This window comes from Psychroserpens sp. BH13MA-6 (assembly GCF_052983595.1).
The window spans coordinates 346,028-403,698 of the sequence record NZ_JBRJGE010000002.1 but is presented as its reverse complement, the minus strand read 5'-3'; the positions used below and the strand labels follow the sequence as shown (position 1 = coordinate 403,698).

The 57,671-nt window shown below is 36.2% G+C and carries 56 protein-coding genes (2 of these 56 running past the window's edge); 19 read left to right on the top strand and 37 right to left on the bottom strand.

Translation table 11 applies throughout. From position 1 onward, the window contains the following. Positions 1-1,155, bottom strand: partial view of a zinc-dependent metalloprotease gene (locus ACU8DI_RS06370; protein ID WP_447111924.1) — the beginning only. 1,314 nt of this gene lie to the left of the window's left edge; the window shows 1,155 of its 2,469 coding nt (coding positions 1-1,155); it begins with the start codon at positions 1,153-1,155; its stop codon lies beyond the left edge, outside the window. Positions 1,156-1,361: 206 nt separating this feature from the next. Here ACU8DI_RS06370 and hpf point away from each other — a divergent pair, with 206 nt between their 5' ends. From hpf to ACU8DI_RS06345, 5 genes are all read left to right on the top strand, one after another. After that, complete coding sequence (gene hpf, locus ACU8DI_RS06365) at positions 1,362-1,664, top strand: ribosome hibernation-promoting factor, HPF/YfiA family (protein ID WP_447111923.1); 303 nt, start codon at positions 1,362-1,364, stop codon at positions 1,662-1,664. Between the two features lie 152 nt (positions 1,665-1,816). Next, complete coding sequence (locus ACU8DI_RS06360; protein WP_447111922.1) at positions 1,817-2,641, top strand: OmpA/MotB family protein; 825 nt, start codon at positions 1,817-1,819, stop codon at positions 2,639-2,641. Between the two features lie 149 nt (positions 2,642-2,790). Then, positions 2,791-4,962 carry a T9SS type A sorting domain-containing protein gene (locus ACU8DI_RS06355; RefSeq protein WP_447111921.1) on the top strand — a complete coding sequence of 724 codons (2,172 nt, stop codon included), beginning with the start codon at positions 2,791-2,793 and terminating at the stop codon, positions 4,960-4,962. A gap of 46 nt (positions 4,963-5,008) precedes the next feature. After that, positions 5,009-5,299 carry a DUF3817 domain-containing protein gene (locus ACU8DI_RS06350; protein ID WP_447111920.1) on the top strand — a complete coding sequence of 97 codons (291 nt, stop codon included), beginning with the start codon at positions 5,009-5,011 and terminating at the stop codon, positions 5,297-5,299. Further along, complete coding sequence (locus ACU8DI_RS06345) at positions 5,300-6,538, top strand: mechanosensitive ion channel family protein (protein WP_447111919.1); 1,239 nt, start codon at positions 5,300-5,302, stop codon at positions 6,536-6,538. Here ACU8DI_RS06345 and ACU8DI_RS06340 read toward each other — a convergent pair whose 3' ends face one another. Then, positions 6,539-6,928 (bottom strand): acyl-CoA thioesterase, encoded by a 390-nt coding sequence (locus ACU8DI_RS06340; protein ID WP_447111918.1) that lies wholly within the window; start codon positions 6,926-6,928, stop codon positions 6,539-6,541. It lies immediately after the preceding gene. 324 nt (positions 6,929-7,252) lie between these two features. Here ACU8DI_RS06340 and ACU8DI_RS06335 point away from each other — a divergent pair, with 324 nt between their 5' ends. Next, complete coding sequence (locus tag ACU8DI_RS06335) at positions 7,253-7,666, top strand: glyoxalase (RefSeq protein WP_447111917.1); 414 nt, start codon at positions 7,253-7,255, stop codon at positions 7,664-7,666. Beyond that, entirely contained in the window at positions 7,663-8,112 is a 450-nt protein-coding gene (locus ACU8DI_RS06330; protein WP_447111916.1) for a transcription elongation factor, read from the top strand. The genes ACU8DI_RS06335 and ACU8DI_RS06330 overlap by 4 nt, the downstream gene beginning before the upstream one ends. Here ACU8DI_RS06330 and ACU8DI_RS06325 read toward each other — a convergent pair. The 5 genes from ACU8DI_RS06325 to corA all read right to left on the bottom strand — a co-directional run bounded on the left by ACU8DI_RS06325 (position 8,105) and on the right by corA (position 12,041). Then, on the bottom strand, positions 8,105-8,785 hold the full coding sequence (locus ACU8DI_RS06325; protein ID WP_447111915.1) for a DUF2461 domain-containing protein: 681 nt from the start codon (positions 8,783-8,785) through the stop codon (positions 8,105-8,107). The two genes, ACU8DI_RS06330 and ACU8DI_RS06325, sit on opposite strands and share 8 nt — an antisense overlap. Before the next feature lie 79 nt (positions 8,786-8,864). Further along, positions 8,865-9,410, bottom strand: a complete 546-nt coding sequence (locus tag ACU8DI_RS06320; protein ID WP_447111914.1) for a hypothetical protein — start codon at positions 9,408-9,410, stop codon at positions 8,865-8,867. A gap of 42 nt (positions 9,411-9,452) precedes the next feature. Then, the gene (locus ACU8DI_RS06315; protein ID WP_447111913.1) at positions 9,453-9,680 is read right to left on the bottom strand and encodes a hypothetical protein; all 228 of its coding nucleotides are present in this window, start codon (positions 9,678-9,680) and stop codon (positions 9,453-9,455) included. A 128-nt stretch (positions 9,681-9,808) separates the two neighbouring features. Beyond that, positions 9,809-10,714: a mechanosensitive ion channel family protein gene (locus ACU8DI_RS06310; protein WP_447111912.1), complete on the bottom strand. Its 906-nt coding sequence runs from the start codon at positions 10,712-10,714 to the stop codon at positions 9,809-9,811. A 256-nt stretch (positions 10,715-10,970) separates the two neighbouring features. Continuing rightward, a complete protein-coding gene (gene corA, locus ACU8DI_RS06305) occupies positions 10,971-12,041 on the bottom strand; it encodes a magnesium/cobalt transporter CorA (RefSeq protein ID WP_447111911.1) in 1,071 nt (356 codons plus the stop codon). Between the two features lie 167 nt (positions 12,042-12,208). Between corA and ACU8DI_RS06300 the strand changes: the two genes are divergently transcribed. From ACU8DI_RS06300 to ACU8DI_RS06290, 3 genes are all read left to right on the top strand, one after another. Continuing rightward, a complete protein-coding gene (locus tag ACU8DI_RS06300; protein WP_447111910.1) occupies positions 12,209-12,463 on the top strand; it encodes a hypothetical protein in 255 nt (84 codons plus the stop codon). A gap of 132 nt (positions 12,464-12,595) precedes the next feature. Continuing rightward, the gene (locus ACU8DI_RS06295; protein ID WP_447111909.1) at positions 12,596-13,018 is read left to right on the top strand and encodes a hypothetical protein; all 423 of its coding nucleotides are present in this window, start codon (positions 12,596-12,598) and stop codon (positions 13,016-13,018) included. 112 nt (positions 13,019-13,130) lie between these two features. Then, positions 13,131-14,858: a sodium:solute symporter family protein gene (locus ACU8DI_RS06290; protein ID WP_447111908.1), complete on the top strand. Its 1,728-nt coding sequence runs from the start codon at positions 13,131-13,133 to the stop codon at positions 14,856-14,858. Here ACU8DI_RS06290 and ACU8DI_RS06285 read toward each other — a convergent pair. The 5 genes from ACU8DI_RS06285 to ACU8DI_RS06265 all read right to left on the bottom strand — a co-directional run bounded on the left by ACU8DI_RS06285 (position 14,851) and on the right by ACU8DI_RS06265 (position 22,726). Then, on the bottom strand, positions 14,851-15,213 hold the full coding sequence (locus tag ACU8DI_RS06285; RefSeq protein WP_447111907.1) for a methylglyoxal synthase: 363 nt from the start codon (positions 15,211-15,213) through the stop codon (positions 14,851-14,853). The two genes, ACU8DI_RS06290 and ACU8DI_RS06285, sit on opposite strands and share 8 nt — an antisense overlap. Positions 15,214-15,215: 2 nt before the next feature. Then, positions 15,216-16,076 carry a BadF/BadG/BcrA/BcrD ATPase family protein gene (locus ACU8DI_RS06280; RefSeq protein WP_447111906.1) on the bottom strand — a complete coding sequence of 287 codons (861 nt, stop codon included), beginning with the start codon at positions 16,074-16,076 and terminating at the stop codon, positions 15,216-15,218. A gap of 60 nt (positions 16,077-16,136) precedes the next feature. Further along, a complete protein-coding gene (gap, locus tag ACU8DI_RS06275; RefSeq protein WP_447111905.1) occupies positions 16,137-17,138 on the bottom strand; it encodes a type I glyceraldehyde-3-phosphate dehydrogenase in 1,002 nt (333 codons plus the stop codon). Between the two features lie 57 nt (positions 17,139-17,195). Then, positions 17,196-18,182, bottom strand: coding sequence for a 6-phosphofructokinase (gene pfkA, locus ACU8DI_RS06270; RefSeq protein WP_447111904.1), 987 nt, complete (start codon positions 18,180-18,182; stop codon positions 17,196-17,198). 137 nt (positions 18,183-18,319) lie between these two features. Then, the gene (locus tag ACU8DI_RS06265) at positions 18,320-22,726 is read right to left on the bottom strand and encodes a translocation/assembly module TamB domain-containing protein (RefSeq protein ID WP_447111903.1); all 4,407 of its coding nucleotides are present in this window, start codon (positions 22,724-22,726) and stop codon (positions 18,320-18,322) included. A 106-nt stretch (positions 22,727-22,832) separates the two neighbouring features. On the opposite strand from ACU8DI_RS06265, the gene tsaD reads away from it, so the two are divergent. After that, positions 22,833-23,855, top strand: a complete 1,023-nt coding sequence (gene tsaD / locus ACU8DI_RS06260) for a tRNA (adenosine(37)-N6)-threonylcarbamoyltransferase complex transferase subunit TsaD (RefSeq protein WP_447111902.1) — start codon at positions 22,833-22,835, stop codon at positions 23,853-23,855. A gap of 1 nt (position 23,856) precedes the next feature. Continuing rightward, positions 23,857-24,447: a hypothetical protein gene (locus ACU8DI_RS06255; protein ID WP_447111901.1), complete on the top strand. Its 591-nt coding sequence runs from the start codon at positions 23,857-23,859 to the stop codon at positions 24,445-24,447. Between the two features lie 2 nt (positions 24,448-24,449). Here ACU8DI_RS06255 and ACU8DI_RS06250 read toward each other — a convergent pair whose 3' ends face one another. From ACU8DI_RS06250 to ACU8DI_RS06140, 23 genes are all read right to left on the bottom strand, one after another. Beyond that, positions 24,450-25,232, bottom strand: coding sequence for a tRNA pseudouridine synthase A (locus ACU8DI_RS06250; protein ID WP_447111900.1), 783 nt, complete (start codon positions 25,230-25,232; stop codon positions 24,450-24,452). Between the two features lie 68 nt (positions 25,233-25,300). Continuing rightward, positions 25,301-25,900, bottom strand: coding sequence for a bifunctional phosphoribosyl-AMP cyclohydrolase/phosphoribosyl-ATP diphosphatase HisIE (hisIE, locus tag ACU8DI_RS06245; protein WP_447111899.1), 600 nt, complete (start codon positions 25,898-25,900; stop codon positions 25,301-25,303). Between the two features lie 36 nt (positions 25,901-25,936). Continuing rightward, positions 25,937-26,692, bottom strand: a complete 756-nt coding sequence (hisF, locus tag ACU8DI_RS06240) for an imidazole glycerol phosphate synthase subunit HisF (RefSeq protein WP_447111898.1) — start codon at positions 26,690-26,692, stop codon at positions 25,937-25,939. 3 nt (positions 26,693-26,695) lie between these two features. Beyond that, a complete protein-coding gene (hisA, locus tag ACU8DI_RS06235; protein WP_447111897.1) occupies positions 26,696-27,412 on the bottom strand; it encodes a 1-(5-phosphoribosyl)-5-[(5-phosphoribosylamino)methylideneamino]imidazole-4-carboxamide isomerase in 717 nt (238 codons plus the stop codon). Next, on the bottom strand, positions 27,409-27,990 hold the full coding sequence (gene hisH, locus ACU8DI_RS06230; RefSeq protein ID WP_447111896.1) for an imidazole glycerol phosphate synthase subunit HisH: 582 nt from the start codon (positions 27,988-27,990) through the stop codon (positions 27,409-27,411). Before hisH ends, hisA begins: the two co-directional genes overlap by 4 nt. Continuing rightward, a complete protein-coding gene (hisB, locus tag ACU8DI_RS06225) occupies positions 27,990-29,123 on the bottom strand; it encodes a bifunctional histidinol-phosphatase/imidazoleglycerol-phosphate dehydratase HisB (RefSeq protein WP_447111895.1) in 1,134 nt (377 codons plus the stop codon). The genes hisH and hisB overlap by 1 nt, the downstream gene beginning before the upstream one ends. Further along, positions 29,120-30,169 (bottom strand): histidinol-phosphate transaminase, encoded by a 1,050-nt coding sequence (hisC, locus tag ACU8DI_RS06220; RefSeq protein WP_447111894.1) that lies wholly within the window; start codon positions 30,167-30,169, stop codon positions 29,120-29,122. The genes hisB and hisC overlap by 4 nt, the downstream gene beginning before the upstream one ends. Continuing rightward, a complete protein-coding gene (hisD, locus tag ACU8DI_RS06215; RefSeq protein ID WP_447111893.1) occupies positions 30,166-31,455 on the bottom strand; it encodes a histidinol dehydrogenase in 1,290 nt (429 codons plus the stop codon). Before hisD ends, hisC begins: the two co-directional genes overlap by 4 nt. Then, positions 31,455-32,312, bottom strand: a complete 858-nt coding sequence (hisG, locus tag ACU8DI_RS06210) for an ATP phosphoribosyltransferase (RefSeq protein WP_447111892.1) — start codon at positions 32,310-32,312, stop codon at positions 31,455-31,457. The genes hisD and hisG overlap by 1 nt, the downstream gene beginning before the upstream one ends. A 263-nt stretch (positions 32,313-32,575) precedes the next feature. Beyond that, positions 32,576-33,121: a hypothetical protein gene (locus ACU8DI_RS06205; RefSeq protein WP_447111891.1), complete on the bottom strand. Its 546-nt coding sequence runs from the start codon at positions 33,119-33,121 to the stop codon at positions 32,576-32,578. A gap of 1 nt (position 33,122) precedes the next feature. Beyond that, complete coding sequence (locus ACU8DI_RS06200; RefSeq protein WP_447111890.1) at positions 33,123-33,938, bottom strand: prohibitin family protein; 816 nt, start codon at positions 33,936-33,938, stop codon at positions 33,123-33,125. Positions 33,939-33,947: 9 nt separating this feature from the next. Next, complete coding sequence (locus ACU8DI_RS06195; protein ID WP_447111889.1) at positions 33,948-35,981, bottom strand: VWA domain-containing protein; 2,034 nt, start codon at positions 35,979-35,981, stop codon at positions 33,948-33,950. A gap of 6 nt (positions 35,982-35,987) precedes the next feature. Beyond that, positions 35,988-36,524 carry a hypothetical protein gene (locus ACU8DI_RS06190; RefSeq protein ID WP_447111888.1) on the bottom strand — a complete coding sequence of 179 codons (537 nt, stop codon included), beginning with the start codon at positions 36,522-36,524 and terminating at the stop codon, positions 35,988-35,990. Positions 36,525-36,534: 10 nt separating this feature from the next. Beyond that, a complete protein-coding gene (fabG, locus tag ACU8DI_RS06185) occupies positions 36,535-37,281 on the bottom strand; it encodes a 3-oxoacyl-[acyl-carrier-protein] reductase (RefSeq protein WP_447111887.1) in 747 nt (248 codons plus the stop codon). 123 nt (positions 37,282-37,404) lie between these two features. After that, positions 37,405-37,764, bottom strand: a complete 360-nt coding sequence (locus ACU8DI_RS06180) for a hypothetical protein (RefSeq protein WP_447111886.1) — start codon at positions 37,762-37,764, stop codon at positions 37,405-37,407. Between the two features lie 147 nt (positions 37,765-37,911). Next, on the bottom strand, positions 37,912-38,784 hold the full coding sequence (sucD, locus tag ACU8DI_RS06175; protein ID WP_447111885.1) for a succinate--CoA ligase subunit alpha: 873 nt from the start codon (positions 38,782-38,784) through the stop codon (positions 37,912-37,914). A gap of 90 nt (positions 38,785-38,874) precedes the next feature. Beyond that, positions 38,875-39,279, bottom strand: coding sequence for a nuclear transport factor 2 family protein (locus ACU8DI_RS06170; protein ID WP_447111884.1), 405 nt, complete (start codon positions 39,277-39,279; stop codon positions 38,875-38,877). Continuing rightward, entirely contained in the window at positions 39,280-40,215 is a 936-nt protein-coding gene (locus ACU8DI_RS06165) for a UDP-3-O-(3-hydroxymyristoyl)glucosamine N-acyltransferase (protein WP_447111883.1), read from the bottom strand. 2 nt (positions 40,216-40,217) lie between these two features. Beyond that, positions 40,218-40,784 carry an elongation factor P gene (gene efp / locus ACU8DI_RS06160; protein ID WP_447111882.1) on the bottom strand — a complete coding sequence of 189 codons (567 nt, stop codon included), beginning with the start codon at positions 40,782-40,784 and terminating at the stop codon, positions 40,218-40,220. 17 nt (positions 40,785-40,801) lie between these two features. Continuing rightward, a complete protein-coding gene (lpxA, locus tag ACU8DI_RS06155; RefSeq protein ID WP_447111881.1) occupies positions 40,802-41,587 on the bottom strand; it encodes an acyl-ACP--UDP-N-acetylglucosamine O-acyltransferase in 786 nt (261 codons plus the stop codon). A 1-nt stretch (position 41,588) separates the two neighbouring features. Then, positions 41,589-42,995, bottom strand: coding sequence for a bifunctional UDP-3-O-[3-hydroxymyristoyl] N-acetylglucosamine deacetylase/3-hydroxyacyl-ACP dehydratase (locus tag ACU8DI_RS06150; RefSeq protein WP_447111880.1), 1,407 nt, complete (start codon positions 42,993-42,995; stop codon positions 41,589-41,591). Beyond that, the gene (gene lpxD, locus ACU8DI_RS06145) at positions 42,982-44,010 is read right to left on the bottom strand and encodes a UDP-3-O-(3-hydroxymyristoyl)glucosamine N-acyltransferase (RefSeq protein WP_447111879.1); all 1,029 of its coding nucleotides are present in this window, start codon (positions 44,008-44,010) and stop codon (positions 42,982-42,984) included. Before lpxD ends, ACU8DI_RS06150 begins: the two co-directional genes overlap by 14 nt. 32 nt (positions 44,011-44,042) lie before the next feature. Next, a complete protein-coding gene (locus ACU8DI_RS06140) occupies positions 44,043-45,263 on the bottom strand; it encodes an HD domain-containing protein (protein ID WP_447111878.1) in 1,221 nt (406 codons plus the stop codon). A gap of 35 nt (positions 45,264-45,298) precedes the next feature. Here ACU8DI_RS06140 and porX point away from each other — a divergent pair, with 35 nt between their 5' ends. The 4 genes from porX to ACU8DI_RS06120 all read left to right on the top strand — a co-directional run bounded on the left by porX (position 45,299) and on the right by ACU8DI_RS06120 (position 48,732). Beyond that, complete coding sequence (gene porX / locus ACU8DI_RS06135; protein ID WP_447111877.1) at positions 45,299-46,852, top strand: T9SS response regulator signal transducer PorX; 1,554 nt, start codon at positions 45,299-45,301, stop codon at positions 46,850-46,852. A gap of 135 nt (positions 46,853-46,987) precedes the next feature. Beyond that, the gene (gene tsaE, locus ACU8DI_RS06130) at positions 46,988-47,434 is read left to right on the top strand and encodes a tRNA (adenosine(37)-N6)-threonylcarbamoyltransferase complex ATPase subunit type 1 TsaE (RefSeq protein WP_447111876.1); all 447 of its coding nucleotides are present in this window, start codon (positions 46,988-46,990) and stop codon (positions 47,432-47,434) included. A gap of 244 nt (positions 47,435-47,678) precedes the next feature. Continuing rightward, a complete protein-coding gene (locus ACU8DI_RS06125; protein WP_447111875.1) occupies positions 47,679-48,221 on the top strand; it encodes a hypothetical protein in 543 nt (180 codons plus the stop codon). A gap of 178 nt (positions 48,222-48,399) precedes the next feature. After that, the gene (locus ACU8DI_RS06120; protein ID WP_447111874.1) at positions 48,400-48,732 is read left to right on the top strand and encodes a hypothetical protein; all 333 of its coding nucleotides are present in this window, start codon (positions 48,400-48,402) and stop codon (positions 48,730-48,732) included. Between the two features lie 632 nt (positions 48,733-49,364). Here the strand turns inward: ACU8DI_RS06120 and ACU8DI_RS06115 are convergent. Beyond that, a complete protein-coding gene (locus ACU8DI_RS06115) occupies positions 49,365-50,042 on the bottom strand; it encodes a hypothetical protein (RefSeq protein ID WP_447111873.1) in 678 nt (225 codons plus the stop codon). Positions 50,043-50,052: 10 nt separating this feature from the next. On the opposite strand from ACU8DI_RS06115, the gene ACU8DI_RS06110 reads away from it, so the two are divergent. Continuing rightward, on the top strand, positions 50,053-51,252 hold the full coding sequence (locus tag ACU8DI_RS06110) for an alanine dehydrogenase (protein ID WP_447111872.1): 1,200 nt from the start codon (positions 50,053-50,055) through the stop codon (positions 51,250-51,252). A gap of 14 nt (positions 51,253-51,266) precedes the next feature. Continuing rightward, positions 51,267-51,638 (top strand): hypothetical protein, encoded by a 372-nt coding sequence (locus tag ACU8DI_RS06105; RefSeq protein WP_447111871.1) that lies wholly within the window; start codon positions 51,267-51,269, stop codon positions 51,636-51,638. 52 nt (positions 51,639-51,690) lie between these two features. On the opposite strand, the gene ACU8DI_RS06100 is transcribed toward ACU8DI_RS06105, so the two are convergent. Continuing rightward, positions 51,691-56,979: a T9SS type A sorting domain-containing protein gene (locus ACU8DI_RS06100; RefSeq protein ID WP_447111870.1), complete on the bottom strand. Its 5,289-nt coding sequence runs from the start codon at positions 56,977-56,979 to the stop codon at positions 51,691-51,693. 401 nt (positions 56,980-57,380) lie between these two features. Here ACU8DI_RS06100 and ACU8DI_RS06095 point away from each other — a divergent pair, with 401 nt between their 5' ends. Further along, positions 57,381-57,671: the start of a hypothetical protein gene (locus ACU8DI_RS06095; RefSeq protein WP_447111869.1), read on the top strand. Its footprint extends 738 nt past the window's final position; only the first 291 of its 1,029 coding nucleotides appear in the window; it begins with the start codon at positions 57,381-57,383; the stop codon falls past the right edge of the window.

Below are 57,671 nucleotides of genomic sequence, written 5' to 3'. Positions count from 1 at the left end.
TGGTCCTACTGCATTTCGAGTTTCACTGGCGACATATCGTACTACTGAGTATCGAATATCCTCCGGACTAAACTCTGGGTCTTCTTCTTTGCTTGGCGGATACTTAGCAATAATGGCATTTTTAAAGCCTGCCTTTTCAAAGGGACCTTGCCATAATTCGATGCCTTCTTTAATATAAGAACGCAAATTTTCAGGTGTGGCTGGATCCAAATAATAGACGATAGGCTTTATTGGCTCTACCAATTCACCTCTCGCGTAAGCTTCAGGATCTTTAGGTTCCAAACGCCATCTGCGGATGTACGTTTTCGTATCTGCTTTAAGCGCATCACTACCATAATCCACTTGACTGAAGGTAAACCAGCCTACTCGATCGTCTGCAAAACGCGGTTGCATCGGTTCTTCAGGTAATAAAATCATAGATTGATTCATTTGTAAACTTATGGTCTCTGCCGAACGTGCCGAAGGTGGTTCAGACGCATTATAAGTCATATCCTGTACCACTTCAATATTCTGAGGAAAACTCTTAATATGATTGATAAAACTGCGTGACCCATCGAGATTCCTTACTTTATAAGTGCTACGTAATCGACCAGGCAATCCGCTAATCGCTTTGACATCGGTACTATAAAATTTGGTGACATCTACCACGACTGCAGAAGAATCCTTACTGAAAGCCGCAATATCAAATGCGAACAATGTTGGCTCATAGTTGTTAGACTTTACAGAAATACTGATAGGTAATTCCTCATCAGCGACCGCATTATAGGAGCGTTCCTTGATAAGTATTTTATCATCAAAACGTTCCCAAGCTATTAATCGTTCTGCGGTTTTCGAACCAGCATTGATATAACCACCTCCTAAATTAGCAGGTAGTTTGGCGATTCTACTTACCAATAACATGTCCTTACCCAAATGCATCTGAGGAATTTCAAAATAGTACTTCTCTCCTACTTTATGGACTTTAAATAAGCCATCATCGCTCACAGCATCTTTGGTAATGACTTTATCATAAGGTTTGATTTTACCAGGATTCTTCTTAGGTGCAGGCGCTTCTTTGTTGTTTTTCTTGTTCTTTCGGGATTGTGCATGGGTCGTTTCAGAAATTGGCAGACTGCACAAGAATGCTACCAATAACAAGGGTAATAGCTTTTGCATGTTAAATTGTTTCAAATGAGTTAGGCTTAAAATTAATGATTGATGCATAGACTCGTGGCATTTTCACAAAATTTTAAGGATGATTTTTCAGCAAATGGGACAATATTTTACAGGATACAGTTATTGCCATTGGTCTGTCTGACTTACCTTATACTGAAGAAGAAACTAGAGTCAATTTTAGTTTCAATGACTTAAAAATTAATTCTATGACTATTAATTATGAATACAATGGTGTTACTGCGAGTGACACGCTAGAAGCCTTTACGGAAGAAAAACTAAAACCAGTTTTTGAGCGCTATGAATTTGTCATTCGTGCTGATGTTTTTTTTAAAACCGAAAACACAACCAGTGATGAATCGGGTAAAATATGTAGTATCCGTTTGAGTGCGCCTGGACCGCGTCTATTTGCAGAAGCATCTCATGAGAACTTTCAGCGATCGGTATCAGAGACCGTCGATGAATTATTAAAACAACTAAAAAAACGAAAAGCTCAAATGAAAACATATTAAGTATTTGATTTTATTCTAGTTGCACGCGATTATGTCGGTAATTTTTCAGTTTAAAAACTCTTAAAAATTTCATAATCTGCTTGCAGAAAAAGTCTAGAATGAGTTTCCAACCGTAAATAGTAACATAAACCAATAAAAAGAATTTAAACATTATGAAACGAATTTCAGTAGTAGTACTATCCGCATTATTCTTAACCGCATGTGTTTCAAAAAAGAAATATGTCGCTTTACAAGAAGATAATGGTGAACTTAAGAGTGAACTGACAAAAACGAAAGTTGAAAATGAAGAATTAGAAGCTAAGTTTGCTAAAATTCAAGAGCGTGTAGACAACTATAACTCTAAAATAAATGAACTGACTGAAGATAACAATGCCAAACTCGTTAGCGTTGATGGTGTAGTGATCTCTGAAGACCAAAAAGAAGCCATGCGAGAATCGTTGAAAAACGTACCACCTGCATACATGGCAACAGCGAAAACCTTAAAAGATTCCATGAATCTCGCTTTGCAATTCAACTTAAAATCATCGATGGATAACATTGAAGAAGACGAAGATATCGCAGTTAACATTGAGGAAACTGTGGTGATGATTTCTATTTCTGATAAGATGTTATTCGACTTCGGAAGCTATAAAGTAAGTAACAAAGCCAATGACATTTTACAAAAAATCGCTGATGTAATCAATTCTGAGGAAAGTTTAGACGTGATGGTAGAAGGTCATACAGATAATAAACTCATGAAAAACAGTGCTGCCGTAAAGGATAACTGGGATTTATCAGTGCTAAGAGCGACTTCTGTTGTAAAGAAATTACAAAATGATTTCGATGTGGCTCCAGAGCAATTGATTGCTGCAGGTCGTAGTTTTTACCAACCTTTAGCAGCTAATGATACTGATGAAAACAGAGCTAAAAACAGAAGAACACGTATCGTTATTTTACCAAATATTGATAAGTTCTTTGCGATGATGGCATCAAAATAATGAATGACTTGACCTATTATATTTGTGGTTGATTAATCCACGAAAAGACTGCTTTAACCGGCAGTCTTTTTTTTTGAATATCATTTCAGGCCAATCATAGTGCCTATTTAAAAATGTTTTTTATTTTTGATTACCTATGATTGATGACTATGAAAAAAATTACACTACTCCTATTTTTAATCGGTTTTTCATTTTCTAACGCGCAACACACTGTTGCGAGAGATTGGAATGAAATGCTATTAACTGCCATACGAGCTGATTTCGCGCGACCTACTGTGCATGCTAGAAACTTGTTTCATACGTCTGTTTTGATGTATGATTCTTGGGCTATTTTTGATAGTCAGGCAACGACGGTTTTTTTAGGCAAGAACTTTGGTGGGTATAACTGTACGTTTAATGGTATTGCAACACCTACTGATGTTGACGCTGCCAGACATGAAATGATGAGTTATGCGGTTTACCGCTTGCTCAATCATCGTTTTGAAAACTCACCTGGTGGTTTGGCCTTACTTAATCAATTTGATGCCCTGTTTACGTCTTATGGATATGATCCTAGTTTTGTATCTACAGATTACAGTACCAATTCTTATGCAGCCTTAGGAAATTACCTAGCCAGTGAAATGATTGCTTTTGGCTTACAGGATAATTCCAACGAACAAAACGGCTACACCAATCAGTTTTACACGCCATCAAATCCGCCGTTGATTTTACAAAACTATTACGAAACCAATGATATTGATCCTGCCTATTGGCAACCACTAGCCTTTGATGTTTTTGTAGATCAGAGTGGAAACGAATACCCTATCAATACACCGCCTTTTTTAAGTCCGGAATGGGGAAGCGTTACACCTTTCGCGCTATCTAGTGACGATTTGGATATTATTAACAATAATGGATTCGATTGGTATGTTTATAATGACCCAGGACCTCCTGTGTACATTCAAAACTCGAATGAAGATGGTATTGATGATCCCTACAAATGGCATTTTGCTTTAGTAGCCTCATGGTCAGCGCACTTAGACCCGAACGATCCAACAATGATTGATATTTCACCCGCATCTATTGGAAATTTTGATTTTAATAATCTACCTCAAACGTTTCAAGAGTATCAGAATTTTTATGATTTTACCAATGGTGGCGATTCCAGTAGCGGACATCCGCTCAATCCAGCCACAGGAATGCCTTATACGCCACAAATGGTCAAGCGCTCTGATTACGCCAGAGTTTTAGCTGAATTTTGGGCAGACGGTCCAGATTCGGAAACTCCACCTGGACACTGGTTTACAATTTTAAATTATGTAAATGACCATCCAGCACTCGTTAAAAAAATTGGCGGACAAGGAGCTATTGTGAGTGATTTGGAATGGGACGTTAAAGGGTATTTAAGTTTAGGAGGTGCCATGCACGATGCAGCTGTAAATACTTGGGGTATCAAAGGCTATTACGATTATTTAAGACCGATTTCTGCTATTCGATACATGGCTGGAAAAGGACAAAGTAGTGATGCGAGTTTGCCGAGCTATGATCCTCACGGACTCCCGTTAATTCCTGGATTTATTGAATTGATCACAGATACAGATCCGCTAAGTGGCGCTAGTAACGAAAATGTTGACCGTATAAAAATTAAAGCATGGAAAGGTCCAGATTTTATCACTGATCCTAGCACAGATACGGCAGGTGTAGATTGGATTTTAGGTACACACTGGTGGCCTTACCAACGCGGTACTTTTGTAACACCACCGTTTGCGGGTTATTTATCGGGTCATTCAACCTTCTCAAGAGCCGCAGCTGAAACGCTGACGAGATTAACTGGAGATTCTTTTTTCCCAGGAGGTATGGGCACTTTTGATATTCAACAAAATAACTTCTTAGTGTTTGAAGTGGGTCCAACACAAAATATGACCTTGCAATGGGCTACCTATCAAGATGCATCAGATCAAACGAGTTTATCGCGAATTTGGGGTGGTATTCATCCGCCTATCGATGATATAAGAGGCCGAATTATAGGGCATAAAATCGGTAATGATGCTTTTGATCTCGCACTTCAGTATTTTGATAACACCTTGAGCGAAGACTCTCAGCTTTTGGCTGAAGCCTTATCAGTGTATCCTGTACCATTTAACCACACACTACATATTAATTCATCTAACGTGAAAACCATGACTATGTATAGTGTGGATGGTAAATTAATCAACCGTCAGACTTTGCAACAAGGCAATAATACCATCCAAACGGAATCATTAGATTCAGGAATCTATTTTCTAGAGTTTTCAGAGTTAAATTCTGATACCTCTGTTACTAAAAAAGTTGTTAAATACTAGCTAGGTTCATTCACATAAGGTAATTTTGCATAAATTTTAAAACCTTATGTTTAGTTTGTTGAACACATTTAGAATTGTGGCTTTACTAGAAGGTGTATCCTACATCTTATTGCTATTTATCGCAACGCCTATAAAGTATCTTGCTAATGATCCTAGCTACGTTAAAATGTTAGGGATGCCTCATGGAATTCTGTTTCTAGCCTATATAGTCTTAGCTATTATGATTGGCCAAGAATTGAATTGGGATCGCCGAACCTTGATTATTGTATTAGTAGCCTCCATCATACCTTTTGGTACTTTTTATATAGAAAAGAAATATCTGAAACCCGCCAAATAAATGGAAAAAGTGCAGTGTTTTTTCTACGATTATTTTGTCTCTGTTGGCATGTCCGAAATGACAGCGAAGTATTTCAATATGCTCTGTTTACTCATTGTTTTAATCATCATCATTTACATTGCTGATCGGATTACTAGACGATTGTTGATTAATTTCTTCGGACGTTTTTCAGAACAAACTAAAACTAATTTTGACGATTTATTGGTAAACCATCGCGCTCCCAGACGCATTGCGCATTTGGTACCATTATTTCTTACCATTCAGTTATTTCCAATTGTATTTTTTGATTTTCCACAATTTGAGGTTTATATCCTAATGTTGCTGAAAGTCTATGGTATTGTATTAACGGTTTGGATCATCAGAAGTATTTTAAAAACCTTTGAATCGTATTTTAAAACCTTACCACGACTTAAAGATAAACCCATAGATAGTTACATTCAGGTCGCTATGTTGTTCATATGGATCATAGGAATTGCCTCGATTCTAGCGATACTTATTGATCTGTCTTTTTTAAAATTCTTTACAACCTTAGGTGCGGCTTCAGCCATACTGTTACTCATATTTAAGGATACGATATTAGGGTTTGTTGCGAGTATTCAAGTGGCTATTAATGACAGTGTCCGTATTGGTGATTGGATTACGATGGAAAAATATGGAGCGGATGGTGATGTTATTGAAATAAATTTGTCTACGGTTCAAGTACAGAATTTTGATATGACCATCACGCATATTCCAACGTATGCGCTTATTGCAGATTCCTTCAAAAACTGGCGAGGCATGCAATCATCGGGTGGCCGACGTATCAAACGATCAATTATTCTTAAAGCTAAATCCATAAAATATTTGGATAACGATCATATTGAAAAGCTTAAAAAAATTGAGTTGATTACCGATTATTTGGCGCAACGACAGAAAGATATTAATGCCGCCAATGAAGCTAAAAATGTCGACAAATCTGTTTTGATTAACGGTCGGAATATGACCAATTTAGGTGTTTTTAGAAAATACTTGCAAACCTACATCGAACAGCATTCGGCAGTCAACAAAGAGATGTTTATTATGGTGAGACAATTAGCACCAACACCTCAAGGTTTGCCTTTAGAAATCTATTGCTTTAGTAGTGATAAACGTTGGGAAAACTATGAATATATCATGTCTGATATTTTTGACCATGCATTAGCGGCCGTTCCCTATTTCGATTTGGAAGTCTTCGAACTCCAAGCAGGTATCATTGAATAATTACTGGTCTAGTCGATCTTTCACATATTCAATTTGAGTCTTGCCATGTGGTTTTGGTTTCCCATCAGGTCCTAAATTGACCATGATAATATTGTCAACGGTGAGAATGGTTTCTCTCGTCATTTTATTTCTAGCTTCACATTTTAAGGTCATGGACGATTTACCGAATTTTACCACTTCGATACCAATTTCAATGATATCACCTTGTTTCGCTGACGCCATAAAATTAATTTCCGACATGTACTTGGTGACAATTTTGTGATTTTCTAATTGAATTACCGTGTACAAAGCGACTTCCTCGTCAATCCAAGCTAAAAGCTGGCCACCAAAAAGGGTCTGGTTCGGATTTAAATCTTCGGGTTTTACCCATTTTCTCGTATGAAATCTCATGTTTATTTAAAATTTAGAGGTCATTGCATCGTTCTTATCAAGTAGCTTTCAGTCGCTACTCAAGACCACATTTAGTTGCTTTATTATTCAGGAAGCTCATAAAGGTGACACTTGTTCAACATGGTGATGAATTCAAAAGTCAATGACTTCAATACCTTGATTCTTCAAAGATAAGTTTTTATGCATCCTTTCGGTGTAAATAGGCATTGGAAAATTCAATGTAAAAATTTAAACAATTGATTTGTTAATAACACCGTTGACAACATCTAAATAATGCGACGAATTGCAGATACATTATTTTTATTTTTAATAAAATTTAAAGCCATGAATGATCGATCTACAAACTTAAAATCCATTCGCCCTACTATTGCTTCTGCCCAAGTAAACGAGGCAATGACCACCGATGAATGCTTTCAAAATGCTACGTTAAGGCCAATTATCAAAATGCAAAATCATCTGTTAGTAGTTGTATTTCGCAACTATATTGCAAAGCATAAAAATGTATTTTACGATTTATCAGTAGAAAAACAATTGGCTTATATTGAAAATGCCATTCACAAGGATATGAAATTTCGAAATTCATTGAAAGGCATGATCATTGGTCAATTTACGGTTGAAGAATATGAGCTTTACATTCAGAATTCTTCAGCTTTAAACAAGCGCATGATGACGATTGTAAAAGAGCGCCTATTAAGTAATATTCAGCTATTCAATCAGCCTTTGGCTAAAGCCATATGAAATCATTGAAAGAACAGCTTTTGGAAATCTGTCAATTACATGTTCAAAAGCGTATTGCGAGTTATAAAGATGAAATTGAAACCATCAAGGATGCCATAGAAAACAATGATAAATCCAACGATGAAGACGATGATTCTGGTAATGGTAAACTCTTTAACGATCTTGAAAAAAATGCCCAATACTTGAGTGATGCGCATAACATGCAAGACACTTTAAAACTTATTCAAGTTAAAACCTCCCACCAGCATGTGGTTTTAGGTAGCGTGGTGTTCACCAATTCATCGACATTCTTTTTGGCTATTAGTTTAGGAAAGGTTCCTTTTGAGGGTACAGACTATTTTATAATTTCGAAATCTTCTCCCATAGGCAGCTTGTTGATGAATAAAACTGTAGGAGACACCATCACTTTTAATGGGACCTCCTACACCATCAACCAGATTACATAAGTGGTTGACCATTTAAATCGGTGGTAAGCACATCACTCATATAATCAAAAAATGGTCTGATTGCTTTAAATGCGTTATCCACTTCGGTAATAAATTGGTCACTAACAACTTCTTTATCGGTATATGTCTTGGTAAAAATGAATTGCTTTTTTCTTATGAGGTCAATCGCAGGATGCTCTTTGTCAAAATCACGAGGTGCTGTTTTTAACTCATCACCTACAAATTCGCCCCAAACCGATTTAAAGTCTTTATCACCAATGATGCTTCTAATTTCTTCATCATCTTGTTCAAATTCACGTCTTATACGCAACAAATCATCTTTGTTAGGATCCCAAAATCCTGTAGCGATAAAGGACTCATTATTTGGTTGAATATGTACGTAATAGCCACCTCTTAATTCTGGTTTTTTTCTATGGAACGAGGCTCCAAAATGGGTTTTATAGGGTAACTTATTTTTCGAAAAGCGCACATCACGATAAATTCTAAATAGTTTAAAATTATCGACAACATCATGTTTATTTAAGTTGTCGTAAATAGCTTGATATGTTGCTTTGGCATCAGACTGTATCGCCTTGAAAGACTGCTTATGATCATTGAACCATTCTCGGTTATTATGCTTCTCGAGTTTTTTAAAAAATTCGAGAATCTCTTTTGAAAAGGTAGGTGTTGGCATAGGTTCTTATTTTCATTTAAAAGTACAAAAAAAAGCCTCGATAGATCGAGACTTTCTTTATTGGTTTACGATTTAAATTTTAAAACTTTGAAGTCACTTCAAAGGCTTCAACGACCATCATATCTGTGTCAGAATCGTAGTATTCAACGATAAAATTACCGTCTTTATTAAAATAACCGACACCTGAGTAATTATTGATATCTAAGATGTAATATTGACTATTAGAAGAACGCATGGCCTTTCCAACTCGCTCATTATTTGCATCAGACAATAAGAACCCTCTTTTGTTTGATTGAAACTTATAGTTCTTGTCTTTTTTGTTATAAAAGACAATTTTATCTTCGGAATCATAAAATGGATCCTGATCATTATCAATACTCACCGTTTTGGTCACTTTCACATCAGGAAAAACTTGAGGTGCATCTATGGTACCTTTATAGCTAGGGTCTGTCATGACCTTTTGCTCTTTGGTGGTCGTTACTTTTACTTTATTCTCGACCGTTTTACCGTTCTTTTTAGTTTTAATGGTTTTTACTTTGGTTTCCTTTACTTTATCCACTGGTTGCTCTTGAGCAAAAGCTCCAGTTACCAGCAGTAAAGAAAATGTATATATTAAATATTTCATGTTTGTTGTTTTAATGGTTATGTTCATAATATGGTGCTCTTATTATTGGTTATCGTCTGTTTGCTCCTCTGCCTCTTCTGCAGCTTCATCGATTTCATCTTGTAAATCCTCTGCGGCATCCTTCACATCATCTGACGCTTCCTCTAAATCTTCTGTCATATCATCAACAGCTTCCTCCACTTTTTCATCTGGTGTTTTCTCATCTCTACAACTTGTAAAAGCTGTACTCAATGTAAATGCCACTAATAATATCCATACTAATTTTTTCATGATTTCTATGATTTTAATTCGTTTCTAGTCTGACTTTCAAACTGATATATCAAAGATCGTTATAAGTAGTTTAGCCTATTTGCTCATATCAATTATGTTTTAATCCTAATGACGCACAAGATCTGATCTTAATTTTCAGAAAAACTCTCTTCCATGCCATTGGGACTTTCTACGGAAAGTTTATTATTAAATTCAAGTGTTCTAATTGGAAATGGTATATTGATTCCTTCCTTATCATAGGCTTTTTTGATTTCAATAATAGCTCTGGTTTTGGCACGCAATTTCTCTAGCATACTTTCGGCATCAATCCAAAATCGACAGAGATAATTGATAGAGCTGCTACCGAATTCTGTGTAATAAAACTCGACGTCTTCAGCCTTCTCAACCTGCTCAAAAGAATTCGCTATAGTTTCTTTAGTAATGCGTTCAACCGCTTCTAAATCAGATTCGTATCCAACACCACACTCCAAAAACACACGCATTTTAGTGGTCAATGAATAGTTTTTAAGAGGATTCTCTAAAATCATCTTATTAGGAATCACAACAATGTTGTTATCTGCTTCTTTCATCGTGAAATCTTTCAAATTGATATCGATGATTTCCCCAGAAAAACCATTGGTTTCTACCCAATTCCCAATCTGTATTTTTTTCCTGAATGAAATGACAATTCCCGCAATCGTATTGGATAATGTGCCTTGTAAAGCCAAACCTATGACCAAACCGGCAACACCAGCACCTGTTAATAAAGACGTGAGGGTTTTACTCAAATCCATTATTCCCAATGCCAAGAATAATCCAATTAGAACAACCGTCACTGCACAAATACGTGCTATCATGCTACTAATGGATTCTTGGTCCACTTTCTTGGATACCAATTTATAAGTGAATTTATTCACATATTTGGCTACAAAGTAGGCGGCAGCCAAAACAATTAATGCCAGTATAAGGTTAGGGATGTTCTGAATAATCGCATCGAGCCATCCCATTAATTTTTCTGATAAGTTGGCAAATGCGGTGTTTAATTGCTCTTTCATATTTTAAATTTTGCTTGTTTAGGTTAACATGTTTTCGGACGTTGTAGACCTATCTAAACGTCAAAATCAATATATGACACAAGGGCTGATGAGATTAGCTCATTTCATCATAATATTGATGCGTTACATCAATGCATTACCCAACATTAGTCTTTTTAAAGACTTTAGACATATGATTGAGTAAGATATTATAGTCCTTGATTAGTTCAGTGACCATAGGCCTATTCCACTGAATTGGCAATTCACTCAAATGATGTTAAAGCCAGCGCTTTCTCCTAAAATAGATTAGCATAAATATGAAGAGCACGAACATGACGCCAAGAAGTATAAAATACCCGTTTTCAGTGCGTAATTCAGGCATGTTCTTAAAATTCATTCCATAGATACCAGCAATAAACGTGAGCGGTATGAAAATCGTTGCTATAATGGTCAGCACTTTCATGATTTCATTCATTTTATTACTTATGATGGTCATGTACATATCCATCAAACTCCAGATCATCTCACGATAAAGATCTACAGATTCACTCACTTGTATAATATGATCGTATAAATCTCTCAAATAGCTGTGAGTTTTTTCCTCAATAAACACACAATCCGTCTTTTCCATTCGGTTGATGACCTCTCGTAATGGATAAATTGAGCGACGCATTTTTAAGATTTCTTGTTTTAAGTCTTGAATAACGCCAGGCGTATCATTATTAGCGCTTTCAGACTGGAATAAGGCGCTTTCTAAGTCCTCTACACGATCTCCGAAAGCCTCAATCACTGTAAAGTAGTTATCGACAATAGCGTCTAAAAGCGTATACATTAAGTAATCAGAGCCTTGCGTTCTTATGCGCCCTTTAGCCGTAGATAGACGTTCTCTTAAGTCGTCAAAAACATCGCCATCAGCCTCTTGAAATGTTAACACGTAGTCTTCCCCAACAATCAAACTCATATGCTCATAATGCAGGTCAGCATCATTTTTAATATATAACATCTTAAAAACGATAAACAAATAATTTTCAAATTCTTCCAATTTCGGCCTTTGATTGGTATTAACAATATCCTCTAAGGTTAATGGATGGAGATGGTAATGTAGTCCAACCTTTTCTATATCTTCTAAATTATTCAATCCGTTAATGTTGATCCATGTCACATGATCGTTCCCTTTAAAGTTAAAGGCATCCTCAACATTATTAGAATGAAACATTTTATACTGATCTTTGGAATAGTTGACAATCTCAATATTCGTCGTAACTGTCTGCTTTTTACCTTTGTAAGCCATCGTTCCTGGAGGCAAATTGGAGGCACGATAGGATTTTTTCTTTCTATGTAGTTTCATGTCTGTTAACTATTGCGATGCCACTAAAAATATGAAAACTTTTTGGTATAGCAGACAGCTATACTTCAATTAGTAAATCTTATGAATTATTCAATTTTTGAGCTTTAAAAAAGATTAGTTTTGAATTAAATTTAATTCGCTTGCATATTGAATATATTTTTATTAATATGCAAGACTATTACTACAAATACATATTCATGGGAAGACCTCCAACAAGACCGATTAAATTCAGAGACGGATTTTATATCGAAATAAGAAATAAAGGTAAAAATACCGGAATCAAGCTACACAGAGATACCAAAGAACAAATGATGCGAACCATCAAAGAATACGAACAAACGAAAGACGTATTAATTCTTGGAGAATCTAAAAACGGAAAATGGGTGAATAAAACCCCTGTTCTTCATGTGGTAGAAGATTAAAACATTAATAATTTTTAAGTGTTTAAAACCCGATGTAATTTTATGGTTTCCATAAAATTAGGTTGGGTTTTATGTTTATTTACTAATTATTTTTATAAATTGTTGCTATTAACTAACTAAATCAATCTTATTATGACAACGTATTCAAACACGAAACCGCCTATGTGGTTTTGGATTGTAAGTGTAATTATTCTCATTTGGAACTTGTTAGGTGTTATGGCCTATTTATCCATGCACTTTATGACTGAAGAAATGATTTCCAAAATGGAGCCACAGCAACAATTTGAAATGAATTATGATTATCCAGCTTGGTATATCGCTATTTTTGCCATTGCTGTTTTTGCAGGAACTTTAGCTTGTATTGGCCTACTTATGAGGAAAAAATGGGCTTATACCCTATTTATCATATCCTTTTTATGTGCCACGGTGCAACAGGTTTATTATGTCATCGAAATTGAAGGTGTTAGTAAAATAATGCCTTTAACCATTATCGCTGTTTGTGCCTTACAAGTTTGGTTTTCAAAGTCGGCCATAAGAAAAGCATGGATAAAATAATTATCTAACCAACCAAATTTTATCCATAAAAGACATTAGTGATCACACTAATGTCTTTTTTTATTGATTTTTAATATTAGATTTGTTTTTCTAATCATACTAAATCACGATTATGACTATTTCAACACTGGACTGGACCATTATCATTTTCTTTCTTTTGCTCTTTGCAGGTATTGGTATTTACGTGTCCAAACAGGCGGGAAAAGACTCTAAAGCCTTTTTCCTTTCAGGACGAAATATGCCGTGGTGGTTACTAGGCGTGAGTATGGTTGCTACTACTTTTGCAGCAGACACACCTGGATTAGTGACACAATTAGTTAGAGAGAATGGTGTATCGGGTAATTGGATTTGGTGGGCCATGTTATTAACAGGGATGTTAACCGTCTTTTTTTATGCGAAATTATGGCGAAGAAGTGGTATTACAACAGATCTCGAATTTTATGAACTTCGCTACAGTGGTAAAGTAGCGAGTTATCTGAGAGGTTTTAGAGCCATCTATTTAGGTGTCATATTTAATGTCATTACGATGGCTGGCGTTTGTTTAGCTGGTGCCAAAATTGCAAATATTTTATTGGGTATCTCCCAAGGTGAAATGCTCATATACGCTTCAATTATCGTTGTGATATATTCAGCGTTTGGCGGACTCAAAGGTGTATTAATAACCGATTTCATACAATTTATTATCGCGATGATTGGTAGTGTTTGGGCCACATTATACATCATAGATTTACCAGAAATTGGTGGTGCTACTAATTTACTTTCTCATGTGAATGTCTCTGATAAGCTGGCTTTACTTCCAGATTTCAGTAACAAGGAAGCCTTAATTACCGTGCTTATTATTCCACTGGCAGTACAATGGTGGAGCACTTGGTATCCTGGTGCAGAACCAGGTGGTGGTGGTTATATCGCCCAACGAATGTTGGCTGCTAAAAACGAAAAGCACGCGTCTTGGGCAACCTTATTTTTTAATGTGGCGCATTATGCGATTCGTCCGTGGCCTTGGATTATTGTAGGTTTAGCCTCTCTGATTATCTTTCCAAATTTAGAAAGTATCAATCAAGCGTTTCCTGGATTATCTCAATCCATGCAAGGCGAAGATGTTGCTTATGCCGCCATGATGACGTATTTACCTTCGGGCTTAATAGGTATTGTATTACTATCGTTAATTGCCGCTTTTATGAGCACCATTTCTACACAATTAAATTGGGGAAGCTCGTATATTGTTAATGACTTCTATAAGCGTTTTATAAAACCAGAAGCCTCAGACAAAGACCAAGTATTGATTGGGCGTATTTCTACGGTATCACTCATGATATTAGCTGCGCTATTTTCCTTTTTCTTGCAATCGGCTGGAGAAGTTCTGAATTTACTCTTACAAATTGGTGCAGGTACAGGGCTACTTTTTATACTCCGCTGGTTTTGGAGTCGTATCAATCCTTATAGTGAAATTGCGGCTATGTTTATATCTTTTGTGATAGCTGTCTTCTTTTTTATAAATGGAAAAATGGAGCAACCGATGGTTGTCATTGCTGGTCATTGGCAATTGGTCATTGGCGTCGTTGTTACGACTATAGGCTGGATGCTTGTCACCTTGTTAACTAAGCCATCAGATGCTGAAACTTTAGCCTCCTTTAATAGTTTAATTTATGGTAATAACTCTAAATTTAAAGGGTTTGGTGTGAAAATACTTGGCTTTTTCGCTGGTGTAATAGGTGTGTATAGCGCTTTGTTTTCCATCGGAAATTTTATTTATGATAGAATAGGCTTAGCGATTGGATTAGCTATGACGGCTATCGTTTGTAGTGTTATCGTATTGAGAGCATTAAAACGAACTATATAGCCTTTATCAAGAGTTCAGCCGTCGCAGGGTTTGTAGCTAATGGCACATCGTGAACATCACATAATCGCATCAGCATCAGCACATCTGGCTCATGTGGATGTTTGGCCAATGGATCTCTAAAAAATAATACCATTTGACATTTTCCTTCGGCTACTCTAGCAGCTATTTGTGCATCGCTTCCTAATGGACCTGATAATAAGCGTTCCACTTCGAAGCCTGCCTTTTTTACTTTCTTACCGGTAGTTCCTGTTGAAATAAGTGAGACTTTCTTTTGTAAGAGTTGTGCCTTATGCTCATTTAAAAATTGAACCATTTCAGCCTTTTTGCCGTCATGTGCTATAATGGCAATTTCCATAGCTACAATTTATTGGTGTGATAGCTCACAAGGCCTTCAATAGGTCGACGTTCAAAATTACCAACTGTAAAGCCCATTTCCTCACCAACTTCACGTATTTCTGTTTCAGAAAAGAACGCAATAGAACCTGCAAAATGCACAGGGCAAGTAGCTAATTTCTCTTTATATTGAAAAATCATGTTCTTGGCGAATAAGCGGATACCTCTTTTAATTAACTCTCGAATATATTCGGAATCTTTGTTCAAAAACATAAATTCCGCGAATGTGGCCAAATAGGCATTTGGATTCGGTTGCTTGTAGAGATTGTATTTTATAAAATCGGCATCTAGGTTATATTTATGCTCAAAAGCTACTTTAATATCCTCAGGCATGTGATTGAAATAGTAATCCCTTATAAGTTCTTTACCATAATAGTTACCAGAAGCCTCGTCCATTAAGGTGTAACCTAGCGATTGCACTTTTTGTACTAGTTGCTCGCCGTTAAAAAAACTACAGTTAGAACCAGTACCCATAATACAAACGACAGCAGCTTCCTTATCATGATTTAAAGTAGCTCTAACCGCTGCCATGGTATCTTCTTGGACCTCAACTTGCGCATTCAAGAAAATAAATTGTAACACATGTGCCAACATCGTTCTTGGCTTGTCAGTTCCACAGCCCGCACCATAAAAATAGACGTATTTCACATCATCCTTAAACTGCATCAGCTCTTGACTCTCACGAATAATTTTTTTAAGCTTTTTTTCTTTTAAAATGGCAGGATTGAGTCCTTTGGTTCGGATCTTTTCATGAAGCTGCTCACCATTTTTATCCACGGCAATCCAATCACATTTCGTGGATCCGCTATCAACAATTAAAATCATAAGTACAATAAAAAATAAATCCGTAGTGACATGCTTTCAACTACGGATTTAAAATGAATATTATAAAGCGTTTACTTTTTGAGCTAAATCAACCAACTTATTGGAATAACCAAACTCATTGTCATACCAAGAAACGACTTTAAAGAACTTAGAATTCAATTCGATTCCTGCTTCCGCATCAAAAATACTTGTACGTGCATCGCTCACAAAATCTTGAGATACTACCAACTCATCAGTGTATCCTAACACGCCTTTCATTGGACCTTCAGAAGCCTTCTTAAAAGCCGCTTTAATCGCATCTAAAGAGGTCTCTTCTTTAGTTCTGAATGTTAAATCTACCACAGAGACATCTGCTGTAGGAACTCTAAAAGCCATACCTGTTAAAATGCCATTTAATTTAGGGATGACTTTCCCAACTGCTTTGGCAGCACCTGTTGATGCAGGAATGATATTTAACAAAGCACTTCTACCACCTCTATAATCTTTTTTAGAAGGTCCATCAACTGTAAGTTGTGTCGCTGTTGTAGCGTGAACCGTTGTCATTAAACCTTCTTCTAATCCGAAGTTGTCATCGATTACTTTAGCTAAAGGCGCCAAACAGTTAGTTGTACAAGAAGCGTTTGAAACAATCTTATGATCGGCCGTTAATTCATTGTCGTTCACACCCATCACAAACATTGGTGCATCTTTACTAGGCGCAGAAATAACGACTTTCTTAGCACCTGCTTGAATATGATAATCGGCCGTCTCCAGGGTCGTAAAAATTCCAGTACATTCTGCAACAACATCTGTTCCAACTTCATCCCATTTCAGGTTTTTTGGATCTCTTTCAGCTGTCACTCTTACCGTTTTACCGTCTACTACTAAATGACCGTCTTTGACTTCCACAGTTCCATCGAAATTTCCATGCACTGAATCGTACTTCAACAAATATGCTAAATGTTCTACATCCAATAAATCATTGATTGCAACAACATCTACATCATCACGTTTTACTGTAGCTCTAAAAACGATTCTTCCAATTCTTCCAAAACCGTTTATTCCTAATTTTAAATTTGACATCTTATCTTAATTTGATTTGTATTCTATTACTATTATTATTTTGCTTTGTTTGGCGTATTAAGTGGTCATAATATCAGACACACGTAATAACTCCATATTTATTTCAGATTTACCTTTTACTGCTTTATCCAAAGGCGTTAAAGCTATTTTATCGTTAAGTAAACCGACCATAAAGTTAGTCTTACCTTCTAAAAGACTTTCAACGGCTTTCACACCCATTCTACTCGCTAAAACACGATCAAAACAAGAAGGCGATCCGCCACGTTGCATATGGCCTAAAACCGAGACACGAACTTCATATTCTGTCATATTTTCCTCGACATAGTCTTTCAATTCAAAAACATTCTTACCAATTTTATCACCTTCAGCAACCACAACGATACTCGAAGATTTACCAGATTGCTTACTTCGTCTTAAAGACTCTAGTAGTCGATCAAGACCTAAATCCTCTTCAGGAATTAAAATTTCTTCTGCTCCTGCTCCAACACCAACGTTTAAAGCAATGTGTCCAACATCCCGACCCATGACTTCTACAAAAAACAAACGGTTATGTGAACTCGCGGTATCTCTAATTTTGTCAATAGCTTCAACGACCGTATTTAATGCTGTATCGTACCCTAAGGTATGTGATGTCCCATAAATATCATTATCAATAGTTCCTGGGATGCCCATAATTGGAAAGTCGAATTCTTGGTTAAAAATCATGGCACCAGTAAAGGTTCCATCACCACCAATAGTCACCAAACCATCGATGTTTGCTGCCGTTAATTGATTATACGCTTGTTGACGTCCTTCAGGAGTTCTAAAGGCTTGAGAACGTGCCGATTTTAAAACGGTACCACCTTTATTGATGATGCCTTTCACGCTTCTTGCATCCATGGCTTTGAAATCACCTTCAATCATGCCTTCATAGCCTCTGTAGATACCATAGCATTCTATGTTGTGATAGGCACAAGTTCTCACAACAGATCGTATAGCGGCATTCATTCCTGGTGCATCTCCACCCGAGGTCATTACCCCTAATTTTTTTATCTTTTTTGACATACTTTTAATGTTTCAAAAAGTAAAGCTAGTAAACTAAACCTATAATAAAAATGGAAATGGAGTTTATTTAACAAGACCTCAAAAACTCAAACGTTTTCGTTAATAAAAAAAGGAAATATTGTTAAAATAAAAGCATTTTAATTATTTTTTGAGCCTTTTTTTGACTTGATATTAATGAAACTTGGGGTCAAATCTTCCTCTGATTCTTTCTTTTCTTCTTCCTTCTTTTCGGTCTCTTTTTCTTTCTTACCTCTAAAGATTTTTTGTACCAGTTCTTTAAAGTTGTCAAATTCTACATTATAAGTTAATCCAGCTCCTTGAGTATAACCAATTTCTTCACCAAAATTCCGAATGCTATTCTCCCTATTGAAAAACGACGCTTTCAATGTTCCATCTTCATTCAATAAAATATCGATTCGTACGTCACCTGCAATAACTGTTTGTTCAACACCACCAATTGGGACACCTACCTTACCGTTAATTAATACACGATCACTAATTTTAGTACTTAGCGTCAATCCTAAGCGATCATCTGTTTGATATTCGGCCGTTTGTTCTCCTAATTGGTAATCGATAGAGGCAGATACTTTATCATTTCCTGTAGACAAAATACTATTGATAAAGCCATTGACACGATCAGAAACCGTTCCATAGGCTTGTTGTCCTAATCCTATATCACTTTGGAAAGATCCAGTCACCAGTAAAAAGGTTCCTTGCGTAAATCGGCTTTCCTTGGTTTCTAAACGATAATCTAGCTCCGACTTGATGGTAGAACTCACGTTAGGATAGTTGAATGTAAAATCGGATTCAGGTTGTTCTAATTGTCCGATTAAGTTAATCTCTACTTCAATAGGAATACTTCTATTGATAGGATTATCTAGTAATACGGATGGGTTTGCTTCAGTTTGATAAACAGCAGTCAAATCGATATTGGCTTTCATAGGATCACCTTCCCAACGAATACTTCCGCCTGGTTTTACCTCAAGTTTCTTTTGCACCAAACCACCATACGCGAAATTATAAGTTCCGTTGACAATTTGAAAATCTCCATACATATTGAATTTCCCGTTGGTATTGATGTCGAATAATAAGTTGCCGTTCCCCTTACCTTGAATGGTACTTCCTTGATTTTTGTCGATCACAATCTCAATATCAGCATAGGGATTTACGAACAAATTAAATTCTAGTTCCAAACCTTTAACTTCGGTACTTTCAACCACTTCGCCTTTTAAACGCGCCTCTTTTTCTTCTGGCGTAATAAAATGGATATAGGAGTTCTCTCCATAGGTCTCATAATCGTTTAAAGGGATTTTAAAAATGGTTCCTTGTGCTGTACTACCGTTAAATTCTATTTTCAGTTCATTGGTAGGACCGGTTATATCTGCTTTACCATCAACAAAGGCGGTTCCATAATACAATTCATCTTCATCATATTCGGTATTCAAAACTAATAATCGATCGGTTAAAATTTCCAATCCCAATTCCCAATCAGAAAAATTTTCGTGACCTATATATCCGTTAAGGGTAGCTTTTGAAAAATACTCTGAATCGGTAATTTCCACATCTTGAAACACAAAGCGTTGCGATTCTAATTTCACCTGAGAATCAAAATCAAAACTATAATCGACATTTAAATACGGAATTGTAAGTCCGGCATTATCTAATAACAAGTCGCCTTCAAATTGCGGGTTTTTAAGACTGCCCGTGACTTTCGCCCTACCTGTTACTAAACCTCTAATATTGGTAATGACACCCTCTCCAAATGGATCTAAGGGATCTAAAAGAAACTCTTCAAATACTACGTCTAAATCGATGGTTGGATTATTAGAGTTAACATCAATCTCACCTTGAGCATTCAATGTTTTTAAATTATCATTTTCCAAGGTCAGATCGACGACATAATTAGTTAAGGATTGGTTGCCTTTTATATTTGCGTTTAAATCTCCAAGTTCATAATCGTTTGCTTTTAAATCACTTATTACCACCGTTGAGTTAGGCAAATACACCCCTTCTTTTTGCAATATTTCAAGTTTACCGTTCACCCGTCCTTCCAGCAATAAGCTATCAACTCTTGGTGTGATTTTAGTAAGATCTACTTCCGTGAAATCCAATTTCAAATCTTTATAGTCGTTACCTTGAACCACACCAGATAATTCCATCTGTTCTTCAAAATGATTCATCACGATTTGACTAATATCAAAGTTCTTAAAGTCTCTTGTAAAGGCTACTTTATTCAGTTTGTTTTTATCTTCATTGACAGTCCATGTGTTGCCTTTAAAGGTGATATCAGACTTTCTAAAACCAACAACAGATCTGTTCGTTTCATCTATGGTATAGTACATACTCAGATCAAAGTTGTCTGCATTTTGTTTACCGCCTTGAAATTCAGATTTGATAAACAAGGTATCCCTTTGGGTCACATTAATCAAACTGAACTTTGATAAATCATAGTATTTCGTGCTCAAAGTGTCAATTTCAACATAGGTATTAAATAACGGATTACTATTATCTATTAATAGCGAAATATCATTAGCAAAATAATCGAAGAGTTTTATTTGAGGCGAATTAAATGTGAGGTTGAATTGTTTTTCATCGGTTTCAATTCTGCCTTTTAAGGTCGTATTGGGACCTAGTTCAAGTTCGTGATAAAAGACCTCTACAATTTTGTTGTAAATTTTAAAATCGAATTCGATGTATTGATTTGTTTCAATTGCATTTGGAATGTAGTTCGTATAAATACTTCCTACGGAATTCTCTACCAACTTTCCGATGTCTTCAAACTTGAAATTCCCGCTCATTGTCCCTTCAATAATATCCGGAGAGTTAATGGTGAGTAGTCGACGTTCGCCATCAAATTTAGATTCAATCTTGAAATCCTTAAAATAGTATTCGTCATGCTCATTAATATACGTCGTATTACTAAACTCTAAGGTTCCAAAAGCATCATTAATATTGGAGCCTTTCATAGACGTCACCACATTACCTCTAAATTCAGAAAGGCTATCCTTCGTAATAAAATTAAGCGCTCTTAAATTGGCATATTCTACATTAGCATTAAAATCGAAGGTATTGATGTCCTTCGATAAATCGGCCAAACCATCAAACTTAAATTTAAAATTCTCATCTCTAGACTCTAGTAAACCGTTAAAAATTTGGTTTCCTAGTTTACCCGAAATATCAATGTCTTCATATTTATAGTTATTGTATTCTAAATGAAATACTTCACCCTTTACTTGGCTACTTAAATTAGCAATTGTAAAACCTTTGCCGTCAACGTCTAAATCAAATGATGTGGTCTTCACCTTCGGATCGTTCAGTAGAACACCTAAATCAAATTCATCAAAAACGACGTTACCAACATAATTTGCATTATCAATATCGTCTACGTGTTTCATTTTCATATCAGCGACAATCAGTCCTAAATCGGTATTCACCTTTAAATCCGCATCAATAGATGTATCTGTAATAAACGACGTTCCCGTAATGGTAAAATTTCCTAGTTTCGAAAATACTGTAGGAATTGATTCGCCCAATATGTTTGGTAATAAAGCTCTCAGGTCGTAATAATTGGATGATAAATTATCAAACCTGCCATTCATGGAAAAATCACCTTCGGCTTTACTAAAGAGATTTTTGAAATTCAAATCTCCGTAGATCCGACTCCTACCGCTGGCATTGAGCTGAAGATTTTCAGCATTTAAATCGTTGAGCGTCCCAGTCAGATTAACATTTAACGATGCTTTTTGGTCTTGTCCAAATTCGTTATAGAATGTATTTAGATCATTCAAAAACACTTCTGAATTTTTAAAATTCGCAGTTACTTGAACCTTGTCTTCAAAATCCTTAAAGTCTTCTCTATTATAATCGAAACGAATATTACCATCCAGCTTAGAATTCTCTGTTTTAATACTGAGATTATCAAATGCCATATACGTTAAGGTATACTCAAAATCTGTAGACATGTTTTTAACATAGGCACCACGACTATCTCTAAACGATAAGGTATTAATTCTAGCATCCACATCACTTCCTGAAATCACGAAATTGGTGGCATTGATATTGAGATCGTTAAATTCTAATACTTTTTGAGTTGCCCTGTTTTCGTCAATGAGCCTAAACGTACTATCATAGATAGAGACATCGCCAGAAGACAATAGAAACTCACTTTTTTCCTGTCTCGGATTATCTTCATCAAATTTAGCTACAAAGACATCAAGATTTGTAGACGTTTCACCCTTATAAGTTTTTACGTTAAAGGTGAGATTCATGATATCGATATCGGCAAAATTCAATTTTCCGTTAGCCAAGTTCTTAAAACTTATGATAGATGTATTCAATTCGTCGATCGCAATCAGCGTATCCTTTTTATAATCTTCAATGTAAATTTCTTTGAGCTCAACATCACCATTAAATTGTAAACCAACCTTACCGATGTTTATATTGGTTCCAAAGTCGTCGTTGATTCTATTCGTGACGTATTTACCTAAAGCTGTTTGAACAGGAGGAATAGAAAGTACCAACACCAAAATGATGAACAATAGCAAAATAATTGCTAATATTTTTGATACTATTTTTAGGAATTTTTTGATACGCCTTGAAAGTTATAACTTTGACCTCAAAATTAACAATTATTGTGCCTAATTTATACTAATGACTTCACAAAATATATATATTCTCGCTATTGAATCTTCTTGTGATGATACGGCAGCAGCTGTGATGTGTAACGGAAAAATTCTCAGCAACATTATTGCCAGTCAAAAGATCCATGAAGAATACGGTGGTGTGGTGCCAGAGTTGGCGTCACGGGCGCACCAGCAAAATATAGTTCCCGTTGTCGATCAGGCTTTGAAAAAAGCTGGAATTGGCAAAACGCAATTGCATGCGGTTGCCTTTACACGCGGACCTGGATTAATGGGTTCTTTACTCGTAGGCACATCATTCGCTAAATCGTTGGCTTATGGTTTGAATATTCCGCTCATTGATGTGAATCATATGCAAGCCCATATTTTAGCACATTTCATCGAGGAAGATGCCTTTGAACAACCGCCATTTCCATTTCTGGCAATGACTATTTCAGGAGGTCATACTCAAATTGTACGAGTAGATCACTATTTTGATATGACGGTTATTGGCGAAACCATTGATGATGCTGTGGGTGAAGCCTTCGATAAAAGTGGAAAGTTATTAGGTCTAGGCTATCCTGCAGGTCCAGAAATTGATAAACGAGCCAAATTAGGAAATCCGAAAGCCTTTAAATTCACTAAGCCGAAAGTTGACGGACTTAATTTTAGTTTTTCAGGATTAAAAACCGCCATTTTATATTTTATTCAAAAAGAAGTAAAAGCCAATCCGCAATTTATTGAAACGCATCTTAATGATATTTGTGCGTCGATTCAATACACAATTATTGGTATTTTAATGGATAAATTGAAAAAAGCAGTCAAGGAAACTGGCATCAACCATATCGCTATTGGAGGTGGCGTTTCTGCCAATTCTGGTATTCGAGAAGCCTTAAAAAACGCTGAAGGTAAATTTGGGTGGACGACCTATGTACCTAAGTTCGAGTATACAACCGATAATGCCGCCATGATTGCTATAGTTGGTTATCTAAAATATTTGGAAGGAAATTATGCCGACCAAAGTGTCATGGCTTCAGCACGTCTGAAAATATAGCATGCCATTTTCAATCAACAGAATAATCGATTTTATCCTTGAAGGTCTATTTATAGGATTTGGCATGAGTCTCTTGATTTTTTTTCTCATATCAAAAATTAAGGCATTTCATTTAAAATCATTCTATCAGGAATTCCGTTTTTATGCTATTAAGATTATTAAAGTAACAGGCATTATTTACGGAGTTTACTTTGTGTATTTATGGACAATAAATTTTACGAGACTTTTAGAATTCCTAAAGGGTGAAGAAATGTTCTACACGCTATTCTTTTCGATACGTTCCATCTTGATGATTATCATATCTCAATTAGTTTGGAAGGAACGTATAAGAAATCACCGTTTTAAAGTAGCGACTATGGCCGTGGCTTTGTTCATGCTTGGATTGTGTTCAAACTATGTCATTGAACGTTATATCATTTTTACAACACAGTATATACACGCCGATTTTATGCCAGTACAAAGCTATGATGGTTTCAGTTTAAATGAGATGTTAGCATTGACACTGACCTCATTTTTTATAGAACGCTTTGTATTGTTCTCAGCTACTGTTTTTATCGTCTTGGCAATTAGTAAGTCGTTTAGAAAGGCATAAAACTATTCAAAAGTCACAGCGTTTAATAACAATCCTGAAGCAGGCGCGATATAATCCATAACTTCTGTGCTCTCTGGTTTTAATGAGGCCTCAATATATTGAAGATCAATATCGCCTCTACCTAATTTTATAAGGGTTCCCATCATTAATCGAATTTGATTTCTCCCAAAACCTTTGCCTTTAACGATGAGCGTGTAAGATTTCTTCGGAAAGAAACTTGCCGTAAATAGGGTGTTTTCCTTGAGTGTACAACTCGTAATAGTTCTAATATACTTGCCTTTATTTGTGGCTCTGAAGCAATATGGCTTAAAGTTGTGCGTGCCTTCAAATAGTTTGGCACCTTCCATCATAAGTGCCACATCCAAATCTTCTAAAATCGTGGTCATAATAGGTGCACAAAACGGATGGCATTTTTGTCCGTGAGCAAACAAATAGACATATTCTTTGATTTTGGAATGCTGAATGATGTTAAAATCGGCATCTACTTCTTCAATTGCCAAAGCTCTTATATCTTGAGGTAAGTTGTGATTGAACAACTCTAGAAAAGCCGACTCATCCTCTATTTTTTCATACACAAATAATTCGAAGGCCGTCTCATTTGCAGACACCATCGCATCGGTTCTACCTGATCCTAGCGTTTTAAAAGTTGCGCCTTCCAAAATAAAATTCAAGGTTCGGTCAATCATCAAGTGTATCGTTTTTAACTTTGGTTGCTTTTGCCAACCATGAAATCGATATCCTAAATATTGAATTTTAATTAAGTAATAATAACGCTTATTGAACATCTCAGCAAGAACGCCAATTTATGAGTTTTTACAAAATTTTTAAAGTTGAAGTTCCCTGAAAGAAAGACCTATTTATTTTCTCTGCTTTTTAAAACTTCAGTGATATCATCCAACTTATACCCTTTGGCCTGCAAAAGAATCAGGTAATGAAATAATAAATCGGCACTTTCATTTAAGAATAAGTCATCATGATCATCTTTCGCTTCGATAACAGTTTCAATGGCCTCCTCTCCTACTTTTTGCGCAATTTTATTGATTCCTTTTTCAAAAAGAGATGCCACATACGATGTTTCTGAAGACCCCTTTTGGCGTCTTTCTGCAATGGTTTGCTCTAATTGGCTGAGAAAACCATAATTTTGAGAATTGGATTCGTTCCAACAGGTATCTGCGCCTGTATGACATGTTGGTCCTTTAGGATGTGCTTGAATGAGTAAGGTATCATTATCACAATCTAGTTTTATGTCTACCATTTGAAGGGTGTTACCACTCTCTTCGCCTTTAGTCCAAAGACGTTGTTTCGATCGGCTGAAAAAGGTCACTTTCTTTGTAAGTTGCGTTTGTTCTAATGCGGCTTCATTCATATAGCCTAACATTAACACCTTTTGTGTCTGCGCATCTTGAATAATGGCAGGAACGAGTCCGTTATTTTTATTAAAATCTATAGTCATTTTCTTAGTATTTATTCTATGAATATCCGTGTCATTTTAGATGCGAATGGGTATATTTTCCTTGTGTAATGCCTGTTTTAAATCCCTAATGTCAATTTCTCCAAAATGAAATACGCTAGCGGCAAGTGCGGCATCTGATCGTCCCTCTTGAAAGGTATCAATAAAATGCTGAACGGTTCCAGCACCACCTGAGGCTATGATAGGAATATTCACAGTGTCTGATAGCCTAGCCAATGCTTCATTAGCAAACCCTTTTTTGGTGCCATCGTTATTCATAGACGTAAACAAAATTTCACCTGCACCTCTTTGAGCGATTTCTTTCGCCCAATCAAATAAATTGAGTGTTGTAGGAATAGTGCCTCCAGCCAAATGCACGCGCCATTCGCCATCAATCTGTTTGGCGTCAATTGCGACAACAACACACTGACTTCCAAACTTTCTTGAGAGCTCATTTATTAATTCCGGTCGTTTTACAGCACTGGAATTAATAGAGACTTTGTCGGCACCACAATGTAATAAGTCATCTACATCTTCCACCGTTGAAATACCACCACCAACCGTAAAAGGGATGTTAACTTGTTCTGCCACTTTCAACACCATATCGTGCGTGGTTTTGCGGCCTTCAAGCGTTGCTGAAATATCTAAGAACACCAATTCGTCTGCACCCATAGATGCATATTGCTTAGCCAATTCGACGGGATCACCAGCATCTCTCAAATCCACAAAATTAACGCCTTTTACTGTTCTGCCATTTTTTATATCCAAACATGGGATAATTCTTTTTGTAAGCATGATCTATAAGTGCGTTTCTAAATCTTTGAGATTGATTTTACCTTCATAAAGCGCTTTCCCAATAATAGCACCTTCACAACCCAAATCTTCGAGGATATTTAAATCTTGAACGGAAGTTATACCTCCTGAGGCAATTAATTTAATGTCTTTGGTGTCTTTCAGAATACGTTCGTATAATCCTACGGAAGGACCTTCAAGCATGCCATCTTTAGCAATATCTGTACAAATCACATATTTCACGCCTTTCTCTTCATAATCCTTTATAAAAGGAATCACCTCTAAGTCACTTTGTTCTTGCCAACCACTTACGGCTACTTTCTCATGATGGCTATCGGCTCCTAGAATAATTTTGGTGCTGCCATACTTCGAGACCCATTTTTGAAAAACTTCTGGTTCTTTAACAGCAATACTACCTCCTGTAATTTGCCTCACACCTGAATTGAAGGCAATATGTAAATCTTGATCCGACTTTAAACCACCTCCAAAATCGATCTTTAGACTAGTCTTTGCTACAATCTGTTCCAAAATGCGATAATTAACAATATGCTGTGCCTTTGCACCATCCAAATCCACGACGTGTAAATATTCAATTCCGGCATCTTCAAATCGCTTTGCTACCTCTACTGGGTTTTCACTGTATATGGTTTTTTTACTGTAATCGCCTTTGGTTAGGCGTACACATTTACCATCTATGATATCTATTGCTGGGATGATTCTCATAATTCTATAAAATTTTTTAAAACTTGTGCACCTGCATGACTACTTTTTTCAGGATGGAATTGCAAGCCATAAAAATTTTGATTGTGCATCGCTGAAGCATAGGTGACACCATAAGTTGTACTTGCTATACTGTGCTCACAATCCTCTGCATAATAACTATGTACAAGATACATGAATTCGCCTTCGGTTATCTTATTAAATAAGGGAGATTTTAATCCGTTTATAGTATTCCATCCCATTTGTGGCACTTTTTGATCCTGATTAAAACGTTTGATATTCACGTCAAAGATTCCCAAGCCAGTGGTATCACCTTCTTCCGAATGATTACAAAGTAACTGCATTCCCAAACAAATACCTAAAAGAGGTTGTTTTAATGTAGGTATTAATTGATCTAACCTACTTGCCTTTAGCATGTGCATAGCAGAACTTGCTTCTCCAACACCAGGAAATATGACTTTATCAGCTGATAGAATCACTTCAGGTTCATTTGAAAGTGATGCTTGCACGCCCAGACGTTTAAAAGCAAACTCAAGGCTTTTAATATTTCCAGCTCCGTAATTGATAATGACTACTTCCATTACAGCATGCCTTTTGTAGATGGTAAAATCAATTTATCAACATCGCGTTTCACTGCCATTTTTATAGCTTTCGCAAAGGCCTTAAAAATAGCTTCTATTTTATGATGTTCATTTGTGCCTTCCGCTTTGATATTCAAATTACATTTCGCACCATCGGTAAAGGACTTAAAAAAGTGGTAGAACATTTCCGTGGGCATTTTTCCAATCATTTCACGTTTAAAATCAGCTTCCCAAACCAGCCAATTTCTACCTCCAAAATCTATAGCGACTTGGGCAAGGCAATCGTCCATAGGTAGGCAAAATCCGTAGCGTTCAATTCCTAGTTTATCGCCTAATGTTGTCGCAAAAACTTCACCGAGAGCAATGGCCGTATCTTCAATGGTGTGATGCTCATCTACCTCCAAATCACCTTTAACATCGATGTCTAAATCTAACTGACCGTGACGTGCAATTTGATCCAGCATATGGTCAAAAAAAGCGATACCTGTATCGATTTGACTTTTTCCAGTGCCATCGAGATTTAAGTTTATTTTAATAGTCGTTTCGTTGGTTTTTCGCTCGATACTACCGGTTCTAACTTTCGTTTTTAAAAAGCTATAAATAGTTTCCCAATCATTACTTTCTAGAGCTATATGCGATTGTAACGAGGCCTTATCAACAGTTATTTCATCCGTTCCCAAATGTGTCTCGTCATTGATGAAAATGCCTTGAGCACCTATATTTTTAGCGAGCTCTATATCGGTTAACCTATCACCAATGACAAACGAATTCTTTAAGTCGTATTCTGAAGAAAAATAAGCTGTTAAAAGTCCGGTATTTGGTTTTCGAGTAGCTGCATTATCCTTAGCGAATGTGCGATCAATCAATTGTTCTTTAAATGTGATGCCTTCTGATGCCAATGTTTTGATCATAAAGTTATGTACAGGCCAAAAGGTCTGTTCAGGATACACCTCAGTACCCAAGCCATCTTGATTTGTGACCAAGACCAATTCAAAATCTAACTCCTTAGCAATTCTCCCAAGGTATTGAAATATCTTTGGGTAAAATACCAATTTTTCAAAGGCATCAACTTGCTCATCAGCAGGCTCTTTTATGAGTGTGCCATCTCTATCTATAAATAAAACTCTTTTCATGATATTTGTTTTAGTGCGCTTAATAATTTTATGTTGTCCATAGGTGTTCCGATGGTGAATCGCAAGCAGTTATAGCAGTTCGGTTGATTAGTTCGATTTCTTACTACAATACCTTTATTGATTAATTGCTCATAGCGTTTATCGGCATTATCGACTTTAACTAATAAAAAATTAGCCTCTGAAGGAAAAACTTTTTCGATAAAACAGATGTTTTCTAATTCTGACACGAGCCATCTGCGCTGCGCTATTATTTTAGTAATCTTCTCATCTATTATCGCTGTTTGCTTTAAATCTTCGAGAGCCTTTTCTTGAGTGAGCATATTGACGTTATAAGGCGGCTTTATACGATTTAAAATACGTATGATTGCTTCGGAAGCATAACAAATACCCAATCTTATACCAGCTAATCCATAGGCTTTAGACAAGGTTTGTGTAATGATCAAATTTGGAAACTCTTGTAATCTAACCGACCAACTATCTTTAGTGGTGAAATCAATATAGGCTTCATCTATGACCACCAAGCCATTGAATCCATGAAGTAATGCCTCTATTTTATCCTCATCAATACTATTTCCAGTTGGATTATTAGGAGCACATAGAAAAAGTATTTTTGTAGAGCTGCTCTGTTGTTTCAATATAGCATCAACGTTTGGCTGAAAATCGGTATCGAGATCAACCTTTAATATATGAATAGCATTCAAATTAGCTAAGACCTCATACATACCATAAGTTGGAGGTAAAATCATGACTTCATCCTTTTGAGGTTCGCAAAACGCCCTAAAAATTAAATCTAAAACTTCATCACTGCCATTTCCTAAAAACACATGATTAACCGGTACATTTTTAATTGCAGCTATCCGAGACTTTAAGTCGATTTGCTGCGGATCTGGATAACGATTATAACCCGTATCATAAGGGTTTTCATTCGCGTCGAGAAACACTAAATCGGCTTGATGATCTTTAAATTCATCTCTGGCAGATGCATAGGGTTTCATGGACAAGACATTAGGTCTTATAAATTGTTGGATGTCGAATGGCTTTTTCATGAATTTTGGATATCTTTTAGGCGCAATGACACCGCGTTTTTATGAGCTTGCAGACCTTCTGCCTCTGCCATTAATTCAATAGCATTGCCAATATTCAGCAATCCTGACTTTGATATTTTTTGAAAAGTAATACTCTTGGTGAAGCTGTCAAGATTCACACCAGAATACGCCTTGCTAAACCCATTAGTAGGAAGCGTATGATTGGTGCCTGATGCATAATCTCCAGCGCTTTCAGGGGTATAGTTTCCAATAAAAACTGAACCTGCATTTTCAATATTATCTACAAAAAAGGAGTCGTTTTTCATACAAATAATAAGGTGTTCTGGCGCATAATCATTTACCAATTGCATCGCCATAGTTTCGCTATCCATCAAAATAAATTTCGAATTTTTGATGGCCATTTGAGCGATATCTTTTCTTGGAAGTTCGTTTAACTGTACTTGTAATTCTTGTATCACTTCTGACATTAATTTTTCTGAAGTCGACACCAAAACGACTTGACTATCGGTACCATGTTCAGCCTGACTTAAGAGATCTGATGCCACATAACTAGCATTTGCTGTGTCATCTGCCAATACTAATAACTCACTGGGTCCTGCAGGCATATCAATAGACACACCATATTTGGTGGCCAATTGTTTTGCTACGGTGACATATTGATTTCCAGGACCGAAAATTTTATAAACTTTTGGAATAAAAGACGTCCCAAACGTTAGACCAGCAATGGCCTGTATACCTCCTACTTTTATCACTTTGGTGACACCACATAATTTCGCCGCGTATAAAATTTCATCGGCAACAAGGCCTTCTCTATTTGGAGGCGTGCACAAAACAATGTCTTTACATCCAGCAATTTTTGCAGGAACTGCCGACATTAATACCGTAGAAAATAGCGGAGCCGTTCCACCAGGAATATAAAGGCCGATCTTTTGAATGGGACGTTTTTCTTGCCAACATGCTACACCAGGCATGGTTGTTACAGCCACACGCTTTGTTAACTGTGCCGCATGAAATGTTTCTATATTGGTTTTAGCCAATTGGATGGCCTCTTTTAATGCTTCTGGCACACGAGACGCAGCGTCGTTAATCTCGTCTGACGACACCAAAGGACTTGCCATTTTAGCACCATCAAATAATTCAGTGTATTTAGAAACCGCCTTGTCACCATTTCTTGCGACATCATCAAATATTTGAATGACAGTCTCCTCTATCGTTTCGAGAGTTCGAGTTGGTCGTTGTAAAAGGGTTGACCAGTCTTCTTGCTTAGGATTAGTTATTATTTTCATTATAAAACCATGTTTTCGATTGGACATACTAATATTCCTTCAGCGCCATTTGATTTCAGTTCGTCAATGACTTGCCAAAATTCATTCTTATTAATCACAGAATGTAAGGAGCTCCAGCCTTCTTTGGCTAGAGGCAAAATTGTAGGACTGTTCATTCCTGGAAGAATATTAATTATCGCCTCCAATTGTTCGTTAGGTGCATTCAACAACACATATTTATTTTGACGTCCTTTCAAGACGGATTGGAGTCTAAATTGTAGCGTATTTAAAATCTCTTTATTTCCTGAAGAAATGAGCGGTGACATTGCTAAAACGGCTTCAGATTTTAATAACACATCAACCTCCTTAAGGCCATTTTTAAATAATGTACTACCGCTGGAGACTATATCTACAATGGCGTCTGCTAAACCTATATTAGGTGCAATCTCTACGGAACCGTTTATGATGTGTAAATTGGCACTGACGCCATTTTTTTTCAAAAATTGATTTACGGTGTTTGGATAGGACGTTGCTATACGTTTGCCTTCTAAGTCTTTTATGGAATTGTAATTTTTGGATTTAGGAATAGCGACCGAAACTTTACACGTTGAAAACCCTAATTTTTGAACAATCGATAAGTCTTCTCCTTTTTCTACAAGCACGTTTTGACCGATAATCGCGGCATCAACAACGCCATCTTTTAAATATTGTGGAATATCTCCATTTCTGAGATAGAAAACTTCTAAGGGAAAGTTTTTGGCAGAAGCCTTTAACTGCTCCTTTCCATTATCAATTGATATTCCGACATCCTTTAAGATGCGCATTGAATCGTCGTGTAATCTTCCGCTCTTTTGTACTGCAATTTTTAATTTACTCATTTTAGTTTTCCTGGTTAAGTTTGAGTAAATCGATTGGCGAATTTGAACGGTGACAAACAAAAAACCGCTTGATTTACTCAAACGGTTTTAAAAATATCTTGATTTATTCAATACATTTTCAGCTCGCTTGAGTGCAAGTATGAAAATGATGATGATGTAATTGAATAAAATTCATGTCTTTTTGTGTTATACAAAGGTTGCTAAATATTATTTACAATTCCAAATCATTTTAAAGAATTAAGAAATTATTAGTATTTGGTTCTTTAATTCGTAATTTCACAAGTGGACCAAGGATATGCCACTTGGTTTTGATAATTAAGCCATCCTTCTACCTTTTTACGACCAACCTGAAACACAATTTTAGCCCAAGTTCCATTGATATCTAACAAATAAACTGGCTGACAACGATCCATTTTATGGATTCTATTAGAATTCAATGACGCTTCATCGTAAATATAAATCGTCTTATCAGCATCAGAGCTATCAATATTCAGCATCACACCCGCTTTAGGAATCCATCCGTTTCTAACATCGTTATTTTGAATTCCATCAGGCATGCTTTCAATTTGCTCAATTCTAAACCAATCGTTTTCGCTTTCAGCAATGGTAATTTTTAACCAACTTTTTTTATCAGTCGTTGGACGTAATGATGCTACAACATGACCATTGATCCCATTAAAAACTCGTAATGGCGTTGTGGATGCCGTGTCGTAATAACCTACCAAGTTTTGACTTAAATTACTGGTATGTTCACTTTGGGCAATCGCCTGTGAACCCAGTAATAAAAACAAAAACAGCAACCTTTTCATTTTATTGATTTCCTAAAATAATAGGCATTCCTGAATCTCCAGAACCGATCACAATGACTTTACTATTATCTGATTCTGATAATTTTATAGTGGCATCAATCCCTTTATCCTGTAGAATTTTATCGGTTAAAGATGCGCTAAGAATTCTGTTGGCATCGGCCTTACCTTGAGCTTCAATCCGCACTTTTTCTGCTTCTTTTTCCGCAGTCACCAATCTAAATTCATATTCAAGAGATTCTTGCTCCTGTTTAAGCTTTCTTTCAATAGCTTGTTTTATCGTTGGTGGCAATGTCACATCCCGAATTAAAATATCCTTTAAAATAATGTATTGCGGTTCGACAATTTTTTTGGTTTCTTCAAAAATTTCTTCCTGAATAGCGTCTCGCTTACTAGAGTATAATTGTTCAGGTGTATACCGTCCCACAACACTTCTTGCTGCACTTCTTATAGCAGGTTGCAGCACACGATTCAAATACTGTTCTCCTTTTTCGTTGTGTAAACGACCTAAGTTTTTATAATCTGGTATGTATAAAACCGAAGCGTCTAATTTAATATCGAGACCATTTGATGATAGTACCGACATTTTCTCAGGAACTTCCATCTGACGTGTTTCATAATCAATAACACGATTCCAAGGTGCAATAATATGAAATCCAGGCCCTAAAGGTTCTTTGTCAGGATCTACACCATTGCCCAACGTCTCATGCAGTACACCTGCATGACCTGAGTCTATAGTGACAGACGATTTTACTAATAATATTAATACGATAACAGCAAATACGATAAATGGTAATGCTATTTTAGGTAATTTTTCCATAGTTTTATTTTATATTAATCCGTTGTATTTTCTAATAAACCATTCTGCGGCAAGACTCAAGGCGATAAGTGCGAGAAGATATTTCCAATCGATTAAAGGTACAACTTTTTTAGTGCTTTTTTGTATGGTTGCAAAACGATTATCATTTATAAGGTCATTAATCAAGGCATCTGCATTGTTGATAAAGTAGGAAGCACCTCCACTATCTGATGCTAAGCTCTGTAATTTATCTACATTGGCATTTAGAAATTGTTGCTCGACATTATAATCCAAAATTTTGATACTTCCAGATTTGGAAATATTCTCGTTGGATGCTGAGACTGTAAAACTATAATCTCCAGGATCTAACCCACTTAAATCAACTTCATAGTTCGTGTTTTTTAGTATGAATGGGAATGATATCTGTTGAGCATTTTCTTTATTTTTCAACACGATGTTCAATGTGGCATTATCATCAAACTCATAATTTTTATTAAAAAACTGTGCGGTAATTCGAACATTGTCATTGCCATTATAAAAAGACTCATAATCCACGTTTAATCTTGAACGACGTTTATTTGTACTTAGATATTGTACTATTTTACCAATAAAATTATCGAAGGTATTAAACGAACCTTCGTCCCTAAACGCTTGAGCGCGCCATTTCCAAATACCTTCTCCTAAAATTAGAGCCTCTCTCTTATCATTGATTTCAAAAGTAGCCATTAAAGGTGTCTCTAATTCAGTTCCGCTAACCGTCTTAAAGAGAATGGTTTCATACGGTATCGTAAAAGACACTTCTCCAAATTCGCCTTTGAGAGGTGGAAATTCACTAAAATTAAGATTATCGACTATAAACGTAGAATAGTTTTGATTGAGTGTTGGTTGAAAATCTTCTGTTTGGTAGGTCAATTCCTGATTATAATACTCTTGAAGTTGATTGAGTAAGGTCCAATTTGTTTTAGGTCCAGCAATGATAATTTTGTTCTGTTTAAGACGGTTCATCTCATTAAATAAGGCTCTGAAATTATTCGTTGGCTGATACACGATTACTAGTTGAAAATCTGCAGATTTTTTGAGATAGTCTGACACGCTTAAAATCTCCGCATTGCGCTGTTCGTTACTCTCGATAGACTTTTTCAACGCTCCTAAATCTGGGTGCAGTATGTCTGAAACAATGGCCACATTGGTTTTTTGATCGATGACTTCAACCGCGAAATTCTTGACGTTATTAATGGTGTTTTTCTCGTTTTCAAGCGGTAACACCTGAGCCTTATAACTCATAACACCAACATTATTTGCAGGTAAGGTGACGTTAACAATTTGAGATGTTTGACTTTTGCTAAATGTGATGGGTTGCGAATAAACGACCGAATTCCCTATGCCCAATTGCAACTCTGTATTAACCGTTTTATTTCCATTGTAAGTCATCATGATTTCCACTGGAAATCTGTTTTTTAGATAGGCATATCGATTCACATTTAATTGTTGAATTTTGATATCTGTAAATGTGGTGGTATCACCCAAAACAACAGGAAAAACCGCTTGCTTAAAGCGTCTTGTGGCATAGACGTAGTCATTACCATAAGTTTGATTACCATCGGAAATGAGCACTGTAGGTGACACGGAATTATTATATATCTCTGACAATCGTTCAAAAACTAGTGATAAATTAGACTGACTATCAGCAAATGCTAAAGAATCTGATTGTTGAAAATCCTTTCCGAAACGGTAAAATTCAACATTGAAATGATTGTTCAAGGCTTCATTTTCTTTGAGACTATTGATAAGACTATTGACATTGTCCGTTTGGTTCAAATACGTCACCGATTCAGAATTATCAACCGCTACAACAAGATTTGGTTTTTCATTATAGTAAGTGACCTTGTCAAATTTCGGATTGATTAGCAGCAAAAAGATTGAAAAATAGCTAACAAATCGCAATACTGACAAGACCCATTGTCTTATGCCTTTCAGTTTTGATTGATAACCATACTGAAAAAGCGCTAATACTAGCGCTATGATTCCAGATAAAATGATATATAACAGTGTGCTATTTTGCACTTGGCTTTATTTTACTTTAATGATGTCAAATGAATTTAAAAAACGTGCAATGCTATCGTTATTATCTTTATCAGTATAACATATAACCTGCGATATATACATGGTATTTTGAACTAAATAGGCTCTAATATAAATGAATCCACCTTGCATTTCAATCTTGACACTTCTACCAGGAAAACCATTTAAGCTAATTTTATTATCAAAAACTAATTTACCGTTCACATTATTCACAGCACCGTTAACTGCACCATCCAACACAGAATTATTATAACTAGCATCTGCATTCTCAAATTGTGATTCAGGATAATCCGACTTAATGATGGAATACACCGCATTGGCATCTTCAACTGTCGGAGTATACATAACCATATGCATATCTAAAGTTCCAACAACCGTCTCAACCTTTTGAACGGTTCTTGTAGGTTCCTGAGGAAAGTATGCCAAAAAAGCTAAATCTTCCGATTTATATTTAGACCAATCTTGTGCGCGTCCAAAATTGATTGTTAGCAGGCATACAATCGTAATAATGAGTGATTTTTTCACTTTTTTTACATTAAGTTAGCATTCCGCCATCAACATTTAAGGTTTGTCCGGTGACATAAGCCGACATGTCACTAGCCAAGAAAACACAAGCATTGGCAATATCTTCAGGAGATCCTCCTCGCTTTAATGGAATAGCATTTCGCCATCCTTTAACAGTTTCTTCATCTAATTTTGCTGTCATTTCAGTTTCAATAAAACCTGGTGCAATCACATTACTTCTTATGTTCCTAGAGCCTAATTCAAGCGCTACTGATTTTGAAAAACCAATGATTCCTGCTTTCGAGGCTGCATAATTCGTTTGTCCAGCATTTCCTTTAACACCTACAACAGAACTCATATTTATGATAGAACCTTTACGTTGTTTCAGCATGGTTCTTTGAACCGCTTTCGTCATATTAAACACAGATTTAAGATTGACTTCAATGACCTTATCGAAATCCTCCTCACCCATTCGCATTAGAAGGTTGTCCTTTGTAATACCTGCATTGTTTACTAAAATATCGATACTCCCAAATGTTTCTAACACATCTTCTGCAAGCTTTTGAGCTTCTTCAAAACTCGCGGCATTACTTTGATAACCTTTGGCTTTAACGCCTAAATCGTTCAATTCCTTTTCCAAAGCATTGGCAGCTTCCACAGATGAGCTGTATGTAAACGCAACGTTAGCACCATGTTGTGCAAAAACTTCAGCAATACCTTTACCAATACCTCTACTCGCACCAGTAATAATTGCGGTTTTTCCTTCTAATAATTTCATTTTTTAATATTTATTAATTAAAATAGTTGGTATTCAAATATAGCAATTACAAGTTGCACAACATATAAAAACCTCACAAATTGTTGTGAGGTTTTTAACAGAGTTAGCGTTATTTTGTTAGTGCTATTCCACTTTATCCAAAGGTTGGATTTTAGGTTTCACTTTGCGATACACATCCATTTGTGGTTGTGTAAGAATATCATTCATTTCTCGCGTTTCAACTTGTTGCATATTAAACAAGGCATTTAATTTTTCTTTTCCTTCTAAGGTTTTCTCAATTTTTTCCCGTCTGATTAAGTATTCTTCTACTTTCTTCTGAAAGAGCATAAATTGTTTTTGAGTTAAAGCGAGTTCATCGTTATAATCTCTTGTAATACGTAAAGCTGAATCCTCGAGACTTTCATCATTATTTTGAAGCATCGGATCTTGAGCATTACCCATGACGAAAGAGAGGGTCAGGCATAGGGTTATAAAAAGTTTCATCTTGTATAAATTTTAAAATTATTGTTTTTTGGATACTTCAATAAACCTAAATACTTGGATACATCTTTGCTCATTATCAAAAAAGATTGACCCTTTCAAACAAAAAAAGCAGCCAATAGGCTGCTTTCAACATAATTTATCTAAAAATTAACCCATAACTTCGGCCACTTTTTTACCTATTTCCGCAGGTGAATTCACCACGTGAATCCCACATTCTCTCATAATGGCTTTTTTAGCTTGAGCCGTATCATCACTACCTCCAACAATCGCACCAGCGTGCCCCATAGTTCTTCCTGCAGGAGCAGTTTCACCAGCGATAAATCCTACCACAGGTTTTTTACTTCCACTATTTTGATACCATTTCGCCGCATCTGCTTCCAATTGACCACCAATCTCACCAATCATCACCACGCATTCTGTTTCTGGATCATTGATTAATAATTCAACGGCTTCTTTCGTTGTTGTACCAATAATTGGATCACCACCAATACCGATAGCTGTCGTGATACCTAAACCTTGTTTAACTACTTGATCAGCTGCTTCGTAAGTTAAGGTTCCTGATTTAGAAACAATTCCTACTTTTCCTTTCTTAAAAACGAAACCAGGCATAATACCTACTTTTGCTTCTCCAGGTGTTATAACACCAGGACAATTTGGTCCAACCAATCTACAATCTCTTCCTTTTATATAGTCAGAAGCTTTTATCATATCTGCAACAGGAATACCTTCAGTAATAGTAATAATTACCTTAATCCCAGCATCAGCAGCTTCCATAATAGCGTCTGCAGCAAATGCAGGTGGTACAAAAATAATAGTCGTGTCTGCTCCAACTTCCTTGACGGCTTCGGCTACAGTATTGAAAACAGGCTTCTCTAAATGCGTTTGTCCGCCTTTTCCTGGTGTTACACCTCCCACAACATTGGTACCGTATTCAATCATTTGGCCAGCGTGAAAAGTCCCTTCACTTCCTGTAAATCCTTGAACAATTATTTTTGAATCTTTATTTACTAAAACGCTCATTTGTGTTTGTTTTATTTGATTTATGTATCGTTTTTGACTGCAAAATTTGCTTTGCAAAAATAAGTTTTTGAATATGATTTTTAAAAGTTTTTAAACTTTTATTTCAGCATAAGAATTTAAGCTCTTAGAACTATCATCTGCCAACTGACTTATCTCATGTCCTCTAAAGAGTTTACCATCCTTAATCTCCCATATAGAGATGAAATGTGCTAAAGGATCTTCTTTTTCAGGGCGTTCAATCGGTGTCACATAAATAGTGTATCGTGCTGTCACCGTATCACCATCTTCTAATAAATGGCTTATGCGGTAATTGAAGGAATGAAAAGCTTTTTTCAAACCATTTAGCATAGATTGAATGCCCTCGAAATCCAACGTGGTAAACCCGTTACTACTATTCCATAGCAATTGACAATCTTCATGAAAAAAATCGATGGCATTGTCAGCTTTGGCCAAGTCTAAATCATAAAATTTCTTAACAAGTTCTTTTGCAGACATTTATTTCTTTTTTAGTTGCTTTATTAATTCTGGAAGTTGTCTGATATAGGCCATTTCCTTAAATTTTTCTCGAGCGTCGGTCGCTGGCGAACCAAAGTAAGTACTATTAGGAGCTGTAGTTTCGCCTAAACCAGATTGTGCATAAATCACAGTTCCTTTGGCGATAGTAATGCCACTTTTAACACCTACTTGTCCCCAGAGTGTCACTTCATCTTCAACCACGACACAGCCAGCAATCCCAGTTTGTGATGCAATCAAACACTTCTTACCTACAATGGTATCGTGACCTATTTGAATTTGATTATCTAATTTCGAACCTTCTCCAATAGTCGTGTCTCCAGTCACCCCTCGATCTATAGTACACAGGGCACCAATATCCACATGATCCTCAATAACCACACGTCCGCCAGAACGTAATTGATCAAATCCTTCAGGTCTATTTTTATAGTAGAAAGCACTGGCACCTAACACCGTTCCCGAATGAATTGTTACGTGATCACCGATGACGGTATCATCATATATACTGACATTTGAATGAATCACACAGTTTTTACCAATGCTCACATTGTTACCAATAAAACAATTGGGTTGTAAAATGGTACCCTCTCCAATTTTAGCTGAAGGGGAAATAGCCACATTAGAAGCTTTAAATGGCTTAAAATGCTGTGTTAGTTTATTGAAATCTCTAAAAGGATCATCGCTAATTAAAAGCGCTTTTCCTTCGGGACATGCCACTTGTTTATTAATGAGTACAATGGTTGCGTCTGATTGCAACGCTTTATCATAATATTTTGGATGATCCACAAAAACAATATCACCTGGTTCAACTACATGAATTTCATTCATGCCAAGAACTGGAAAATCATCAGCTCCAACATAATCTACGTCGATAAGCTTGGCGATGTCTTTTAAGGTGTAGGAACTAGGAAACTTCATGATTATTCCTTAACACGCTCTTTATAGGTTCCTTTTTCGGTTTCAATCTTAATCTTATCACCTTCATTGATAAACAGTGGTACATTTACTTCTGCTCCTGTTTCAACGGTTGCTGGTTTTGTAGCGTTCGTTGCGGTATTGCCTTTAACACCTGGTTCAGTATGAGTTACTTCTAAAATCACACTGGCTGGCATTTCCACAGATAACGGTAGGTTATCTTCCGTATTGATAAGCACGGTTACCACTTCCCCTTCTTTCATTAAATCTGGTCTATCCAAGGCCGCTTCCAACAATCTAATTTGAGTGTAATCGGCTTCGTTCATAAAATGATAAAACTCCCCATCGTTGTATAAATACTGAAATTTATGAGTCTCGACTCTCACGTCGTCAATTTTATGTCCTGCGGAAAACGTGTTGTCAATGACCTTTCCTGTGGTTACACTTTTTAATTTGGTTCTTACGAATGCTGGACCTTTTCCAGGTTTTACGTGTAAAAACTCTATAATTTTATAGATATCATGATTATATCTGATGCATAATCCATTTCTTATATCTGAAGTACTTGCCATAATTTAATTAGTCTGTTTTAATTTGATTTGAAATACCCTTTCATGATGCCTCGATGCGAGTTCTTGATGAATTGTAAGATTTCATCACGTTCGGGTGTTGCTTCCATTTCAGCTTCAATAAGGTCAGAAGCCTGAGAATTATTATAATTTTTTTGATAAAGTATGCGATAAATATCTTGAATTTCTCTGATTTTATCAGTAGAAAAACCACGTCTACGCAAACCGACAGAATTGATTCCAACATACGATAATGGCTCTCGAGCTGCTTTCACATACGGTGGCACATCTTTTCTAACCAAAGAACCACCTGTGACGAAGGCGTGATTACCAATGGAACAGAATTGATGAACAGCTGTCATTCCTGCCAATACCACATAATCTCCAACAGTTATATGACCAGCTAAGGTACTGTTATTTGAAAAGATGCAATTATTCCCTACCACACAATCGTGAGCGACATGACAGTACGCCATAATCAAGCAGTTATCACCAATCACTGTTTTCATGCGATCTGTTGTTCCTCTGTTGATGGTCACACATTCTCTGATGGTAACATTATCACCAATAATGGTTAATGTATCTTCATCATTATACTTTAAATCTTGAGGTACTGCTGAAATAACCGAACCAGGAAAAATATTACAGTTCTTTCCGATTCTAGCACCTTCCATGATGGTCACATTACTCCCAATCCAGGTGCCTTCACCAATGGTGACATTACTATTGATGGTTGTAAAAGGTTCTATTACGACATTCTTAGCAATTTTTGCTCCAGGATGTACATATGCTAGTGGTTGGTTCATCTTATTTAACTTTTGAAATTTGCGCCATTAATTCCGCTTCAGCACAAAGCTTACCATTGGCATAAGCATAGCCCTGCATATGGCAAATACCGCGACGTATAGGTGTTATGAGGTCACACTTAAAAATAAGGGTATCACCTGGCACTACTTTTTGTTTGAATTTTACTTTATCTATTTTCATAAAAAAGGTCAAGTAATTTTCAGGATCAGGAACGGTACTCAAAACTAAAATCCCACCCGTTTGCGCCATGGCCTCAACAATAAGAACTCCTGGCATCACTGGTGCTCCTGGGAAATGTCCTTTAAAGAACTCTTCGTTCATGGTCACATTCTTAACACCAATAACATGTGATTCAGACAATTCAAATATTTTATCTATCAACAAAAATGGCTGTCTGTGCGGCAGCATATCCATGATTTGATTGACGTTCATCAAAGGTTCCTGATTCAAATCTATTTGAGGGACGTTATTGCGTCGCTCATTTTTAATAACCTTGGAAATTTTCTTTGCAAATTGTGTATTGACAAAGTGTCCAGGTTTATTTGCAATTACTTTTCCTTTAATTCTTGTCCCAACTAATGCCAAATCACCTACAACATCCAATAACTTATGACGAGCCGCCTCATTAGGATGGTGTAATGTTAAGTTGTCTAGAATGCCATTCGGCTTTACGGCTATAGAATCTTTATTAAAAGCAATTCGCAATTTATCCATTGTTTCTGGCGATAATTCTTTATCCACATAAACAATGGCGTTATTTAAATCGCCACCTTTTATCAAACCATTCTCAAGTAGCATTTCCAACTCATGAAGAAAACTAAAGGTTCTTGAGTCTGAAATATCCGTTTTAAAATCAGTGATACTATTTAATGTCGCATTTTGAGTACCCAATACTTTGGTACCGAAATCGACCATTGTTGTGACTTGATATTCCTTAGCTGGCATTACCAAAATTTCACTACCAGACTCTTCATCCGAATAAGAAATGACATCGGAAACGACATATTCTTCTCTAAAATCATCTTGTTCTGTAATTCCGGCTGTTTCAAGTGCTTCTACAAAAAATTTGGAAGAACCATCCATTATTGGAGGTTCAGAAGCATCGAGTTCTATGATAGCGTTGTCAATATCCAATCCAACTAAAGCCGCAAGCACATGCTCCGAAGTTTGAATAGTCACACCATTTTTTTCTAAACAAGTACCTCTTTGGGTATTTGTCACATAATTGGCATCAGCTTCAATTACTGGTGAGCCTTCAAGATCAATTCGTCTGAAGGAAAAACCATTATTTACAGGAGCAGGACAAAAGGTAAGTGTCACATTTTTTCCTGTATGCAATCCAACGCCTGTAAGAGAAACTTTCTTCTCTATTGTTCTTTGTTTAACGTCTGTTTTAATTATTGCCATTTACTTTTTTTTCTATATCATTAATACCCTTAACAATCTTGGGTAAATTTTTAAAGTATACATATGATTTATTAAAGTCACCATAATTTAGGGCTGGCGATCCTTGTAGGACTTCATTATCCTTAACATTACGCCCTATTCCAGATTGTGCCTGAATCTTGACATTATTGCCAATAGTGATATGTCCAACAATTCCTACTTGTCCGCCAATTTGGCAATTTTCACCAATTTTAGTAGAACCTGCAATTCCAGTTTGAGCAGCAATTACTGTATTTTTTCCAATCTCTACGTTGTGTGCGATCTGAATTTGATTGTCTAGTTTCACGCCACGTCTTATCACTGTAGAACCCAGTGTTGCTCTATCAATAGTAGTCGCTGCACCTACATCAACAAAATCCTCAATAATGACATTACCCGTTTGAGGCACTTTGGTATATTCACCTTTTTCATTAGGTGCAAATCCAAATCCGTCAGCACCTATAATAGCTCCAGAATTAATGACACAATGATTTCCAATATGACATTCTGAATATATTTTAGCTCCAGAAAACACAATGGTATTGTCACCTATAACGACGTTGTCACCAATATAAGAACTTGGAAAGATCTTCACATTCTTACCAATCACCACGTTATCACCAATATAACTAAAAGCACCGACGTAAATATCATCTCCAAGATTGGCTGATTCAGAGATATATGAAGGTTGCTCGATTCCGTGCTTATTCAACTTTACTTGATTGTAGTATTCCAAAAGTTTGGAAAACGACTTGTAAGCGTCCTCTACTTTGATCAAGGTTGTTGAAATTTCATTTTCAGGTTCGAAAGATTTATTCACTATGGTAATAGAGGCCTTCGTCGAATAAATAAATGACTTATACTTAGGATTAGCCAGGAAGGTTAATGAGCCTTCTGTTCCCTCTTCTATTTTTGAAAGTTTAGAAACTTCAACCTCGGGATCACCTACGATATCACCTTCTAAAATTCCAGCTATTTGTTGTGCTGTAAAGTTCATTCTCGCAAAAATATGAAAAATTGTGTTAACGTTTATTTAGGATAACAGATATAATATTTTGTAATCGGTTTGGACAAGGCTTTAATACTAAAAAGATCAGATGCTTTGGTCATATTTACAACCTTTCCTGTTTTCAATAATATTTTGATAGTTTGCTTATCTGATTGGTATGCTTGATTAGAAATTTCATCCATGAACACGAAATATTCGGTGTCTTTTTTTGAAATTGGATAACGCTCCATCAAGCGGTTGATATGTTTGTCTAAAGTTACTGGCTTTATAGGTTTATTCTTAATTTTAATTTTTAAGAGATCTCTATTGATGAGCATGTCGCAAAGATTTCTCAAAATAAAATCATCGTGATATTGCCATGCTTTCATAGCTGAAATGATATCGGTATCATCCAATCGAGAAAAGGTTTCCAACACCTTCTCATCAAAGTTTTTTGCAGAAATTTCGTTTTTCAGAAAATAAGACAAGGCATCGCTCGACTGAAGTTGCACACCTTGACTTGTGAGTTCTTTAGCGCGCTTAAGAACTCTAGTTAGCAATTGTTCTGCTACTAATCCTGTTTTATGTAAATACACTTGCCAGTACATAAAACGTCTCGCTACCAAAAATTTTTCAACACTATATATTCCTTTTTCTTCTACTACCAAGGTGTTATTCACAACATTCAACATGGTTATAAGACGTTCACTATTGATATTACCCTCAGCAACACCTGTGTAAAAACTATCACGTTTCAAATAATCGGCTCTGTCCATATCAAATTGACTCGAAATGAGCTCACATAGAAATGGCCTATGGTAGTTCCCTTCGAAAATTTGTATGGCAAGCGTTAAACTTCCGTTAAATTCTTCATTGAGTTTTTTCATAAATAACATTGAAATTTCCTCATGAGATATGCCATTTACAATACTATGTTCCATGGCATGTGAAAACGGTCCATGACCAATATCATGTAATAAAATTGCGATGTAGAGCGCTTTCTCCTCTTCATTTGAAATGGTAACTCCTTTAAAACGAAGCACATTCACAGCTTTCTGCATTAAATACATACAACCGATGGCATGATGAAATCGGGTGTGATGCGCACCAGGATATACCAGATAAGACAAACCCATTTGTGAAATCCTACGCAAGCGTTGAAAGAATTTATGTTCGATTAAATCGAATATTTCAGAATTCGGAATCGTAATAAATCCGTAAATTGGGTCGTTAAAGATTTTAAGTTTGTTGTGAGTCTTCAAACGATAGCTTTTACATTAATTTTAAACAAATATACATGAACACTATAAATATTCTTTGGGTTGACGACGAAATCGATCTACTTAAACCTCATATCATCTTTTTAGAGCAGAAACAATATAACGTTACCACTTGTCAAAGTGGCACGGAAGCCCTAGAAATTATTGATGATGCTAATTTCGATATCGTCTTTCTAGATGAGAATATGCCAGGACTAACAGGTCTTGAAACCTTAAATGAAATTAAGGAAAAACGAGCCAATCTTCCTGTAGTTATGATTACAAAAAGTGAGGAAGAGTATATTATGGAAGAAGCCATTGGGAACAAGATTGCTGATTATTTAATAAAGCCAGTGAATCCTAATCAAATCTTACTGAGCTTGAAAAAGAATTTGGACCATTCTCGTTTAATTTCAGAAAAGACCACGTCTAATTATCAGCAAGAATTTAGAAAAATAGCCATGGATTTATCTATGGTAAATTCATTTGAAGAATGGAGTGATTTGTACCAGAAACTTATTTATTGGGAATTACAGTTAGAAGATATTGAAGATGTAGGAATGACTGAGATTTTAGAATCTCAAAAAACGGAGGCCAACGTCCAGTTTGGGAAATTCATTGAATCTAACTATGCGTCTTGGTTTGAATCTAATGCTGCTGCGCCAACCCTATCGCATCAACTATTCAAAGACAAGGTTGTTCCAGAATTAAGTGACGATCAACCCACATTACTAGTGGTCATTGATAATTTACGTTATGACCAGTGGAAAGCTTTTGAGCCCATAGTAAATAACTATTACAAAAAGGCTTCAGAAGAACCATTTTATAGCATTTTACCAACAGCCACACAATATGCAAGAAATGCGATTTTTTCTGGGTTAATGCCTCTTGATATGGAAAAGAAACACCCAGATTTATGGAAGAACGACATCGATGAAGGTGGTAAAAACTTACATGAAGAAGAATTTTTAAATGCACAATTGAAACGCTTGGGATTGCAAAACCTGAGAACCGAATATCATAAAATCACCAATTTAAAGGCTGGTAAAAAATTAGTAGAAAACTTTAAAACGCTTAAAGACAATGATCTCTCTGTGATTGTTTATAATTTTGTTGATATGCTGTCGCATTCAAAAACTGAAATGGATGTTGTAAAGGAGCTTGCCTCTAATGACAAAGCCTATCGGTCCCTAACCGTAAGTTGGTTTAAAAACTCGCCGTTGCTGGAAATGATTCAACAGGCGCAGAATCTCGGATTTAAGCTCATTTTAACGACAGACCATGGGACTATCAATGTTAAAAATCCGTCAAAGGTCATTGGAGATCGTGACACCAGTCTGAATTTAAGATACAAAACCGGTAGAAGTCTCACTTATGAAGATAGAGAAGTCTTAGCTGTTAAGGATCCAAAAGAAGTGAAACTACCAGCCTTGACAATGAGTAGTTCATTCATTTTTGCAAAAGGAGACTATTTTTTAGCGTATCCAAATAACTTCAATCACTACGTTAGTTATTACAGAAATACGTATCAGCATGGCGGCGTTTCGTTAGAAGAAATGATCATTCCATTCGTGGTCATGAATCCGAAGTAAAAGTCTATGTAATGCATAAATATCCGATGAAATACACTTTTTTCTAGTTTTTTTGATAAATTTTGTGTATCATTGCTTGTTGAAATAGGCAAAAAATTGTTTTTGCTGATAATATGCGAATCATCCATGATTGAAATGACCTTTCAAATAGAAGAACTAAGTTCTGTAGCAAAACAAATTTTAGACCATTGTGAATCTAAAACGGTTTTGTTCAATGGTGATATGGGTGTAGGTAAAACGACACTCATCAAAAGCTTGGTTCGTGCCTTAGGTAGCACGGATGTGGTTAGTAGTCCCACTTTTTCAATTGTGAATGAATATTCAGCGGATGACACTAGCATATATCATTTTGATCTTTATCGAATAAACGATGAAGAGGAAGCCTTGAATTTCGGTTTTGAAGATTATTTTCAAGATGATCATTGGGTGTTTATAGAATGGCCTGATCGTGCTTTGAGTCTCATGCCAGAAGATGCCGTAATTATTAATATTTCTTGCAAAGATCAAACCTCAAGAACCCTCAAATTGAGCCAAAATAGAACATTAACCCAGAAAAACGCTATGGAGCAGTACAAAATTTAGAAAATAAATTGGCAGCTTAACACCACGTTATTGCTGGTATTTACGGAAAAACCGTAACAATAAGGTGATTGAAAGGTCCGTTTTTAACAGTCCGTTTAACTAATTAGAATATAGGCACTTCTTATATTTGAACAATTAATTAATTTAATCCCTTATATTATGAAGACTAAAAAGTACGTACTAGCAATCGCTATTTTCGGTGGAATGTTGTTTACAGCTCATGCAACTGATTTAATCAACTTAGATGGACAAACAACAACAAACGTCGATAAAAAGTCAATCAAAGTTCCGACAAGGGGCTAACAGAAAAATATTATTGGGAAGTTTAACAGCTATATTCATAGCGACTTCTCCATACCTATTTTATTTATATGAAGGTGTTCCTAAGCAAAAAACTTGGGACACCTTTTTATTTACCTACGAAAGTGGACTTTATGAAAATGCTAATACAGCTATGTGGATTTTAACAGGTAAAGCTGTGCCTGCTGTGTTTCTTTTTATTTGGTTCTTTACCTGCAGACATTGGTGGTACCATGTAATTTTGGTTCCTATCACGATGTTTATTTATCAAATTACATCTTTCTTTTTTGATGATTCAAGTACTCTAGATGAATTTCAAATAATTTATTTATTACCAATCATGGCAATTGTTGTCCCGTCAATTTATTTGATAAGAGCAAAAATGTTCAATAAAATAAATAATGCTGGTAAATCCATGCAGGAATTGGAGGAAGAATTTATGATGAAGCCCAAAGGTGTTTGGGGTAAAATCAAGCAATATTTTTAATTTTTTAATCCTTTTATTATTATTTTCTGCATTTCTAAAGAAACATTTCTGTTTAAAGCAATAGAAAATATTCAGAACATCCGCCTCTTAAAATAAAAATCTGTTACATTTGTAGAGATGACTATTTTATTACTCTTGTAAATCCCTATTAGAAATGAGTAAAACCATAAATCGGATTATGCAGCTGGTCTCCGCTTTAAATATGAGTGCCAGGCAATTTGATATATCCATTGGTACCGCTAATGGATACATTCTTCGTATGCAAAAAAATAATGCCTCTGTGGGAAGTGATGTTATTGAACGTATTGTAAAAGAATACCCACAAGTAAATTTGGTGTGGTTAATTACTGGAAAAGGTGAAATGTTTAAGGAAGTAACAACATCACCTAAGACTAGGACCAAAGCGGAAATTGAATCTTATATCGATGACAGGTTAAAAGCTCAATGGTCTGAAGAAAAGAAGGCTCTCCTTGATGAAATAATAAAGGAGATTGAAGCTGCTAAGAAATAGTATTAATTATAAGTTGTTAGTAGTTCTCTTAATTGAATCAACTTGATGAGGTATACTCTTTTGTCCATATTCTCTTTTTCCAAATAGAGTTTTTTCATTTCTCGATGTACATTCCTATAATTCTGTGCTTTAAAAGAAGAGAGCTTAATTAAAGATTTGTTTATTTTTTCATTTATTTTTTGATTATAATTCTTGTTATGTTTAAAATAACCAAGTCTATTTGAAATCAAAAAAAGAATTAATAAATATGGAATAGAAAAATAAAATACTTCATAATTATGAGAAGTTGAAACATCGTAACCGAAGTTAGACACTTTAAATAATGAAATTAGCTTATAAATCTCCAAGTGAATTGGAACTATTAATATAAACCGCCAAAAGTGCTTGCAAGTTAAATACCAAATTGTAAGTATTGAAAGAGTAAAGATTTTTAAATTCATGAACCAAAACATATAATTCGCATTATCAAATTGGCCAGAATCAAAACTAAACAATTTATTTTCCCAAACCTTTGACTCAGGCACGAATAAATAAGTGTAGAAAATAAAAGGTAAGATCAAAATAAGTATTACAATTATAATCTCATATCGGAGATATTTATAAAAATTAATATGTGCCCTTTTTTTCATAACCTATATTTTGTAAAAATCATCTCTTATTTTTATTAACTCTCTTAAATATTCATCTTCTTTATCAGTGTTTTTCTTGAGATTTGAAACTCTATTTTTCAACTCGTCAAGACGATTATATTTATTATTCTCTAATTCGAAGAACACCGCATCAATTTCTCGATCTAGATTTTTACCAATTTTTAATGATAAACTATATAAATAGAGTCTGCGTAAAAAAAAAGAAATTAAAAAAATTAATGGTATTGTAATAGGGAGACTTGTTAAAAACTCTACTTCATCAACCTGCCTTGTTGTATTTCCTAAAACATTAGCAATTTTAAAAATCTCAATTGAAGCAATAATAAGTATAGAAATTTTCCACCAATTCTTACATGTAAAATACCAAATTAAACTAAAGAATAAAATTAAAAGTTTCATTTTCAAAAAGTAAAAGAAACTTGCTACGTCTTGAAAACCAAAACTCCCGATTTTGAACAAATAAAAATCGACTTCAATTCTATTTTCCTCAACAATATCTAAAAAATACCCAAACGTCAGTACCAGAATTAGTACGACAATAAAAATATCTTTGTAAGTAATTTGTTTTAACATACGAACAATATAGAAAATTATCTCTAATATAGTTATAAAAACTAATTTTGTAAAAAATGAATTTTTATTTGTAATTTGAATTTCCAATTTTACATACATGAGCAAATCGCTATCGCCTTTTACTAAAGCACAATTATTACCTCAAGAAGAAACTCTTGAAATCTTCAAAAAAAAAGGGGATTTATTTATTGGCATTCCCAAGGAAACCCATTTTCAAGAAAAACGAGTCTGTTTAACACCTGACGCTGTATCTGCCTTAGTCTCTAATGGACACCGTGTCATGATTGAATCAGGTGCTGGTGAAGGTGCTAACTTCAAAGACAAAACCTATAGTGAAGCAGGTGCCGAAATTACTAAAGACACATCAAAAGTGTTCTCCTGCCCTATTATTTTGAAGGTTGAACCACCTTCATTGGATGAAATCAAACAAATTAATCCACAAACCTTGCTTATTTCAGCATTACAACTCAAGACTCAAAGTAAAAAATACTTCGAAGCCTTAGCTTCAAAACGTGTAACTGCCTTAGCTTTTGAGTTTATTAAAGATGATGATGGTGCTTATCCTGCCGTACGATCTCTAAGCGAAATCGCCGGAACTGCCTCTATTTTGATTGCTTCAGAATTGCTGTCTAATGTCAATAATGGCAATGGTTTGATGTTTGGAAACATTAGTGGTGTTCCTCCTACCGAAGTGGTCATCATTGGTGCTGGAACTGTTGGTGAATTTGCTGCGCGATCTGCTCTCGGATTAGGTGCTAACGTTAAGATTTTTGATAATTCAATCACCAAATTAAGATGTGTTCAATCTAACTTAGGCCGCACTTTATACACATCAACCCTTCAACCAAAAAACCTTATTAAAGCCTTAAAACGATGTGATGTTGCCATTGGCGCTGTACGTGGAAAAAACAGATCACCTATTGTCGTGACTGAAGCTATGGTGAATACCATGAAAACAGGTGCCGTTGTTATTGATGTTAGCATTGATATGGGTGGTTGTTTTGAAACGAGCGAAGTCACCAATCATGATAAACCAACTTTTGAATATAATGGTGTTGTTCACTATTGTGTGCCAAATATACCTGCTAGGTATTCGCGTTCTGCTTCAGTTTCCATAAGTAATATTTTTACGCCTTACCTATTAAAGATTGCTGAAGATGGCGGAATAGAAAATGCTATCCGATTTGATCGCGGATTGAAAAATGGGTTGTACTTTTACCACGGAATTTTAACAAATAAATCGGTAGCCGATTGGTTTGATCTTGACTTTAGCGATGTCAATTTGTTAATTTTCTAGCTAAAACAACACAAATGAAATTGATACACCGCGTTGGCTATTATTTAGGAGGATTCTCTATTGGCCTTGTTTTACTCGCTTTTTTCCTGGGTGGAAAAAAAACGTCTTGCTCCTATGGACCAAACGCCAGAACGATTAAGAATATTTCTATTAAAAAGCATTTTTATTCAGAAGCTGCTCAGGCTTCCATGGCTTCATACAATTTGGATACGCTTGTCATTTCCAACTTAATTAAAACAGGAGATGTCAACTTTGCTGAAAGCGATACAAAATCTGAGGGTTGCAAAACGTACCTCATCGAAAACGAGCTTCATGACAAACCCGTCGAGCTTCGTGTTTTAAATTGTGATTCTACAGCGACTATTCAATCCTTTATGTTCAAATAAAAAACCATTGCATATGCAATGGTTTTTAAACTCAAATTGTTTTATTGGGCATTCATCGGATAGGTATTTTCTTGGTAATTTTAGTGTCATCATAAATGAGTTGAACCATATAAACACCTCTTGCATAAGCACTAGCATTAATAGTTCTAGTCATTTGTGATTGCGTTTGCACTTCGGAAGGACTAAACATCTCCGTATAAATTTGTCGTCCATTCAAGTCATAAATGGAGATTCCTCTTGCATTAACATTATTTAATCCATTAATCTTTACTTTAATTAAGTCGTTCAACGGATCTTGATAAACGATAAATTCAAAGGCTTGCGATTCTTCAGGTAATTCAACAATACTACAGTTCTCTACATAAACCATCACTGTGTCTTCATCGCTATCTAATGCATTATAAACCAACACTGAATATTCGGTGTCCTCGTTTGGCGATACTTCAATGCTTTGAGTAGTTTCTCCAGTACTCCATAAATACGCTTCGCCACCATTGGCGGTTAATGTAATAGTTTCATCGCTACAAATTGTCATGTCGTCTCCAGCATCTGCTTGTACCGTTTCAACAACATTAACTACTATCGATTTGGTGTCTTCACAGTTATTGATAAAACCTGTAACTTCATAAACGGTGGTTGTCATCGGACTAACGGCAATATTAGGCTGTGTCGCACCATTGTTCCATACATATGAATTGGCACCTGAAGCCGAAAGCGTTACAAATTCTCCTTCAAGAATCATGACTTCATCTCCATTCATAATGACAACATTTGGATTTGGATTAACTCCAACGGTCACATCTGCCTCTGCTTGATATTCATCAAGAAAAACAGTCACAGTGTATGTCTGTGTATTAGAAGGTGACACAGTGATACTTTGAGTTGTTTCGCCAGTACTCCATAAATAGGCATCACCCTCGGTCGCTGTTAAAGTTGTCTCGTAACCTTGACAAATAGCTACATCTCCTCCGGCACTTACCGTAAATTCGAACGGCTCAACAGTTACCAAAATAGTGTCTGTAGACTCACAGCCATTCGAGAACCCAGTAACACTGTATGTTGTTGTTCCTGTTGGACTCACCGTAATACTTGCAGTAGTCTCTCCTGTACTCCATAAGTAGGTATCTGCACCTGTCGCAGTTAATGTGGTTGATGCTCCTTCGGTGATGGTCACATCTTGGCCTGCATCTGTATTAGGAAGGGCATTTACCGTGACCGTAACACTTGCTTGGTCTGATGCGGTTTGATTCGTATTAAAGACTGTTACGGTATAAGTAGTCGTTACTGAAGGTGCTACTGAAATACTCGGAGTGGTCTCTCCTGTACTCCACTGGTAACTTGCGCCTCCTGAAGCTGTCAAAACAGTACTCTCACCAGCACAAATACTAACATCTGTTCCTGCATCTGCGGTGACGTTCTCTGTGTTTACCGTGACTGTCACATCATCTGAAGATTCGCAGCTATTCGAGAATCCTGTAACACTGTATGTAGTTGTTCCTGTTGGACTCACCGTAATACTTGCAGTGGTCTCTCCTGTACTCCATAAGTAAGTATCTGCACCTGTCGCAGTTAATGTGGTGGATGTTCCTTCGGTGATGGTTACATCTTGGCCTGCATCTGTATTAGGAAGGGCATTTACCGTGACCGTAACACTTGCTTGGTCTGATGCGGTTTGATTCGTATTAAAAACTGTTACTGTGTAAGTAGTCGTTACTGAAGGTGCTACCGAAATACTCGGAGTGGTCTCTCCTGTACTCCATTGGTAGCTTGCGCCTCCTGAAGCTGTCAAAACAGTACTCTCGCCAGCACAAATACTAACATCTGTTCCTGCATCTGCGGTGACGTTCTCTGTGTTTACCGTGACTGTCACATCATCTGAAGATTCGCAACCATTTGAGAACCCTGTAACACTGTATGTGGTTGTTCCTGCTGGACTCACCGTAATACTTGCAGTGGTCTCTCCTGTACTCCATAAGTAAGTATCTGCACCTGTCGCAGTTAATGTGGTTGATGCTCCTTCGGTGATGGTCACATCTTGGCCTGCATCTGTATTAGGAAGGGCATTTACCGTGACCGTAACACTTGCTTGGTCTGATGCGGTTTGATTCGTATTAAAAACTGTTACTGTGTAAGTAGTCGTTACTGAAGGTGCTACCGAAATACTCGGAGTGGTGTCTCCTGTACTCCACTGGTAGCTTGCACCTCCTGAAGCTGTCAAAACAGTACTCTCGCCAGCACAAATACTAACATCTGTTCCTGCATCTGCGGTGACATTCTCTGTGTTTACCGTGACTGTCACATCATCTGAAGTTTCGCAGCCATTCGAAAACCCTGTAACACTGTATGTGGTTGTTCCTGCTGGACTCACCGTAATACTTGCAGTGGTCTCTCCTGTACTCCATAAGTAGGTATCTGCACCTGTCGCAGTTAATGTGGTTGATACTCCTTCGGTGATGGTCACATCTTGACCTGCATCTGTATTAGGAAGGGCATTTACCGTGACCGTAACACTTGCTTGGTCTGATGCGGTTTGATTGGTATTAAAGACTGTTACTGTGTAAGTAGTCGTTACTGAAGGTGCTACCGAAATACTCGGTGTTGTGTCTCCTGTACTCCACTGGTAACTTGCGCCTCCTGAAGCTGTCAAAATGGTACTCTCACCAGCACAAATACTAACATCTGTTCCTGCATCTGCAGTGACGTTCTCTGTGTTTACCGTGACTGTCACATCATCTGAAGTTTCGCAGCCATTCGAGAACCCTGTAACATTGTATGTGGTTGTTCCTGCTGGACTCACCGTAATACTTGCAGTGGTCTCTCCTGTACTCCATAAGTAAGTATCTGCACCTGTCGCAGTTAATGTGGTTGATGCTCCTTCGGTGATGGTCACATCTTGGCCTGCATTAGTGTTTGGTAAGGCGTTGACCGAAACGACCACTGTAGCTATAGATGAACAGTTGTTTTCGGATACCTCAACAGTATAATTTGTAGTAGTTAATGGACTTACTGAAATAGATTGTGACGTTTCACCGTTACTCCACAAGTACGTCGATCCACCAGTAGCTGTCAAAACGGTACTCTCACCGGCACAAATACTAACATCTGTTCCTGCATCTGCTTGTGGAATAGCATTCACCGTTACGGTGACACTATCTTGATCTTGATTATTACCAGAAACACTAAAAGCGGTTACTGTATACGTCGTGGTCTCTGTTGGAGAGACCTCAATATTCTGTGTTGTTTCTCCAGTACTCCATAAATAAGTTGATCCTCCAGATGCTGTAAGTATAACGCTTTCTCCGTTACAAATCCCAGTATCGTCTCCAGCATTGGCAACGACACTGTCATCTACCAAAAAAACGGTAACGGTATCAGAAGATTGACAATTATTGGTAGTACCTGTGACAGAATAAGACGTATCTAAAATTGGGTTAACTGAAATGGTTTGTGTAGTTTCACCAGTACTCCACAAATATGTATCTGCACCAGTTGCGGTAAGCGTCACACTTTCACCTATAAAAATAGTTTGATCTTCTCCAGCGTCTACTATTGGTAAATCATTAACAGTTACCAAAACAGCATCTGTACTTACACATCCATTTTGTGTTACCTCAACAGAATATGTAGTCGTTTGAGTTGGATTCACTGTTATAGATGCAGAAGTTTCTCCTGTATTCCATTGATAAGAAGTTCCTCCCGATGCTGTTAATGTCACTGAAGTTCCAATACATGTTTCAACATCTTCACCAGCATTTGCAATAGGTAATTCATTAACTGTGATGGTCACCGTATCCTGAGTTGTACTTCCATCAGAGTGAGTTCCTGTCACCGTATAGGTTGTAGTCACAGTTGGAGATACCGAAATACTACTTGTCGTTTCTGAATTGGGGCTCCAATCATAGGAATCAGCGCCAGAAGCCGTTAAAGTTACTGACTGACCTTCACAAATAATTGTAGTATCCGCAGAAATGGAAACTTGACTACCTGAAGTTGAAGCGATATCAACACCATTCAAAAAATCTTCTAAATCAGGATAGCCATTTCCGTCGGTGTCAACCGTTCCATCGTTAGAAAGACTATTAAACGTATTGAGTTCCCAAAGATCGGCCATTCCATCATTATCAGAATCATAGTTGCTAGGTCTTGAATTATTAGGCAAAGTTGGGAGTGTCCAATTCTTATTAAACGGATCACTACTGATATTGTTTTGAACATTACCAATCTTCAAAACATCAAAGCTATCTTGATAATTCCCATAAGAACCATCTGGATTTAAAAATTTATTAGCACCTACATCTGATAAAACATCAGTGTAAGCTTGTTGTGCCGTTGTAATGGTAGGGTTTTCAAGTAGTGGATGCATGGTAGAAGAAAAGTGACTGTCTGATAACCAAGCATTAGTATAAAAATTTTGCCATAAATTACGATCATCAACTTGAGGTGTCGTGTAATATGTTGAATGATAATTATTTGCTGTATAAATGTTTCCCGTGATATTCTGAACCTTATTAGCACTACCGTTTAAAGTAAAGTCCCCTGGTTTTAGGTAGTTTCCTATAAAATTAATTTCTGGGCTTCCTGCATTGGCATTAGTAAGTCGCGATCCCCAATTAAAGTAGACATTGTTGATAATGTCATATTGCAATGTACCTCCTGCATTCGGTGTTCTATGTCCTTGATCCACATATAAATTATTAATAGAGGTCATATCACCTGTTGGATAGTTACTGTTTAACCCAACAATTACGGCTGTAGCGTTTTCAGAAAACACACAATTTTGAATCGTAATATCTCTTAATGCACCCCAATCACCTCCCATAGAAATGGCTTGGTCGTCACAAAAACTAAAACTACAATGATCAAAAACAAGTCCGTCACATCCAGTCGAAATAATTCCGTTATGCTCTCTTACGTCGGGCTGACCGTTGTATCGACCATTTCTAAATCTTACATAACGCCAAATCACATTATTACACGGTTGTGAAGGCCTGTTGTAACCGCCACCCATTTGAATCAAATGATTGGATATGGTAATACCGCCTTCAGGTGCTGTTTGACCCGCAACTGTGAAGTTTGAGTTTTCTTGTATTAGTTCAATCGCAGATGTCAATGTGATGGTACCACTGACTTCAAAAACAATCGTTCGAGGAACGGTCATCATTAGTGCAGCTCGTAAACTTCCAGGTCCGGAATTGTTCAGATTAGTTACCTTTACAACAATACCGCCTCTTCCACCAGTAACGTAGCTACCAGCACCTTTTATTGAGGGAAATGCTTTGGTTTGAGAAAATGAGTTGAGGGACAAAACAGTCAATACGAATACAAAAACTATTCTCTTCACAAAATAGTTTGTACTGCCTAAACGTAGGCATAGTGAATTTGGGGACTTCATTTGCTATTAATATTTGGGGCTTGTAATTAATTATGGGTCAATCTATATAATATTTGTCAAAAAAGACGTTTAAAGTATTTATTATTCGTTCTAATGCAATTTAAAGTAAATAAATTCTTACAATATGTATTATATCTAAGAATAATGACACATCGACGATTTATTTACTTGCATATACGATCGAAAAGAAAATATGGACGTTATCAACTAAAACATTAACACTTTTGCCTATAATTCTTACAAAATCCTAGTAATTATCAGTAAAAAGATGGTGAAAGACACTTTTTAAAACATTAAAACCCAATATTCAATTATAAGTTTATAAATTAACGCATCTATTTAGCGCAACAATGAATCAACCTTTATTTACTTGTGAAGTAGAATTCAGTCCGTCACCTCATTTGTACCAAATTTATGATGGATTTACTAAGTTGAAACAACAAGGCATTATCACTTTAAAATCAAAACCTGTGGTATTAAATGATTCTAAACCTGTTATTAAAGTTGTAGTGAATAATAAACACACGCTTATTTATGACACCTTAGACGGGCTCAACTGGATGGATGGAACACTAGAAGCAAATCTTGAGTATTTTAAGAATCATTTTCATGCCGACTTCTATTTTAAGCGTAGCTATTCT

Coding starts and splice junctions, on each gene's coding strand:
- hpf (WP_447111923.1), top strand. CDS start 1,362: ATGACTATTAATTATGAATACAATGGTGTTACTGCGAGTGACACGCTA.
- ACU8DI_RS06360 (WP_447111922.1), top strand. CDS start 1,817: ATGAAACGAATTTCAGTAGTAGTACTATCCGCATTATTCTTAACCGCA.
- ACU8DI_RS06355 (WP_447111921.1), top strand. CDS start 2,791: ATGAAAAAAATTACACTACTCCTATTTTTAATCGGTTTTTCATTTTCT.
- ACU8DI_RS06350 (WP_447111920.1), top strand. CDS start 5,009: ATGTTTAGTTTGTTGAACACATTTAGAATTGTGGCTTTACTAGAAGGT.
- ACU8DI_RS06345 (WP_447111919.1), top strand. CDS start 5,300: ATGGAAAAAGTGCAGTGTTTTTTCTACGATTATTTTGTCTCTGTTGGC.
- ACU8DI_RS06340 (WP_447111918.1), bottom strand. CDS start 6,928: ATGAGATTTCATACGAGAAAATGGGTAAAACCCGAAGATTTAAATCCG.
- ACU8DI_RS06335 (WP_447111917.1), top strand. CDS start 7,253: ATGAATGATCGATCTACAAACTTAAAATCCATTCGCCCTACTATTGCT.
- ACU8DI_RS06330 (WP_447111916.1), top strand. CDS start 7,663: ATGAAATCATTGAAAGAACAGCTTTTGGAAATCTGTCAATTACATGTT.
- ACU8DI_RS06325 (WP_447111915.1), bottom strand. CDS start 8,785: ATGCCAACACCTACCTTTTCAAAAGAGATTCTCGAATTTTTTAAAAAA.
- ACU8DI_RS06320 (WP_447111914.1), bottom strand. CDS start 9,410: ATGAAATATTTAATATATACATTTTCTTTACTGCTGGTAACTGGAGCT.
- ACU8DI_RS06315 (WP_447111913.1), bottom strand. CDS start 9,680: ATGAAAAAATTAGTATGGATATTATTAGTGGCATTTACATTGAGTACA.
- ACU8DI_RS06310 (WP_447111912.1), bottom strand. CDS start 10,714: ATGAAAGAGCAATTAAACACCGCATTTGCCAACTTATCAGAAAAATTA.
- corA (WP_447111911.1), bottom strand. CDS start 12,041: ATGAAACTACATAGAAAGAAAAAATCCTATCGTGCCTCCAATTTGCCT.
- ACU8DI_RS06300 (WP_447111910.1), top strand. CDS start 12,209: ATGCAAGACTATTACTACAAATACATATTCATGGGAAGACCTCCAACA.
- ACU8DI_RS06295 (WP_447111909.1), top strand. CDS start 12,596: ATGACAACGTATTCAAACACGAAACCGCCTATGTGGTTTTGGATTGTA.
- ACU8DI_RS06290 (WP_447111908.1), top strand. CDS start 13,131: ATGACTATTTCAACACTGGACTGGACCATTATCATTTTCTTTCTTTTG.
- ACU8DI_RS06285 (WP_447111907.1), bottom strand. CDS start 15,213: ATGGAAATTGCCATTATAGCACATGACGGCAAAAAGGCTGAAATGGTT.
- ACU8DI_RS06280 (WP_447111906.1), bottom strand. CDS start 16,076: ATGATTTTAATTGTTGATAGCGGATCCACGAAATGTGATTGGATTGCC.
- gap (WP_447111905.1), bottom strand. CDS start 17,138: ATGTCAAATTTAAAATTAGGAATAAACGGTTTTGGAAGAATTGGAAGA.
- pfkA (WP_447111904.1), bottom strand. CDS start 18,182: ATGTCAAAAAAGATAAAAAAATTAGGGGTAATGACCTCGGGTGGAGAT.
- tsaD (WP_447111902.1), top strand. CDS start 22,833: ATGACTTCACAAAATATATATATTCTCGCTATTGAATCTTCTTGTGAT.
- ACU8DI_RS06255 (WP_447111901.1), top strand. CDS start 23,857: ATGCCATTTTCAATCAACAGAATAATCGATTTTATCCTTGAAGGTCTA.
- ACU8DI_RS06250 (WP_447111900.1), bottom strand. CDS start 25,232: ATGTTCAATAAGCGTTATTATTACTTAATTAAAATTCAATATTTAGGA.
- hisIE (WP_447111899.1), bottom strand. CDS start 25,900: ATGACTATAGATTTTAATAAAAATAACGGACTCGTTCCTGCCATTATT.
- hisF (WP_447111898.1), bottom strand. CDS start 26,692: ATGCTTACAAAAAGAATTATCCCATGTTTGGATATAAAAAATGGCAGA.
- hisA (WP_447111897.1), bottom strand. CDS start 27,412: ATGAGAATCATCCCAGCAATAGATATCATAGATGGTAAATGTGTACGC.
- hisH (WP_447111896.1), bottom strand. CDS start 27,990: ATGGAAGTAGTCATTATCAATTACGGAGCTGGAAATATTAAAAGCCTT.
- hisB (WP_447111895.1), bottom strand. CDS start 29,123: ATGAAAAGAGTTTTATTTATAGATAGAGATGGCACACTCATAAAAGAG.
- hisC (WP_447111894.1), bottom strand. CDS start 30,169: ATGAAAAAGCCATTCGACATCCAACAATTTATAAGACCTAATGTCTTG.
- hisD (WP_447111893.1), bottom strand. CDS start 31,455: ATGAAAATAATAACTAATCCTAAGCAAGAAGACTGGTCAACCCTTTTA.
- hisG (WP_447111892.1), bottom strand. CDS start 32,312: ATGAGTAAATTAAAAATTGCAGTACAAAAGAGCGGAAGATTACACGAC.
- ACU8DI_RS06205 (WP_447111891.1), bottom strand. CDS start 33,121: ATGAAAAGGTTGCTGTTTTTGTTTTTATTACTGGGTTCACAGGCGATT.
- ACU8DI_RS06200 (WP_447111890.1), bottom strand. CDS start 33,938: ATGGAAAAATTACCTAAAATAGCATTACCATTTATCGTATTTGCTGTT.
- fabG (WP_447111887.1), bottom strand. CDS start 37,281: ATGAAATTATTAGAAGGAAAAACCGCAATTATTACTGGTGCGAGTAGA.
- ACU8DI_RS06180 (WP_447111886.1), bottom strand. CDS start 37,764: ATGAAACTTTTTATAACCCTATGCCTGACCCTCTCTTTCGTCATGGGT.
- sucD (WP_447111885.1), bottom strand. CDS start 38,784: ATGAGCGTTTTAGTAAATAAAGATTCAAAAATAATTGTTCAAGGATTT.
- ACU8DI_RS06170 (WP_447111884.1), bottom strand. CDS start 39,279: ATGTCTGCAAAAGAACTTGTTAAGAAATTTTATGATTTAGACTTGGCC.
- ACU8DI_RS06165 (WP_447111883.1), bottom strand. CDS start 40,215: ATGAAGTTTCCTAGTTCCTACACCTTAAAAGACATCGCCAAGCTTATC.
- efp (WP_447111882.1), bottom strand. CDS start 40,784: ATGGCAAGTACTTCAGATATAAGAAATGGATTATGCATCAGATATAAT.
- lpxA (WP_447111881.1), bottom strand. CDS start 41,587: ATGAACCAACCACTAGCATATGTACATCCTGGAGCAAAAATTGCTAAG.
- ACU8DI_RS06150 (WP_447111880.1), bottom strand. CDS start 42,995: ATGGCAATAATTAAAACAGACGTTAAACAAAGAACAATAGAGAAGAAA.
- lpxD (WP_447111879.1), bottom strand. CDS start 44,010: ATGAACTTTACAGCACAACAAATAGCTGGAATTTTAGAAGGTGATATC.
- porX (WP_447111877.1), top strand. CDS start 45,299: ATGAACACTATAAATATTCTTTGGGTTGACGACGAAATCGATCTACTT.
- tsaE (WP_447111876.1), top strand. CDS start 46,988: ATGACCTTTCAAATAGAAGAACTAAGTTCTGTAGCAAAACAAATTTTA.
- ACU8DI_RS06125 (WP_447111875.1), top strand. CDS start 47,679: ATGGACAAACAACAACAAACGTCGATAAAAAGTCAATCAAAGTTCCGA.
- ACU8DI_RS06120 (WP_447111874.1), top strand. CDS start 48,400: ATGCAGCTGGTCTCCGCTTTAAATATGAGTGCCAGGCAATTTGATATA.
- ACU8DI_RS06110 (WP_447111872.1), top strand. CDS start 50,053: ATGAGCAAATCGCTATCGCCTTTTACTAAAGCACAATTATTACCTCAA.
- ACU8DI_RS06105 (WP_447111871.1), top strand. CDS start 51,267: ATGAAATTGATACACCGCGTTGGCTATTATTTAGGAGGATTCTCTATT.